50 protein-coding genes are annotated in these 57554 nt (G+C 71.0%); 27 read left to right on the top strand and 23 right to left on the bottom strand.

Annotation, left to right across the window (positions count from 1 at the left end; translation table 11 throughout):
• Positions 1-288 precede the first annotated feature (288 nt).
• The 4 genes from ACVJ1F_RS08750 to rfbA all read left to right on the top strand — a co-directional run bounded on the left by ACVJ1F_RS08750 (position 289) and on the right by rfbA (position 2840).
• On the top strand, positions 289-1014 hold the full coding sequence (locus ACVJ1F_RS08750; RefSeq protein ID WP_456885643.1) for a M15 family metallopeptidase: 726 nt from the start codon (positions 289-291) through the stop codon (positions 1012-1014).
• 21 nt (positions 1015-1035) lie between these two features.
• Entirely contained in the window at positions 1036-1266 is a 231-nt protein-coding gene (locus ACVJ1F_RS08745; RefSeq protein WP_123570444.1) for a hypothetical protein, read from the top strand.
• An 82-nt stretch (positions 1267-1348) separates the two neighbouring features.
• Complete coding sequence (locus ACVJ1F_RS08740) at positions 1349-1975, top strand: dTDP-4-dehydrorhamnose 3,5-epimerase family protein (protein WP_123570443.1); 627 nt, start codon at positions 1349-1351, stop codon at positions 1973-1975.
• Position 1976: 1 nt separating this feature from the next.
• Positions 1977-2840, top strand: a complete 864-nt coding sequence (gene rfbA, locus ACVJ1F_RS08735; protein WP_456885642.1) for a glucose-1-phosphate thymidylyltransferase RfbA — start codon at positions 1977-1979, stop codon at positions 2838-2840.
• Positions 2841-2928: 88 nt separating this feature from the next.
• On the opposite strand, the gene ACVJ1F_RS08730 is transcribed toward rfbA, so the two are convergent.
• From ACVJ1F_RS08730 to ACVJ1F_RS08705, 6 genes are all read right to left on the bottom strand, one after another.
• The gene (locus ACVJ1F_RS08730; protein ID WP_456885641.1) at positions 2929-3924 is read right to left on the bottom strand and encodes a hypothetical protein; all 996 of its coding nucleotides are present in this window, start codon (positions 3922-3924) and stop codon (positions 2929-2931) included.
• Entirely contained in the window at positions 3921-4763 is an 843-nt protein-coding gene (locus ACVJ1F_RS08725) for a glycosyltransferase family 2 protein (RefSeq protein WP_456885640.1), read from the bottom strand. Before ACVJ1F_RS08725 ends, ACVJ1F_RS08730 begins: the two co-directional genes overlap by 4 nt.
• The gene (locus ACVJ1F_RS08720) at positions 4760-5890 is read right to left on the bottom strand and encodes a glycosyltransferase family 4 protein (RefSeq protein ID WP_456885639.1); all 1131 of its coding nucleotides are present in this window, start codon (positions 5888-5890) and stop codon (positions 4760-4762) included. Before ACVJ1F_RS08720 ends, ACVJ1F_RS08725 begins: the two co-directional genes overlap by 4 nt.
• A gap of 71 nt (positions 5891-5961) precedes the next feature.
• Positions 5962-7044, bottom strand: a complete 1083-nt coding sequence (locus ACVJ1F_RS08715; protein ID WP_456885638.1) for a glycosyltransferase family 2 protein — start codon at positions 7042-7044, stop codon at positions 5962-5964.
• Positions 7016-8245 carry an ABC transporter ATP-binding protein gene (locus tag ACVJ1F_RS08710; RefSeq protein WP_456885637.1) on the bottom strand — a complete coding sequence of 410 codons (1230 nt, stop codon included), beginning with the start codon at positions 8243-8245 and terminating at the stop codon, positions 7016-7018. The genes ACVJ1F_RS08715 and ACVJ1F_RS08710 overlap by 29 nt, the downstream gene beginning before the upstream one ends.
• Positions 8246-8250: 5 nt before the next feature.
• Positions 8251-9153, bottom strand: a complete 903-nt coding sequence (locus tag ACVJ1F_RS08705; RefSeq protein WP_456885636.1) for an ABC transporter permease — start codon at positions 9151-9153, stop codon at positions 8251-8253.
• A 394-nt stretch (positions 9154-9547) separates the two neighbouring features.
• Between ACVJ1F_RS08705 and ACVJ1F_RS08700 the strand changes: the two genes are divergently transcribed.
• On the top strand, positions 9548-9916 hold the full coding sequence (locus ACVJ1F_RS08700; protein WP_277959427.1) for a hypothetical protein: 369 nt from the start codon (positions 9548-9550) through the stop codon (positions 9914-9916).
• Positions 9913-12309 (top strand): hypothetical protein, encoded by a 2397-nt coding sequence (locus tag ACVJ1F_RS08695; protein ID WP_456885635.1) that lies wholly within the window; start codon positions 9913-9915, stop codon positions 12307-12309. Before ACVJ1F_RS08700 ends, ACVJ1F_RS08695 begins: the two co-directional genes overlap by 4 nt.
• Before the next feature lie 60 nt (positions 12310-12369).
• On the opposite strand, the gene ACVJ1F_RS08690 is transcribed toward ACVJ1F_RS08695, so the two are convergent.
• Positions 12370-13650, bottom strand: a complete 1281-nt coding sequence (locus tag ACVJ1F_RS08690) for a glycosyltransferase family protein (protein ID WP_456885634.1) — start codon at positions 13648-13650, stop codon at positions 12370-12372.
• A gap of 226 nt (positions 13651-13876) precedes the next feature.
• Here ACVJ1F_RS08690 and ACVJ1F_RS08685 point away from each other — a divergent pair, with 226 nt between their 5' ends.
• A complete protein-coding gene (locus ACVJ1F_RS08685) occupies positions 13877-16369 on the top strand; it encodes a glycosyltransferase (RefSeq protein WP_456885633.1) in 2493 nt (830 codons plus the stop codon).
• A gap of 70 nt (positions 16370-16439) precedes the next feature.
• Here the strand turns inward: ACVJ1F_RS08685 and ACVJ1F_RS08680 are convergent, their stop codons facing one another.
• On the bottom strand, positions 16440-18053 hold the full coding sequence (locus ACVJ1F_RS08680) for a DUF2142 domain-containing protein (protein WP_456885632.1): 1614 nt from the start codon (positions 18051-18053) through the stop codon (positions 16440-16442).
• Positions 18054-18197: 144 nt separating this feature from the next.
• On the opposite strand from ACVJ1F_RS08680, the gene ACVJ1F_RS08675 reads away from it, so the two are divergent.
• Positions 18198-19520, top strand: a complete 1323-nt coding sequence (locus ACVJ1F_RS08675) for a lipopolysaccharide biosynthesis protein (RefSeq protein WP_456885631.1) — start codon at positions 18198-18200, stop codon at positions 19518-19520.
• Here the strand turns inward: ACVJ1F_RS08675 and ACVJ1F_RS08670 are convergent.
• Genes ACVJ1F_RS08670 through ACVJ1F_RS08660 form a run of 3 tightly spaced genes read right to left on the bottom strand, consistent with a single transcriptional unit; the run spans position 19490 to position 21614 of the window.
• Entirely contained in the window at positions 19490-20509 is a 1020-nt protein-coding gene (locus ACVJ1F_RS08670) for a glycosyltransferase family 2 protein (protein WP_456885630.1), read from the bottom strand. The genes ACVJ1F_RS08675 and ACVJ1F_RS08670 overlap by 31 nt on opposite strands.
• Positions 20509-20880, bottom strand: a complete 372-nt coding sequence (locus tag ACVJ1F_RS08665) for a DUF2304 family protein (protein WP_456885629.1) — start codon at positions 20878-20880, stop codon at positions 20509-20511. The genes ACVJ1F_RS08670 and ACVJ1F_RS08665 overlap by 1 nt, the downstream gene beginning before the upstream one ends.
• A complete protein-coding gene (locus ACVJ1F_RS08660) occupies positions 20877-21614 on the bottom strand; it encodes a glycosyltransferase family 2 protein (RefSeq protein WP_159825363.1) in 738 nt (245 codons plus the stop codon). The genes ACVJ1F_RS08665 and ACVJ1F_RS08660 overlap by 4 nt, the downstream gene beginning before the upstream one ends.
• Before the next feature lie 48 nt (positions 21615-21662).
• On the opposite strand from ACVJ1F_RS08660, the gene ACVJ1F_RS08655 reads away from it, so the two are divergent.
• Together ACVJ1F_RS08655 and ACVJ1F_RS08650 are read left to right on the top strand one after the other, a co-directional pair.
• The gene (locus tag ACVJ1F_RS08655) at positions 21663-23090 is read left to right on the top strand and encodes a hypothetical protein (protein ID WP_456885628.1); all 1428 of its coding nucleotides are present in this window, start codon (positions 21663-21665) and stop codon (positions 23088-23090) included.
• Positions 23091-23211: 121 nt separating this feature from the next.
• The gene (locus tag ACVJ1F_RS08650) at positions 23212-24003 is read left to right on the top strand and encodes a polyprenol monophosphomannose synthase (RefSeq protein WP_123570427.1); all 792 of its coding nucleotides are present in this window, start codon (positions 23212-23214) and stop codon (positions 24001-24003) included.
• Between the two features lie 64 nt (positions 24004-24067).
• Here the strand turns inward: ACVJ1F_RS08650 and ACVJ1F_RS08645 are convergent, their stop codons facing one another.
• From ACVJ1F_RS08645 to ACVJ1F_RS08635, 3 genes are all read right to left on the bottom strand, one after another.
• Positions 24068-25387 (bottom strand): exopolysaccharide production protein, encoded by a 1320-nt coding sequence (locus tag ACVJ1F_RS08645; protein ID WP_456885627.1) that lies wholly within the window; start codon positions 25385-25387, stop codon positions 24068-24070.
• Positions 25384-26703, bottom strand: a complete 1320-nt coding sequence (locus ACVJ1F_RS08640; protein ID WP_456885626.1) for an O-antigen ligase family protein — start codon at positions 26701-26703, stop codon at positions 25384-25386. The genes ACVJ1F_RS08645 and ACVJ1F_RS08640 overlap by 4 nt, the downstream gene beginning before the upstream one ends.
• 61 nt (positions 26704-26764) lie before the next feature.
• Positions 26765-27961, bottom strand: a complete 1197-nt coding sequence (locus tag ACVJ1F_RS08635; protein WP_456885625.1) for an acyl-CoA dehydrogenase family protein — start codon at positions 27959-27961, stop codon at positions 26765-26767.
• Positions 27962-28116: 155 nt separating this feature from the next.
• Between ACVJ1F_RS08635 and manA the strand changes: the two genes are divergently transcribed.
• The 5 genes from manA to ACVJ1F_RS08610 all read left to right on the top strand — a co-directional run bounded on the left by manA (position 28117) and on the right by ACVJ1F_RS08610 (position 35284).
• Positions 28117-29283: a mannose-6-phosphate isomerase, class I gene (manA, locus tag ACVJ1F_RS08630; protein WP_456885624.1), complete on the top strand. Its 1167-nt coding sequence runs from the start codon at positions 28117-28119 to the stop codon at positions 29281-29283.
• Positions 29284-29399: 116 nt separating this feature from the next.
• Positions 29400-30359 carry a UDP-glucose 4-epimerase GalE gene (gene galE, locus ACVJ1F_RS08625; RefSeq protein ID WP_056046313.1) on the top strand — a complete coding sequence of 320 codons (960 nt, stop codon included), beginning with the start codon at positions 29400-29402 and terminating at the stop codon, positions 30357-30359.
• A gap of 185 nt (positions 30360-30544) precedes the next feature.
• Positions 30545-30877, top strand: coding sequence for a WhiB family transcriptional regulator (locus tag ACVJ1F_RS08620; RefSeq protein ID WP_173151170.1), 333 nt, complete (start codon positions 30545-30547; stop codon positions 30875-30877).
• Positions 30878-31044: 167 nt separating this feature from the next.
• Positions 31045-33876: a glycosyltransferase family 2 protein gene (locus tag ACVJ1F_RS08615; protein ID WP_456885623.1), complete on the top strand. Its 2832-nt coding sequence runs from the start codon at positions 31045-31047 to the stop codon at positions 33874-33876.
• Positions 33869-35284, top strand: coding sequence for a DUF5719 family protein (locus tag ACVJ1F_RS08610; RefSeq protein WP_456885622.1), 1416 nt, complete (start codon positions 33869-33871; stop codon positions 35282-35284). The genes ACVJ1F_RS08615 and ACVJ1F_RS08610 overlap by 8 nt, the downstream gene beginning before the upstream one ends.
• 36 nt (positions 35285-35320) lie before the next feature.
• On the opposite strand, the gene ACVJ1F_RS08605 is transcribed toward ACVJ1F_RS08610, so the two are convergent.
• A complete protein-coding gene (locus ACVJ1F_RS08605; protein WP_456885621.1) occupies positions 35321-35770 on the bottom strand; it encodes a metallopeptidase family protein in 450 nt (149 codons plus the stop codon).
• Between the two features lie 71 nt (positions 35771-35841).
• Between ACVJ1F_RS08605 and ACVJ1F_RS08600 the strand changes: the two genes are divergently transcribed.
• The 3 genes from ACVJ1F_RS08600 to ACVJ1F_RS08590 all read left to right on the top strand — a co-directional run bounded on the left by ACVJ1F_RS08600 (position 35842) and on the right by ACVJ1F_RS08590 (position 37884).
• On the top strand, positions 35842-36054 hold the full coding sequence (locus ACVJ1F_RS08600; RefSeq protein ID WP_456885620.1) for a DUF3499 family protein: 213 nt from the start codon (positions 35842-35844) through the stop codon (positions 36052-36054).
• Positions 36044-37465, top strand: coding sequence for a phosphomannomutase/phosphoglucomutase (locus ACVJ1F_RS08595; RefSeq protein ID WP_456885619.1), 1422 nt, complete (start codon positions 36044-36046; stop codon positions 37463-37465). The genes ACVJ1F_RS08600 and ACVJ1F_RS08595 overlap by 11 nt, the downstream gene beginning before the upstream one ends.
• Positions 37466-37632: 167 nt before the next feature.
• Entirely contained in the window at positions 37633-37884 is a 252-nt protein-coding gene (locus ACVJ1F_RS08590; RefSeq protein ID WP_233568399.1) for a metal-sensitive transcriptional regulator, read from the top strand.
• Between the two features lie 30 nt (positions 37885-37914).
• Here the strand turns inward: ACVJ1F_RS08590 and ACVJ1F_RS08585 are convergent, their stop codons facing one another.
• A complete protein-coding gene (locus ACVJ1F_RS08585; protein WP_456885618.1) occupies positions 37915-38799 on the bottom strand; it encodes an RDD family protein in 885 nt (294 codons plus the stop codon).
• Between the two features lie 18 nt (positions 38800-38817).
• Here ACVJ1F_RS08585 and ACVJ1F_RS08580 point away from each other — a divergent pair, with 18 nt between their 5' ends.
• The gene (locus ACVJ1F_RS08580; RefSeq protein ID WP_123570417.1) at positions 38818-39813 is read left to right on the top strand and encodes a stage II sporulation protein M; all 996 of its coding nucleotides are present in this window, start codon (positions 38818-38820) and stop codon (positions 39811-39813) included.
• A 28-nt stretch (positions 39814-39841) separates the two neighbouring features.
• On the opposite strand, the gene ACVJ1F_RS08575 is transcribed toward ACVJ1F_RS08580, so the two are convergent.
• From ACVJ1F_RS08575 to ACVJ1F_RS08555, 5 genes are all read right to left on the bottom strand, one after another.
• Positions 39842-41134, bottom strand: coding sequence for a DUF58 domain-containing protein (locus ACVJ1F_RS08575; RefSeq protein WP_456885617.1), 1293 nt, complete (start codon positions 41132-41134; stop codon positions 39842-39844).
• Positions 41135-41136: 2 nt separating this feature from the next.
• The gene (locus tag ACVJ1F_RS08570; protein WP_056046296.1) at positions 41137-42090 is read right to left on the bottom strand and encodes an AAA family ATPase; all 954 of its coding nucleotides are present in this window, start codon (positions 42088-42090) and stop codon (positions 41137-41139) included.
• Between the two features lie 70 nt (positions 42091-42160).
• Positions 42161-43345 (bottom strand): DUF4350 domain-containing protein, encoded by a 1185-nt coding sequence (locus ACVJ1F_RS08565; RefSeq protein WP_456885616.1) that lies wholly within the window; start codon positions 43343-43345, stop codon positions 42161-42163.
• Positions 43342-43980 (bottom strand): DUF4129 domain-containing protein, encoded by a 639-nt coding sequence (locus ACVJ1F_RS08560; protein WP_456885615.1) that lies wholly within the window; start codon positions 43978-43980, stop codon positions 43342-43344. Before ACVJ1F_RS08560 ends, ACVJ1F_RS08565 begins: the two co-directional genes overlap by 4 nt.
• Positions 43977-45191, bottom strand: a complete 1215-nt coding sequence (locus tag ACVJ1F_RS08555) for a hypothetical protein (RefSeq protein WP_159826195.1) — start codon at positions 45189-45191, stop codon at positions 43977-43979. The genes ACVJ1F_RS08560 and ACVJ1F_RS08555 overlap by 4 nt, the downstream gene beginning before the upstream one ends.
• Positions 45192-45340: 149 nt before the next feature.
• Here ACVJ1F_RS08555 and mtrA point away from each other — a divergent pair, with 149 nt between their 5' ends.
• The 6 genes from mtrA (at position 45341) to secA (ending at position 54218) form a co-directional block, all read left to right on the top strand.
• On the top strand, positions 45341-46021 hold the full coding sequence (mtrA, locus tag ACVJ1F_RS08550) for an MtrAB system response regulator MtrA (RefSeq protein ID WP_056046282.1): 681 nt from the start codon (positions 45341-45343) through the stop codon (positions 46019-46021).
• Between the two features lie 9 nt (positions 46022-46030).
• Positions 46031-47803 (top strand): MtrAB system histidine kinase MtrB, encoded by a 1773-nt coding sequence (mtrB, locus tag ACVJ1F_RS08545; RefSeq protein WP_342211777.1) that lies wholly within the window; start codon positions 46031-46033, stop codon positions 47801-47803.
• Positions 47796-49496 carry an LpqB family beta-propeller domain-containing protein gene (locus ACVJ1F_RS08540; protein ID WP_456885614.1) on the top strand — a complete coding sequence of 567 codons (1701 nt, stop codon included), beginning with the start codon at positions 47796-47798 and terminating at the stop codon, positions 49494-49496. Before mtrB ends, ACVJ1F_RS08540 begins: the two co-directional genes overlap by 8 nt.
• Before the next feature lie 103 nt (positions 49497-49599).
• A complete protein-coding gene (locus ACVJ1F_RS08535; protein WP_456885613.1) occupies positions 49600-50349 on the top strand; it encodes a ComF family protein in 750 nt (249 codons plus the stop codon).
• Between the two features lie 117 nt (positions 50350-50466).
• Complete coding sequence (hpf, locus tag ACVJ1F_RS08530) at positions 50467-51171, top strand: ribosome hibernation-promoting factor, HPF/YfiA family (RefSeq protein WP_456885612.1); 705 nt, start codon at positions 50467-50469, stop codon at positions 51169-51171.
• A 200-nt stretch (positions 51172-51371) separates the two neighbouring features.
• Positions 51372-54218 carry a preprotein translocase subunit SecA gene (gene secA / locus ACVJ1F_RS08525; RefSeq protein ID WP_056046274.1) on the top strand — a complete coding sequence of 949 codons (2847 nt, stop codon included), beginning with the start codon at positions 51372-51374 and terminating at the stop codon, positions 54216-54218.
• 82 nt (positions 54219-54300) lie between these two features.
• Here secA and ACVJ1F_RS08520 read toward each other — a convergent pair whose 3' ends face one another.
• Positions 54301-54849, bottom strand: coding sequence for an Rv3235 family protein (locus tag ACVJ1F_RS08520; protein WP_456885611.1), 549 nt, complete (start codon positions 54847-54849; stop codon positions 54301-54303).
• 163 nt (positions 54850-55012) lie between these two features.
• Between ACVJ1F_RS08520 and ACVJ1F_RS08515 the strand changes: the two genes are divergently transcribed.
• Positions 55013-56506: a sensor histidine kinase gene (locus ACVJ1F_RS08515; protein ID WP_173151150.1), complete on the top strand. Its 1494-nt coding sequence runs from the start codon at positions 55013-55015 to the stop codon at positions 56504-56506.
• A gap of 127 nt (positions 56507-56633) precedes the next feature.
• Here ACVJ1F_RS08515 and ACVJ1F_RS08510 read toward each other — a convergent pair whose 3' ends face one another.
• On the bottom strand, positions 56634-56882 hold the full coding sequence (locus tag ACVJ1F_RS08510; RefSeq protein ID WP_043594001.1) for a WhiB family transcriptional regulator: 249 nt from the start codon (positions 56880-56882) through the stop codon (positions 56634-56636).
• Between the two features lie 168 nt (positions 56883-57050).
• Between ACVJ1F_RS08510 and ACVJ1F_RS08505 the strand changes: the two genes are divergently transcribed.
• Positions 57051-57506: a hypothetical protein gene (locus tag ACVJ1F_RS08505; protein ID WP_456885610.1), complete on the top strand. Its 456-nt coding sequence runs from the start codon at positions 57051-57053 to the stop codon at positions 57504-57506.
• Positions 57507-57554: the final 48 nt, after the last annotated feature.

Below are 57554 nucleotides of genomic sequence, written 5' to 3'. Positions count from 1 at the left end.
TCGTGGGGGGAAGCGATCCTCGGGAGCGCCGGAAAACCGGGGTACACGGCCCGGGGGACGACACGACCCGGGGAGAAAGGTCTGGACCGTCGGCGTCGCTCGTGCGAACGTCGTCGCATGCCCCTAGACGAATCCGACTCCAGAGGTCTGCCCTCCGGGGCTCCCTCCCTCGATCGCCGTGGCCTCCTGCTCGGTGTCGGCGTCGCCGGTGCGGTCGCCGCGGCTACCGCCTTGTCGAGGCCCGAGCGGGCGGCCGCCGCTGTTCAACTCGGTGAGACGACGGCGGGCGTGGACACCGTGGCCGAGGCCTTGGCGGCCGCCGCGCTGCAGGCCTGGGGTGGCCAGACGAACGGCAAGGTCCCCGCAGCGCTGATGTCGCCCGTCCAGGCGTCCGTGGCCGGCTCCGGGTACCTCCGGGACGACGCGGCCCGTCAGTACCTCTCCCTGAGCCTCGCCTTCCGCAGCGCCGTAGGACGATCCCTCACGATCACCGAGGGCTATCGCAGTTACGAGCGGCAGGTCGACTACTGGAACCGCTACCAGGCGGGCACCGGCAACCTGGCCGCCTACCCGGGCACGTCGAACCACGGTTGGGGCATCTCCTGCGACTTCGGGGCCGGGGTCGATCAGGCCGGCAGCGTGGCCAAGCGGTGGATGGACGCCAACGCTCCGTCGTACGGGTGGAGTCCCACGGGCAACACGTTCTCCCGACCCGAGCCCTGGCACTTCGACTACGTGGGTGCCTATGCCGGGCCCGCGGGTGCCGTCCAGGGCGACAGCGGCCTCGTCACCGTCCGGGCGACGGAGGCGCTGGACGGCGTCGGCACCGGGTACACGGCGTTGCTCGGATTCCGTTCCCTCCGGCACCTGACGACCATCGACAAGGTGAACGCCCTCCGGGTCGTGGGAGTGCCCTACTACGAGGTCGGCCGGCAGAACTTCTACCTCCTGGTGGACGCCTTCTCCGTCCCTCGAACCGCCATCACCGGCGACTCCGACTACTGGCGCCGCTGAGCGTCTCGAGAAAGGAACTCCATGATCGTCCTCCACTGCCCAGACAGCCTTCCCGAGGTCGGCCGCGGCTACGTCTGCGTCGTCGCCCCGCGCATGATCCGCCACGTGACGACCGAATCGACGGTGGTCGCGCTGCGGGCCGTCGGCTTGGCTCCGCGCAACATCAACGCCGCCGGGTTCTACGATCTCATCGCCTCCCTCGGCATCCCGCGGACCGAACTGAAGACGGGCGCCGACTGGTCGGGCCGCTGATCGCCCCCCCCGTCGGGAGCCTCGTCGTGCTCCCGCTCGCTCCTCCCGCGACCGCATCCATCCGGCTTGGTAGGCTGCCCGGGTGCAGATCCGCGAACTCAAGATCCCAGACAGTTACGAGATCACTCCGAAGCAGTTCGGCGACGACCGTGGCGTGTTCCTCGAGTGGTACCGCTTCGACAAGTTGGCCGACGTCGTCGGTCATCCGATCGACCTGCGTCAGGCCAACACGTCGGTGTCGAAGAAGGGCGTCGTCCGTGGCATCCACTTCGCCGACGTGCCTCGAGGGCAAGCGAAGTACGTGACCGCCACGCACGGTGCGGTGCTCGACTACGTCATCGACATCCGTGTCGGTTCCGCGACGTTCGGTCAGTGGGACACGGTCCTCCTCGACGACGTCGACCGCCGTGCCATCTACCTGGCCGAGGGGCTCGGGCACGCTTTCGTCGCCTTGAGCGACGACGCGACGGTGAGTTACCTGGTCACCGACACGTTCAACGCCGACAGGGAGCACGGCATCGACCCCCTCGATCCCGAGATCGGCCTGGTCTTCCCCGACGAAGCCGGAGAACCGTTGCTGTCTGCCAAGGACACCGACGCGCCCTCTCTCTCTGAGGCGGCCGAGGCAGGGCTGCTGCCCACCTGGTCCGACATGCGGGCGTTCTACGACTCGCTCGACGGGGCGTCCGCCCTCGAGAAGGGCGTCTGACGTGAAGGGGATCATCCTCGCCGGCGGGTCCGGTACGCGCCTGTGGCCCATCACCAAGGGCATCTCGAAGCAGCTCATGCCCATCTACGACAAGCCGATGATCTACTACCCCTTGTCGACGCTCATGATGGCTGGTATCCGAGAAGTGCTCATCATCACGACACCCGAGTACAACGACCAGTTCCGTGCCCTGCTCGGTGACGGCTCGCAGCTCGGCATGGACATCCAGTACGCCGTCCAGCCCTCGCCCGACGGCTTGGCCCAGGCGTTCATCATCGGTGAGGACTTCATCGGCGACGACAGCGTCGCTCTCGTGCTCGGGGACAACATCTTCCACGGGGTCGGCTTGGGGTCGAATCTGAAGAAGAACGCGGACGTCAGCGGTGCGACCATCTTCGCTTACCACGTGGCCGATCCGAAGGCCTACGGCGTCGTCGAGTTCGACGAGTCGTTCAAAGCCGTGTCGATCGAAGAGAAGCCGCTCGCTCCGAAGAGCAACTACGCCGTGCCCGGCCTCTACTTCTACGACAACAAGATCATCGAGATCGCCAAGACGATCGAGCCGAGCGCCCGGGGGGAGCTCGAGATCTCGACGGTCAACGAGCGTTATCTCGAGGCGGACGAACTGCAGGTGCAGGTGCTCGATCGAGGGACCGCGTGGCTCGACACCGGTACCTTCGAATCGATGATGCAGGCATCGGAGTACGTCCGTGTCATCGAAGACCGTCAGGGCCACAAGATCGGGTGCATCGAGGAGATCGCCTGGCGGAACGCCTGGATCGATGACGAGGACCTCGCTGCGTTGGCGGCGCCCCTGGCCAAGAGCGGCTACGGCGTCTACCTCCAGAATCTCCTCAAGGCCTGACCACGGAGAGGGCCGAGCCGCCGCCGGCAGCTCGGCCCTCGACCTTCGTCCTCGTCGGGGGCCCGAGCGGCCCTGTCGAGCGAGTCGGCTACGCGCCCGCTGCGTGTGCGGGGTGGGGCGGCCTGGGGTTCAACCGACCCTGACGACGCCCCTTGGCCGACGACCCGATCTCGGGTCCGATCGGGAACGAACCATCCTCGAGTCCTCGGTGGAACTCGTCCTTGCGTTCATGCAACCCGTGGTATTGGTTCTTGTGCTCGAGGACGAAGCCGATTTCTGTGTCGGCCTTGACGATCGTCCAGCCGAGCGTGCGAGCGTAGTGCGACATCCACTGGTCCTCCAAGAATGCGTAGCGCTCCGGGAGCGACAGGAAGAACCGGTCGTCGTCCACCAGCGACGCGTCCACGATCGTGCCTCCCGTGCCTCCGTGGTCCGCGATGCTGCCTACCGAGATCTGGACGCGATCCCAGTACGACGGACCGAAGTCGAACGCCCACCAGGCAGCGATGCGTCGAGGGGAGTGGTCTGCCAAGAGGTCGTCCACGAACGACGGGCGGACGTCCTGGTCGTCGTCGAGCATGACCACGGGACCCTCGTAACCACCGTTGCGCAGCAGGCGGATCGCGACGAACCGTGCGAGCCCGCCGAGGTTGGTCGGGCTGTGCACGACGTCGACGCTGCGGAGCGAGCCCGAGGGCACGTGATCGTCGAGCCAGGCGTACTCCGCCCTCAGGGCGAGATCGTTGTTCCAGAGCAGCACCCGGACCGGGCGGGCCGGGTCCAGTCGCTCGAGCATCGTGACGATGTCGTGGATCCGTTCGGGCCTGTTCCACAGGCACATGACGAGCGGGATGGAGTCGTCGTCGGGCGCCGTCCATCGAGCAGACCTCGTCGACGTCACCCCTCCTTCGAGCACCGCGAGCAGGCGCTCGTGCCATCCGCCCGCTTCGAGGGTGGACAGCGTTCTCCGACGGGCGAGCACGAGTGACAGACGCTCTCCCTGGCCGGCGGCATCGACGAGTCGCCGCGCTGCGCGACGCGCCTCGTGCCGGAGACGGGACAGTGCCCGTGAAGCAATGCTCATCGAGTCACCCACCAGCCTCGGACGCGCAGGCCGACGCGGAGGACCAACCGCACCGGCCAGAGCAGGGGGCCGCGATAGCGTCGCGACAAGTACCTGTAGGCGCTCGCGTGGTGCACGCGCTCCATGGTCTTGGCATTGCTCGAGGTGGAATGAGCGCCGCTGTGCATGACGACGGCGTCGGGCACGTAGACGTTGTCCCAACCGGCGCGGCCCAGTCGTGCGCCGAGGTCGACGTCCTCGAAGTACATGAAGTACCCCTCGTCGAATCCACCGATCGCGTCGAAAGCGGTGCGCCGCACCAGGACGCAGGCGCCGGAGAGCCAGCCGGCCGTTCGTTCGGCGGTCGTCTCGCGCGCCGCCCAATAGCTCTGGCTCCAGGGGTTGTGCGGCCAGACCCGGGAGAACGCGGCGTGGCCGATCCCCGTCCGGAGTGAGGGGAGCCGCCGAGCGGAGGGATACACGTCACCGGCCTCGTCGACGATCCGTGGGCCGAACGAGCCGCCGAGGGGGAGTCGATCGGCAGCGGCGAGCAAGCGATCGATGGACCCTGCTTCGAGTACGACGTCCGGGTTCGTCACCAGCACGAACTCGACGTCCTCGTCGATCGTCGAGAGACCGTAGCGGATGCCGCCGCCGTATCCGAGGTTCTGACCGGACACCACGAACCGGGCACCGTGCTCGGTGGCGATGGAGCGCACGAGGTCGACGTCTCTCGACCCGTTGTCGCTCACGACCGTCACGACCGGGACGGAGGCGGCGGCCGGGATGCTCTGGAGCAGAGGCCTCAAGGTCTCACCCGTGTCGAAGGTGACCGTGACGACCGCGATCCGCGCCGTCACGCGGCAGCCTCGCGATACGCCTCGAGGGTCGCGTCGGCCGTCGCGGCCCAGGTGAAGAGGCGGGCTCGGGGAATCGCCCGGTCGCGCAACTCGTCGCGCCGAGCACGGTCGGAGACCAGGCGCCGCAGGGCGTCGAGCAGAGCGTCCTCGTCGGGCTCGGTGTAGTCGGCCGCGTCTCCCGCCACCTCGGGCAGGGACAGGCGGTCGGTGGTGAGCACGCAGGCGCCACAGGCCAGAGCCTCGAGGACGGGCAGGCCGAAGCCTTCGCCCGAACTCGGGTACACGACGAACTCGGCGGCGCCGAGGAGGCTGCGGAGCTGCTCGAGGGGGAGGTAGCCCAGTTCGCGCACCGCACCCTGCGCTTCGACGCGGTCGAGTTCGGCGACCGCGTCGTCGTCCCAACCGCGTGCCCCTGAGATGAGGAGGGTCGGGACGTCTTCGCGTTCGCGCCGGAGTCGCTCATGGGCTCGGACGAGGGGCCCGACGTTCTTCCGGGGTTCGATGGTCCCGAGGAACGCCACCCACCGCTCGGAGTCGGACAGTCCGTGGGCGGCTCGGAACGCGGCGGTCTCGTCCGGCCCGGGCGCGTGGAAGACCTCGAAGTCGACGCCGAGTGCCGTCGTGGTCAGAGTCGACCGCACTCGCTGGACGTGTCGCCGGAACTCTCGGGCGCTCGCGTCGCTCGGCACGACGCAGGGTCGTCCCGAACCGAGTGCGAGGCGGGTCCAGGCCGTGAAGAAGAGGCGCTTGGTCACGGAGTGCCATTGGGGGTCGCTGAAGAACGTCGCGTCGTGAAGCGTCACCACGGACCCCCGACGCCGGAGGAGAGGGAACGTGTAGTGCGGCGAATGCACGACGTCGCTGCCCAGGCGTCTGGCGAGAGCGGGCAACCCGAGCTGCTCCCACACGAAGCGGAGTGGTTTCGTCCGCAGCCACCGTGGACCCACGACGACGTTCGCACCGGGAGCGACGTCGCTGACGTGCTGCCGGTGCTCGGGGCGGACCACGATCGCGAGGTCGAGGTCGAGGGGGTCCAGGGCTCCGAGGAGACCCTCGACGTAACGGCCCACGCCTCCCAGGTCGACCGGCATGGCCGTGCCGTCGATGAGAACGGAGTAGTGAGGCACACGCCGCCCTTCGCTGACTGACTCGATGAACCGTCGTCCAGCATACCGTCGAGCGTCCGACCGGCCCGCCCTCAGCGGCCTGGGACGCCTGGTCGGCGCAGTCCGGTCGTCAGGTCGATGTCCCGACGTCGGTACGTCGCACGACGAGCCAGCTCGCGACGGTGCCGCAGGTCGGCGGGGAGTCCCGTCAACGACGCGAGGAGGGCCGCCCGGACCGCGGGCGCGTCGGGGGATCGGCGGGCCGTCGTGGTCAGGACGCGGACGAGGGTCCGCAGGACGGCTCGCACGACCGTTGTCACCGACGCGTGCCACACCGCGACCTTGATGCGGTTGCGAGCGTTGTGGAAGACGAACGTCCACGACGTCGTGCCCGAGGAGGCGGAGTGGCGGTGGACCAGGACGGCAGCCGGTTCGTGATGCACGACGTGACCGCGTTCCGCCAGCCGCCAGCTGAGCTCGGTGTCCTCGTAGTACATGAAGAGACTCTCGTCGAAGAGACCGACGTCCTCGAGGGCGGACGCTCGCAGCAGGACGCCTCCACCCGAGAAACCGAACACGTCCCGCCCGCCGGTCACGGCCTCCCGGGGGACCAACCAGTCGCGATCCCGTCCGTTGCCTGATCGGTCGACGACAGCACCGGTCGAGTTCACCAGCGTGCGGCCGTGGTCGTCTCGACGCCAGCGGGAACCGTTCGCGGCGACGAAGTCGTCGGGTCGTCCGGCCGTGGTCGGCACCTGAACGAATCGCCCTTCGAGTTCGAGGCGCGCGGTGACCGCGGCGACGGCGGTCGGCGCCGCGTCGACGTGCGCCACCAGTGCACTCACGAACCCCGGAGCGGGGACCGCGTCGTTGTTGACGAGCACGTAGCGATCCGCGGGGTGATGCCGGATGGCCGCGTTCACCCCCGCTGCGAAGCCGCCGTTGCGCGTGAGGGCCAGGAGGCGGTCACCGGTCGTTCCGTCTCGCAGACGATCCACCGAGTCGTCGTCAGAACCGTTGTCCACGACGAGGACCTCGAAGTCGGCTCCCTCGGGTGCGGCCGCTTCGCGGTCGAGCGCGGCGACGCACCGAGACGTCAGATCTGCGTTGTTCCAGTTGACGACGACGACGAGGGTCGTCGGGACCTCAGAGCTGGACGAGTTCGGGTTCGGCATGGACCGTGCCGACCGCCAGCGCGTAGGCCGGCACGTCGAAAGAGGCTCCCTGGGGCAGGTCGTGGACGTGCACACCTCGGGGGTCCATCAGTGAGGCGTTGACGAAGTACTTGCCCTCACCGAACGCGACGTCCTTGAGGACGAACTTCAGCCTGCGGGTGCCCTGCAACCGGGACAGGTCGATGCCCATGCGCGTGCTCGTCGTCCCGTAGACCACCTGACCGGATGCGCTGTTGATCTGCAGCGCTGCGATCCAGTCGTCCATGCCGGTCGCGTGTTCGAACTCCATCGTGACCTCGAGATCGTCCCCGGGCAGGATGCGGGTGTCGCCGACCCGGCCGGACGCCGCGACGGAGACGTTCGTGACGTGACCCGAGCCGACGAGGGGGTCGTGGGCCTGCTCCGCTTCCGTCTGGCGCCGATCCTCGAGGAGGTCGCGGAACATGGCCACCGCGTCGTTCGGCTCGCCGTCGAACATCACCGTGCCCTTGTTCAGGAAGACCGCGCGGGTGCAGAGTTCCTGGACCTGGGCGAGCGAATGCGTGACGATGATGATCGTCCGGCCCTCGGCCTGGAACGAACGGATCTTGTCCAGGCACTTCCGCTGGAACGCCTCGTCGCCGACCGCCAGCACCTCGTCCACGAGGAGCACGTCGGGGTCGGTGTGCACCGCCACCGCGAAGGCCAACCGGACGTACATGCCGGACGAATAGAACTTCACCTGGGTGTCGATGAAGTCGCCGATGCCCGAGAACGTCACGATGTCGTCGAAACGGTCCTCGGTCTCGCGACGCGTGAGGCCGAGGAGGGCGGCGTTCAGGTAGACGTTCTCGCGTCCCGTCAGGTCGGGGTGGAAGCCCGCGCCGAGTTCGAGCAAGGCCGCCAACCGTCCGCGGCGGGACACCGTGCCGGTCGTCGGCTGGATGATGCCGCCGATCGCCTTGAGGAGCGTGCTCTTGCCTGAGCCGTTCTGGCCGATGAGTCCCACCGTCGTGCCCGCCTGGATGCTGACGTCGACGTCGTTGAGGGCCCAGAAGTCCTGTCGGTGACGTCGACCCATCTTGCCGAGGGTGACCAGGCGTTCTTTGAGCGAGTTGTCCTTGCGGACGGTGAACCTCTTCGACACGCCCTTCACGACGATCACGTCGGGCGCCTCGACGGCCGGGCGCGGAGGTGTGCTGAGGATGTCGTCGTTGCTCATGGCGCTCACAGTTCCTGGGCGAAGTTGCCCTGCAGTCGGGAGAAGACTCGCTGTGCCCCGAACAGCAGCAGCAGGCCCACCGCGAGGGCGACGAGCAGACGCAGCATCAGGTGCTCGGGGTAGGCGACGGTGTCGTGGCCGGCCGTCCAGATGGCTCGCTGCAACGACAGGACCGAGAGGGTCAGGGGGTTGTCGGTGTAGATCTGCAGGAGCAGTCCACTGCCCAGGACGCTCTTCGCCTGGGACCATGCGTAGACGATCGGCGACGCCCAGAGCAACACCATCAAGCCGACGTCGATGAGGTACTGGACGTCACGCAGGTAGACGTTGAGGGCGGAGAGAACCAACCCGAGCGCCGTTCCGTAGACGACGATGACCAGGAGCGCCGGCACCAGGAAGATCAATTCGCCGGTGAGGGGGAACTTGCCGAGGACGAGGGTGGCTGCGAGCAGGATGGCGAACTGGATGCAGAAGTTGAACAAAGCCGCACCGACGCTCGCGAGGGGGAAGACCTCGCGGGGGATGTAGACCTTCTTGATGAGTCCGCTGTTGCCGACGATCGAACTCGTGGAGCCGGCCACGATCTCGCTGAAGAGCGTGTACGCCGTCAGCCCGGTGAAGACGTAGATCGCGAAGTCGGGGATGCCCCTCGCGGCACCGAGGAACTGCCCCAGGACGACGTAGTAGATGAGCAGTTGGGTGAGGGGCCTGACGAGGGACCAGACGAAGCCGAGCGCACTGTCCTTGTAGCGTGCCTTCAGGTCGCGACGCACGAGGAGCGAGAGCATCTCTCGTTGGCCGAGGATGTCGCGGAGCGACTTGCCGGTGCCGCGGAAGGCCTTCGCGGGGGCGCCGATGACGACGAGTGGTTCGCGGGAGAGTGCTTCGATACGGGAGTTGGAGGTCATCACGCGATCCGGTCGGCGGAAAAGGACTGGGCCAGCATAACCGGCGCCTGCTCGGCGGCCGCCCGGTCTGACGGCTCCCGGTCGGCGGCCGATAGGTACTGACGACCGCATGGCCCTCGCACCTGGCAATCCCCTGGGTTACGGTTGTTTTCGACCAATCGATCAGACGGGGCACATCTGGATGAACCACTCCCTCCACGGGGCGCCCGTGCTCGTCTCCGCCGTCGGCGCTGCCATCGTCCTCTCCTTCTCCCTCGGAGCGTGCACGTCGTCGGGGTCCGAGCCGTCTCCCACCGTGTCGACCACCGGCCCGGGTTCACAGGCCCCCTCCGCGGAGCCCGTCGCTCCGACGGGTTCCGCGACCGCGGCGGCACCCGTCACCGGGGGTGAGTTCGTGACCGGAGCCCCCCTCCCGGGATCGAACGGATCCGATCCGGTCGACGAGCCGGACCCTGCCGACTACCCCGCGTCCCCCCTCGTCACCTTCGCGACCTGGAACGCCGCGTCGGGGCAGCTCGAGGCCGGTGGGGTGGTCAGCGGTCAGCTCGATCCCGCCGGGACGTGCCGTCTCGTCCTCGTCCAGGGATCGAGTCGCGTCGTCCGTGACTCCGTGCCCCAGGCCTCGGCCTCGAGCGTCGACTGCGGCCAGTTCGTCGTCCCCCGGGCCGAGCTGGCGCCGGGTCTCTGGAACGTCACCCTCCGATACGTGGTCGGTTCGTCCGCGGCATCGTCCGAAGCCGTACAAGTAGAGGTACCCGCGTGATCAAGAAATGGACAGCTCGTCTCCTCGCCGTCGCGCTCGTCGCCTCGGCCTTGACCGTCGTGTCGATCGCCGCCGACGATCCACGGCCCGCCTCGGCCGCCTCCGGTGCGGACTTCGATCCGGGCAACATCATCAGCGACGCGAACTTCTATGCGGCGGGGTCGATGACCCTCGACAACGTCCAGTCCTTCCTGAACCAGCAGGTGCCGTCCTGTCGGGCCTCCAGCGGGCCCGCCTGCCTCAAGAGCTACACGATGGACACGTTCACCCGACAGGACAGCGGAGCCCGCTGCGGCACGTATCCCGGGGGGCCCGGTCAGTCGGCCGCAGCGGTCATCTACAACGTCGCCCAGATCTGTGGCATCAGTCCGAAGGTGCTCCTCGTGCTCCTCGAGAAGGAGCAGGGCATCGTCACGTCCTCGGCCCCGACCGCGTACATGTACAGGTCCGCCACCGGCTACGGCTGTCCGGACACGGCCGCCTGCGACGCCCAGTACTACGGCTTCTTCAACCAGGTCTACGGGGCGGCGCTGCAGTTCAAGCGCTACGCCGCCACTCCGACGTCGTGGAGCTACCAGGCCGGCCGAACCAACAACATCTTCTATCACCCCAACGCGAGCTGCGGGACGAAGCCCGTGTACATCCAGAACCAGGCCACCGCGTCCCTGTACATCTACACGCCGTACACGCCGAACGCCGCGGCCCTCGCCAACATGTACGGCACGGGTGACTCGTGCTCGGCCTACGGAAACCGCAACTTCTTCCGCATCTACACCGATTGGTTCGGTTCGACGACGGGTGGCGGTTCGCCCTACGGCTACGTCGACACGGCGGCGGCAGGCTTCCGACAGGTGACCGTCAGCGGCTGGGCCGTCGATCCCGACAGCGCCGCGCCCATCCGCGTCGACTTCTACGTCGACGGTCGCGGAGCCGCGAGCACCGTCGCCGGGAACGACTACCCGAGCCTGGCGGGCGTCCTCGGCAAGGGCAACACCGCACACGGCTTCTCGGCCAACATCACGGGCATGTCGGCCGGCCGGCACAGCGTCTGCAGTTATGCCATCAACGTGGGGACGGGCGTGAACACGTTGCTCGACTGTCGCGAGTTCGTCGTGAGAACGGGTGACCCGTTCGGGTACGTCGACAGCGTCTCGGCCTCGGCCGGTTCACTCACCGTGAAGGGCTGGGTCGTCGACCCCGACACCGCCGACCCGATCACCGCCCGGGTGACGGTCGACGGACGCCAGGTCTCGAGCCAGATCGCCTCCGGTGAGGTCCCCGGCCTGCCCGCGGTCTATCCCGGCTGGGGCACCCGGCACGCCTTCGAGAGCACCGTCACGGGCGTGTCCGGCGGCTCGCACCGCGTCTGCGTCCAGGGGGTCAACGTCGGAGCGGGCTCGACCGTGGACGTCGCCTGCCAGACCGTCGTGATGGCGTCGGGCGCACCCTCGCTGTTCCTGGACGAGGTGTCGATGGGGTCGCCCGGCAAGCTTCTCGTCCGCGGGTGGGCGATCGATCCCGACACGGTCGATCCCGTGCGCGTCCACGTCTATGTGGACGGTGCCCTGTCCACGAAGGTCACGGCCGACGTCTCCAAGGCGAGCCTGGCGACGGCGTTCCCCGGTTACGGCGACAAGCACGCCTTCTCGGTGCCCGTCGCCGGACTCTCCGCCGGCACCCACTCCGTCTGCGTCTACGCCATCAACGTCGGGGCGGGCGGCAACGCCGTCCGCTGCGCCGACGTGGCAGCGCCGACGGGCTCGCCGCGGCTCTTCCTCGACCAGGCCCAGGGCACGGCTCTCGGCCAGATCACCGTCCGGGGCTGGTCCTTCGATCCGGACGTCGTGGACCCGGTCCGCGTCCACCTGTACCTCGACGGGCGTCTCGTGACGAAGGTGACGGCCGACGTGGCCAAAGCCAGTCTGGGCACGTCGTTCCCCGGCTACGGCGAGAAGCACGCCTTCACGGCGACGCTCACCGGGGTCGGTCCGGGTGCGCACACCCTCTGCACCTACGCCATCAACGTCGGTGGGGGTGGCAACACCGTCGACTGCCGGACCGTCTCCGCGGTCACGGGCTCCCCGTCCATGCTGCTCGACGAGGTCTCGTCGCCGAGCGCGGGGGCCGTGCTGGCCCGGGGTTGGACCATCGATCCGGACACCGTCGACCCCCTCCGGGTGCACGTCTACGTCGACGGCCTCCTGCAGACCAAGGTGACGGCCGACGTCGAGAAGTCGAGCCTCGGGACGGCCTTCCCCGCGTTCGGCCCGCGTCACCAGTTCTCCGCGTCCGTCGCAGGCCTCGCCGCCGGGCAGCATTCGGTGTGCCTCTACTCCATCAACGTCGGAGCCGGAGCCAACACCGTCGTCTGTTCCCCGGTCATGGTCCGCTGACGGTCGGCCCGGCAGGTCTCATGGTCGTGCTCGGCCGGCTGGGTGGACGCCTGGCCGAGGTCAGCGCGGCGGCGAGACCCGGCCGACGAGGCCTCGGTAGCGCTCGAGGGTCCGGTAGGCCTTGCTCGACTTGAGTTCGTCGAGTTCCTCGAGGGGGCCGACCGTGGCGAGCAGGTCGGCTTGCAGGGCACCGATCTCGTCGCGGAGGGTCGCGATCTCCTTCTCGAGCCTCCTGACGGTGATGAGATGCCCGTCGCCCTCCCGCACGGCGTTGCGGAGTCGTTCCTGCTGCAGCGTGGCCCAGGTGAGCATCGCCGGACGAGACGTCCGCGGTCGTGCCCTCGACGTCGCCAGCGCGAAGGACGCCGTGACCGTCGGCAGGCGATCGTCGTAGGAGTGACGGCTGAGGACGACGTCGCGGAGGGATCCCACGAGTTGTGCCGTCGCCTCCGGTGTGGCGAGGAGGCCCAGGGCCACGTCCCGGAGCGAGTCCGCATCGGAGTACACGGGCAGCTCACCGAGGCCGAGTTCGTCGAGCCCGTCCCGGGTGTTCACCAGGGGAAGGGCACCACAGGCCAAGGCCTCGTAGAGACGGCTGTTGTGCGTGCCGAATTCGCGCGCGGGATCGATGAGGTCGTCGACGACCAGGACGCTCCGACCGTAGACCCCGCGAAGGGAGAAGAAGTCGACACGGTCGTGGTGCCGGATGTGGGGCGACCTCTCGAGGTGGGCTCCGTTGGCTCCGAACCAGTCGACCGGAACCGTCTCCGCCAACCGGTCGAGGGCGCGCTGGATCTTGCGTTCGGCGCCCCAGAAGTTCGCCGTCGTGACGACCTGCAGGTCGCGAGGGACGCCGGGCGCGTCGAAGACGTCGGGGTCGACGGCGATCGGGACGATCTCGACCGGTCCGTCGTAGGCGGCGGACACGTGACGCGCGGCCGCCCCTGATGAGGCCCAGACCGCGTCGAAGTCGTCCAGGTACGGGAGCCGGGCCCACGACGCCGTCCAGTTGCGGACCCACGCGACCGTCGCCGTGGACGGCGGCAACAGGCCGGGCACGAACGACTCGATCATGACCACGGCCACGTCGGCCGCCTCGTCGGGCGCGTCGTCCCATCGTTCGGTCGGCCAGAACGAGACGCCCCATCCGATGCGGTGCAGGGCGGCCGCGAGGCCGAGGGCGACGTAGAGGTCGCCGGCCCCCTGGCCCAGGTCGACGGTCGACACGCAGAAGAGGACGCGGCCACGATCGCCGTCTGCCAGCTCGTCACGCGCCAGGGCCTGGTAGAGATCGGATGCGTCATGCGTCGACGTGTGGGGGGCGGGTGCGTCAGGGGTCATCGTCTCGGGTTCTGTCGATCGATTCGGGGTGGCTTCGAGCGGTGAGGCCGGATCGGCGCTCCCGGCGAAGACCGGTCGTCACTCTACCGGTGGGCACGGCTGCCGCACCCTTCCGCCCGGTTCGGCCACCGGGGTGCCGACGGTAAGGTGGACGGGCCATGGCGCTGTCCGCGCCCTCGTCGTCCTCGGGACGGACGACGTCGCGCCGACCAAAGGGAGTCATCACGTGAAAGACCGCAGACCGGGCGTCGTCTCCGTCGTCCTCGTCAACTACAAGGGGACGGACGACACGCTGACGAGCATCGAGGGGTTGGCCGCTCAGGACTGGCCCGCCGACAAGCTCGAGATCATCGTCGTCGACAACGACTCGGGTGCGGACCACGTCGCCCGCCTCAAGGCGTCGTCGCTCGAGTTCACCCTGATCGAGTCGGGGGGCAATCTCGGCTTCACCGGAGGGTGCAACCTGGGCGTCGAACAGTCCTCGGGCGAGATCGTGGCCTTCCTGAACAACGACGCCCGCCCCGACGTAGCCTGGATCCGGGCCGCGATGGACACCTTCGCCTCCGGAGCCGACATCGGAGCCGTGGCCAGCAAGGTCCTCGACTGGGACGGGGTCAACGTCGACTTCACCGAGGCGGCCATGACCTGGTACGGCATGGGCTACAAGCCGCACGCCGGGGGGCCCGACACCGGCGCCTGGGAGACCGAGAAGGACGTCCTGTTCGGGACGGGCGCGGCCATGTTCATCCGGGCCGAGCTCTTCGACCAGCTGGGCGGGTTCGACGACCGCTACTTCATGTTCTACGACGACGTCGACCTCGGATGGCGCCTGAACCTGCTGGGCTGGCGATTCCGCTACCAGCCACGCTCGATCGCCTACCACAAGCACCACGCGTCGATGAACAAGTTCGGTGACTTCCGCGAGACCTACCTACTCGAACGCAACGCCCTCTTCACCCTGTACAAGAACCTGGGCCAGGAGCAGCTCGACAAGGCTCTGCCCGGTGCGCTCGCACTGGTCGTGCGGCGTGCCGTCGGACGCAGCGAACTCGATTCGACCGAGCTCGACCTGCGGAACCCGGGCGACGATTCCGTCGAGACGCGGCCCGTCCCGAAGAAGGGCATGGCAGGCATCTACGGCATCGACCAGTTCGTCGAGATGTTGCCCTCGCTGACCGAATCCCGGCGCGAGATCCAGGCCTCCCGGGTCAAGGACGATCGTCAGCTGCTCGATCTCTTCGGCAACCGTGACGAACCCGCATACCCGATCGAGAGCTATCTCGCGGGGTACGACAAGATCGTCGCCTCCCTCGACGTGCTCGAGGTCGTCAAGCGGCGTCGCGTCCTCATCGTCACCGGTGACTCCATCGGCGCCAAGATGGCGGGACCAGCCATCCGTGCGACGAACATGGCACGAGAACTCGCCCTCGAACACGACGTCCGCGTCGTCAGCATGACGCGATCCACCCCCATCGACGAGACCTACGACGTCGTGACCGTGCCGCACCGCCATCCGAAGCAGATGGTCGAGCACGAGGCCTGGGCGGACGTCATCATCGTGCAGGGACATGCTCTGCGACTCTTCCCCTCGCTCGAGAAGACGCGCAAGGTGCTCGTGGTCGACGTCTACGACCCCCTGCACCTCGAGCAGCTCGAACAAGGTCGCAGCACCGACGTCGAGGCCTGGGACCGCCAGATCCTCGACGCCGCCGACACCCTGAACCACCAGCTCGAGCTCGGCGACTACTTCATCTGTGCCTCGGAGCGCCAGAGGCTCTTCTGGCTGGGTCAGCTCGCGGGCTCGGGTCGCGTCAACGCACGCACGTACTCGCGTGACCCCGAACTGCGCAGCCTCATCGGCGTCGTTCCGTTCGGCCTCTCGTCGACGCCGCCCCAGCACGATCATCCCGTCCTCAAGGGGGTCCTCCCGGGAATCGATGCCGACGACAAACTAGTCGTCTGGGGAGGCGGCATCTACGACTGGTTCGATCCCATCACCCTCGTCCGCGCCATCGCGTCCCTTGCGAGCAAGCGACCCGAGGTCAAGCTCTTCTTCATGGGAGTGCAGCACCCGAACCCCGACGTCCCCGAGATGGACATCGTGGCGAAGGTGCGGACGGTCTCCGACGAGCTGGGGCTCACGGACGTCAACGTCTTCTTCAACGACGCCTGGATTCCCTACGACGACCGAGGTGCCTTCCTCCGCGAAGCCGACGCCGGCGTCTCGACGCACTACGAGCACCTCGAGACCACGTTCTCGTTCCGTACCCGCATCCTCGACTACCTGTGGGCCGAGTTGCCCATCGTGACGACGGCGGGCGACTCCTTCGCCGAACTCGTGGCGGTCGAGGACCTCGGAGTGGTCGTGGACGAACGCGACGTCGAGGGTCTCGCATCGGCCCTCGAATCGGTCCTCTTCGACGAGGAGGCGCGCCGACGTCACGTCGGAAACGTCACCAGGGTGCGTGAGCAGTTCACCTGGGAGAACGTCCTCAAGCCCCTCGTCGAGTTCGTCCGCGAACCCGTCCGTGCGGCGGACAAGACGGGTGGTACCGGTGACGTGGAGCACGCCGTGCCCACGCACGCGAAGGTCCAGGTCCGCAACCGGCGCAAGCAGTACGGCATCCGGCACGACGTCGGCCGCGTCTACCACTACTACCGCAGCGAGGGCGTGCGAAGCGTCCTCGCGAAGGTCAAGCGCCGCATCGACACCCGCTGAGACGCGAATTCCGAGGGCGACACCCCGGCGCCGCCCGGGTCCGATGGACGGACCCGGGCGGCGTCGTGTGTCAGGCGTCCCTGGACGCCGAGACGGCCGCCGGGGATGCCGTGGCCTCGACGGACCGGCGAGCAGCCGGCTCGTCGCGCCCGGGCGCCGAGCCCGACATCGCCCGCGCGGTCAGGACCGCCCCGGTGGCCCAGACGGCCGCGAAGACGACGGTCCACACGATCCAGCCTCCCGACGGTGCCCACCGGGGGTCGGTGAACATCGCACCCCAGCCACCGCTCTGGTCGGACCAGCCGACCACGTAACGACGGAGGGTCCAGACGAACGTGTGCAGTTGCATGACCCCGAGCGCTGCGAGGACGACGACGACGAGCGTCTTCATCCGCCCGGTGGTCGGAGCGGGGAACGCCTCGTCGAGGGCTGCGCCGGCCGAGAGCAGGACGCAGACCAAGACGGCCAGGATGTACCGGGACTGCCAGATGTAGCCGTAGTCGGTCACGGCGATGCCCTGGATGATCGGAGGGGCGACCACGAATGCGAGGGCGAGCACGGCCGTACCGAGTCGCGCCGGACCGCGGCCGAAGACCAGGGCGGCCAGCACCAGCACGATCATGCAGCAGCTCCAGAGGACGACGGTCGTCGCAGGGGCCGGCGCGTCGAGCCAGCCGAAGATTCCGACGTAGCCCTGCCCGTTCTCGAACGTGAGGAAGATCATGCGGATGAAGCCCGACTCGAAGGTCGAGCCCACGCCCGGATTCGGGACGGTGGGGCTCAGGCTCTGCGTGGCCAGCACCCACAGCAAGCTGAAGACCGAGGCCGCTCCGATGACGGCGGCCGCCACCCAGAACGCCACGCTGCGGAGGAGCCGTCGCCAGAGAGCGAGGTCGAGCGTCGAGGCGACGACGATCACGAGGAGCCAGAGGAGGCCGATGCTGCGGGTGTTCGCCAACAGGGCCGCCGAGACCGCGACCATGGCGATCCGATGGACGGGTAGCCCCTCGTCGGCACGTTCGCGGAGCAACGTCAGCCAGGCGAACAGGGCGACGGCCGCCGAGATCTCCATGCTGCTGGGATTCACCGAACCCGTGATGAACAGCACCATCGGAGTGGTGAGGACCACGACCGCCATCAACGACCAGCGGGACGACCGGCGCTGGACCAGGGCCGCGACGGCGGACGCGAGGAGGGCTGCGGAGAGGATCACGCTGAATCCCCGCATCGCGTAGAGGGACGCCTTGCCGTCGAGCACGAGGCTCGGTAGTCCGACGAAGGCGTAGTAGACGGGGTCGTACGAACCAGCCGTCGTGACGGCCGACGTGTCGGCGTCGGAGTCGCTGACGGTGGCCTGGCAGGAAGCGTCCACGTCGTCGTTGAAGGCGAAGCAGGGCAGGGAGGTCGTCTGGGCCACGTACTCCGGCACGGTGACGCGCGTCCATCCCTGTTGCTCGACCGGATCGCCGCTGAGCTGCCCCCGGACGACGGCGGCCGCGTGGATGGTGTGGGCCGGCTCGTCGGGAACCGACATGAGGGGGCTGGCGACCGCCCAGGCGCCCCCGAGGCCGCAGAAGACCGCGAACGCGGCGACGAAGACGGCCCAGGGGCGGGGGCGCCCGGCGCCGTGGACGACCCGGGGTCGTGCACCTCGGGTGCGGGAGTTCGTCGTGTCGTCCGTCATGGTCTCGGTGCGTGTCTCGATGGTGATGCTCCCCTTGGCGTCGCGGGCCCACGGCCCCCGACGATGGTACCGAACGGGCGGCATCGATCGGGCGAATAGAGTGTCTCCTCGGGTTCGGCAGCGTGCCCGGTGAGGAGACGCGACATGCCCCAGGTCGAAGACCGCAGCGCCGACGGCGTCCCGCCGGAGGCGACCGGAACGAGGTCGGTGCTCTCGGCGGCGGTGCTCTCGACCCTGGGCATCGGCGTCCAGGGGGTCTCGCGTCTCGCGTACACCGTCCTCATCGGGCGGGCGTTCGGCACCGAAGCGCTCGGTCACGCCAGCACGCTGCTCTCGCTCTCGATCTTCGCGGCGCTCCTCTGGCCCACCGCGGCCGGCAACACGGTCTCGCGGTTCATCGCCCTCGCGCTCCACCGCAGGGTGTCCGACGCCCAGCTGATCCGGGTCTTCTCCCTGAGCATGCTGGTGTCGTCCGCGATCCTGGCCGTGTCGGCCGTGCCCGTCGCCCTGCTCCTCGGCAACGGCCTCACGACCGCGGTGCTGGCTGCTTGGCTCGTCGCGGGTTACGGCGCCTACGCCTTCTGCCGTGGCGTCCAGCTCGGCTACCACCGCGCGGGACGGGTGGCCCTGTGGGACTCGATCGGGAGCGTCGTGAGCCTCGGCCTCCTCGTCGTCGTGTGCCTCGGCGGAGTCGGCGACGTCGTGCTGCTGCCCCTGGCCCTCGGTTACACGGTGTTCGCGTTGGCGTGCCGGCCCCGGGGGAACGGTTTCGCGACCGCCGACGACCTGCCGGAAGCCGACGGTGACGGCCGGCAGGAGGCCCTCGGTTTCGCCTCGTGGAACGTGGTGGCCGGGTTGACGACCAACGGTCTCCTCCAGCTCGCGATGATCGCCGCCCAGGTCTACGGGCCGGGAACGGCCGCGGGCGTGTACGCGGCGGCCTTCACCCTCGCCACCCCGGCGTCCATGCTCGGGCAGGCCGTGAGCCAGATCATCATCCCCGCCTTCGCGCACCGGAGTGGGCAGGTCTCGTTGCGTCAGCGCGGTCCCGTGCTGCTCCTGGTCGCGTTCACCGCCGTCTTCGCCGCGGTCTTCGGGGCCCTCGCGGCTCTCGCGCCCCTGTACCTGCCGTTGTTCTACCCCGCCGAGGCCGCCGAGGCCGTACCCCTGCTCAGGGTCCTGATCGTGGGCGTCTTCGTCTTCACCGTCGCGTTGATCCCCTCGGCGCTGCTGCTGTCGGCCGGCCGTTCGAAGGCCGTCGCCCTGACGTCCGTGGCCGGCTTCGTCGTCGGCGTCGCGGTGATGGTCGGGTCGGGGCCCGTGCTGGGCGTGCAAGCCGGGACGGTCGGGTTCGTCACCGGATCAGGCCTCAACCTGGTGGCGCTCCTCGTGCTCGGCTTCCGTGCACCCGTCGGCGCCTCGCCGGGGGACGTCGATCAGACGAGTCGGCGCGCGACGGCCCAGTAGGCGCGCATCGCGGTCTGGAGCACGCCGGCACCCTTGGGCAGCGGGAACACCTGCTGATCCAACGTCGCCGTGAGCAGCGGCACGAGGCTGCGGTCGGACGCCGTGCGCACCTCTTGGACCCAGTCGCGACGTTCGCGCAACCATGCCGAGTTGTCGGCGATCCAGCGACGCGCCCGCGCGTTCTCGGCCGACCACCCCTGCGCGCGTGCCACCACGCGCATGGCGACGTCGAGCGCGGTGGCGGGCAGCCACGTCAGGGCCCGGAGCCGAGGCCCGTAAGCCGTCCGCAGGAAGATCTGTCGGTTCTTCTCGAGCAGGTACATCTTGAGCGCGTTGCGACTGAACTCGTAGTGGTGCAGGACGACGGCGTCGGGCACGTAGACGACCTGCAACCCCTGCTGCCAGGTCCGCCAGCTCAGGTCGACGTCCTCGTGGTAGGCGAAGTACTCGTCGGCGAATCCGCGGAGGCGCAGCCAGAGTTCTCGGGAGATGACCAGGCCGGCGCCCGAAGCGGACGCGACCCGCGCCTCCTGGGCATGGTCCGCGGCGGGTTCGTCGAGCCCGCCGGCCCAGCTGAGTCCGACGACGTGGACGGGGTTGCCGGCAGAGTTCATGACCTCGGGGTCGGAGGCCAGGCGGATGCTTCCGCTGGCGATGCCCACCTCGGGGCGGGACGCGACGGCGACCAGCTTGGCGAGGGTGTCGGGCCGCACCTCGGCGTCGCTGTTGACGAGCGCGAGGAATTCTCCGTCGGCCAGTCGAGCCCCGAAGTTGACGCCGCCGGCGAACCCGAGGTTCTCGGAGGGTGTGACGACCCGGAGGCGCGGGTCGGTGGGCAGCGTCGAGACCGCATCGCTGGTGCACCCGTTGTCGACCAGGACCACGTCGACGTCGACGTCCGTGGAGGCGAGGACGGACGAGACCGAGTCGTGCAGGACGGGCTCGTCGCCGTAGGCGAGGGTCACCACGGTGACGCGGGGGAGTCCCATCAGGCCTGATCCGTCCGGTGGACGGAGCGTTCGAGTCGACGGATGCGTTCGTCGTGGAGGGCGACGTCCTCGGCCAGCGTGCGCGTCTTCTCTTCGAGCACCGTGAGTTCGGCGCTGTGCTGCACCGAGACCAGGAACAGGATGATCGTGCTCAGGAAGAACCCGAGGTTGGTCGGTGCGGTGATGCCGAGTGTCGCGGCGGCGCCGGTCAGGATGCCGGGGAAGACGGCCACGACGAGCGCCAGCACCCCGGCGAAGATCCACCAGAGGGCGTGGCGTTCGCGCACGCGTCGGCGACGGAGCATCTCGAAGACGACGTAGAGGACGAGTACGGCAGACACGATGCCGAAGACGTAGGTGGTGACGCTCATGTGGTGGGGGCCTCCACGCTGAGGGCGAGCGGGGGCCGCCACAGGGCGATGATCAGGGCGAGGCCCGCCCGTCCGAGGTAGACGGCGGCCTTCACGGGGTTGTGGGACGGGGTGCCGCCGGCCCGGGGGCGCATCGAGACGGGCACCTGGGTGATGGAACACCCGGCCCGGGCCGCCAGCACGAGGGACTCGACGGTGTCACCGAGGTACTCGGCGGGATAGTGCTGGGCGAAGATCTCGATCGCCCGGGGCCCGGCGCCGCGGAACCCCGAGGTCGTGTCGGTCAGCTTCGTCCGCGCGATCCGACCGATGACCGCCGCCAGCACGACCATCGCCCATCGGCGGGGACCCGTGACCTGGTAGTCGCCCTCGCCGGCGAAGCGGGCGCCGATGGCCACGTCGACCGACGCCAGGGCGTCGAGGATGAGCGGGACTCCCGACGGGTCGTGCTGACCGTCGGAATCGACCTGGACGACGTACCGGAAACCGTGTTGCTGCGCGTACTTGAAGCCGGTGCGCATGGCGCCACCGACCCCCAGGTTGAAGGGCAGGTCGAGCACGGTCGCTCCGGCGGATCGCGCCCGGGCGACCGTGTCGTCCCGCGAACCGTCGTTGACGACGAGGACGGTGACGCCGGGCAATTTGTCGAAGACCTCGGTGACGACGTCGGCGACGACGTCCTCTTCGTTGTACGCGGGCATGACGATGAGAGTCTGCGCCAGGGCCGATGACATGGTCCCGATGGTACCAACAGGTCGGGCCCCGACCGGCACAATGAGCCCATGACGACATCGACCCCGACCCCTGCGATCCGTGCGGTCACGCCCGGTCCGGGTGGACGGCCCGGTCGTCCGACGCGCCGAGGTGCTCGTGCTCCGGCCGCGGTCGCGATCGCCGTCGTCGCCGCCCTCGTGGCCTGGCTGCGGTTGCCCCCGGCGGCCCGCGACACGCTCTGGGCCGAGGACGGGCGGGTCTTCGTCCAGCAGCGAGCGGCCGGCGGGCCGTTCGAGAGCTGGTTCGTCCCCTACGACGGTTACTTGCACGTCGTCCCCCGCATCGTGGCGGATCTCGCGTGGTCGTGGCTTCCCGTCGGCAGCCTCGCGTCGGGTGTCACGGTCCTCTCCTGTCTCGTCGCCGGCGTCGTGACCGCCGGGGTCTGGTGCTGCTCCCGCGGCCTCGTGGCGTCACCGGTCGTCCGGCTCGCACTCGCGGCCGTGACGGTCCTCGTGCCGCTCGCCCCGCTCGAGGTGTCGGGCAACCTCGCCAACCTGCACTGGTACCTGCTGTGGCTCACCCCGTTCCTGCTGCTGCACCGACACCGGAGCGCGACGTCCACCGTGCTCGCCTCCGTGGCGGCACTGCTCATCGGCCTCACCGAGATCCAGGCCGTCCTCCTCGTGCCGCTCGTCGTCCTGGCCCGGCTCGTCCGCCGTCGGACGACTTCGTCGCGACGCGACCTCGTCCCCGTGGCCGTCCTCTGCGCGGCGCTCGTCGCCCAGCTCGTCGTCGCGGCCCTGACGCCCCGGGCGGATGCCCCGGGTGCCGCCTCGACGGTGCCGCAGGTCGTCCTGGGCTACCTCACGTCCGTCGTCCTCGGCACCTGGGTGCCCTCGGCTTCCGTGATGGGTGACCTGCTCGACCGCGCCGGATGGCCCGCTGTCGTGGTCGCGGCCGTTCCGTTCGTGGCGTCGGCGCTGGTCGTGGTCCGGTCCTCCCGGCGCTCGACCGTCCGCGGGTCGGACGATGACGCATCGGGTCGGGTGGCGTCCGGGCGGATGGTCCTCGCCTCCGTGGTGGCGGTGGCGTCGATCGGTCTCTGGACGCTCGACGTCGTGGTGAACCACGGTCCCGACACGAAGTTCTGGTTCGCCGACCCCGGACGGGTGGCCGAACTCGGGCTGACCCGCTACGGGGTGGTGCCGTCGATGTTCCTCGTCGTCGTCGTGCTGTGCGCCGTCGACGCGCTGCTCCTCTCGACACGACGACGTCTCCGGGCGGCGGGCGCGGCCGCCCTCGTCGTCCTCGCCGTCGTCGCGGCGACCTGGTTCGTCGGCCCGGACACGGTGCGCGCCGACGGGCCCCGGTGGGAGCGTTCGTTGGGGACCGCCGGGGACGTCTGCGACGGCGGGGCGGAGGTCGCCGACGTGGCCGGCGCTCCGGCGGGCTGGGGGGCCCTCCTGCCCTGCGACGTCGTCGACGACGTCCCCTGAACGCTCGACTCGTGTGGGCCGGATCGGGTGCTCGGTCTAGAGTCGTCATCGGCGTGCCCCCCAGGGCCCAGCCGACCGGAACGCCGACGCGTCGCCGGTTCCCCGCAACCGGAAGCCCCGCATGACCACCTCCGCCCACACCGGCGCCGGCGCACTCGTCGTCCTCCCCACCTACGACGAGGTCGAGAACCTCCCGATCATCCTGGGGCGCCTCTTCGCCGCCGTCCCCGAGATCCACGTGCTCGTGGTGGACGACGGCAGCCCCGACGGCACCGGCGAGCTCGCCGAGACGATGGCCGCCGACGACGACCGCATCCACGTGGCGCACCGCACCGGCAAGCTCGGGCTCGGGTCCGCCTACGTCATGGGCTTCGGCTGGGGTCTCGAGCGGGGCTACGACGTCGTCATCGAGATGGACGCCGACGGCTCGCACCCGCCCGAGAGGCTGCCCGAGATGATCTCGCTCGTCAGCGCACCGGGTGCGTCGACGCCGAGCCTCGCGATCGGGTCCCGGTGGGTCCCGGGCGGCTCGGTCGTCAACTGGCCGGTGTCGCGCCAGGTCCTGAGCCGCGGCGGCAACCTCTACGCCCGCCTGGCCCTCGGGTTGCAGCTCAAGGACGTCACCGCCGGTTTCCGGGCCTACACGCGTGAGGCCCTCGAGGCGATGGACCTCACGGGCATCGACTCGAAGGGGTACTGCTTCCAGGTCGACATGACCCTCCGCGTCCTCGACGGCGGGGGGCGCGTCGTCGAGGTGCCCATCGAGTTCCGCGAACGCGAGCTCGGTGAGTCCAAGATGAGCCAGGCCATCGTCGTCGAGGCCATGCTGCGCGTCACGCAGTGGGGCTTCCGGCGCCGCCTGCAGACCCTGCTCGGCAACCGCCCCGGGCCGCGCTGGGTCGTCGAGGACTGAAGCGGCGCGCCGGGTCGCGACCGGCGACCGACGTCCGCGACGGCACCCGACCGAGCCGCGCCTCCTACCGGCGGTTCGCCTGCGGCAGCCGTGACCGCCACGACCGCTTGCGGGCGGCGATCGTCGCGATGGCGACGAAGGTCATCAGGGTTCCCTCGAACAACACGAAGCTCTCGGCGACGGCGGTGACCCCGATCAGCACCAGGACGAGCGCCGGCCAGACGTACGCCACGATCGGGTGACCCGACGCCGTGATCCAGCTGCGCACGAACGCCAGGGTGCCGGCCACGACGAGGAGCAACCCGCCGACCAGGCCCAGTTGCAGCCAGATGTCGAAGAACGCGTTGAGCCCCGTCTCGTGCGGTCGGCCGCTCGGCGCGATGATCGTCGAGTACGGGAAGATCCCGGTCGGCCACTGCCCGACGAAGCCCCACCCGACGATGTCGTGCACCGCCGCCAGTTCGCGGATGCGCGCCCAGAGCAGCGACCGCACCGACAGGTCGTTGGTCGCGTCCACCGCGTCCAGGAGGCGCGAGCGACCCGCGTAGGCCAGCCCACCACCCAGCACCACGATCACCGCGAAGACCGATTGCATGAGCGACCGTCTCGACTCGGGAGCTCGGCGCAGCGCGTCGAGCGCCACTCCCGCCACGATCAGGACGATGACCGCGATCGCCGTCGCGGGGGAGCGGGCGAAACCGAGCGCCGTGAGGGCGAGCACGCCCGAGGCGACGGCCTGCCGCCGAGGGACCGACCGGGTGAGGAACTCGACGGCGAACGTGATGACCGCGAGCGTCGCCAGGAAGCCCAGGTAGTTGCGGGTGCCCGAGATGCCCTGGATCGGACCGCCCGCGGCGAGCTTGCCCTGGATTCCGAGGAACGCGATCGGTTGGTCGATCAGCAGCCCGCTCAGCACCTCGAGCGACAGCGACACGACGAGCAGGATGCGGAGCGCGTCCCCGAAGGCCCGCACCACCTGGACCAGGTCGCGGCCCAGGGCCAGGTACAGCCCGAGGGCGCCGAACCCGACCGCGTAGGCCACACCGCCGACGGTGACCCAGGTGTACTCGCTCCAGAAGACGCTCAGGGCCATGAAGCCGAAGAGGGCGATGAGCGAGACCGGCAGGATGCCGTGCCACTCGATGTGGTGTCGGCCACCGACCAGGGAGAGGGTCGCGAGCACCACGAGGGTGCCCAGGACGGCGAGCGAGCCCGGCCACCCCATCAGGGCGCGGACCGACTGGGTCGAGAACGCGTAGAGCACGATGGCGACCGAGAGGGCCTGCGAGAAGTGCCCGCCGGCCGAGAAGCCGATCCAGGCCGAGAGGTACCGGCGCAGGGGATCGCGGCTGCGGTCGACCCCGTGGCCGTGGCCGGAGGTCACCGGTCGTGGCCCGTCCAGCCGAAGGGGTCGCGGCGCGTCACGAGCACGACGACCACGAACGTGGCCCAGCCCCACTCGACGATCAGGCGGGACTCGGTCAACCCGTGGACGAGCAGGGCCGTCACGAGCAGCAAGGGCAACAGGTCGAGGGCCGACCACGGGGCCGCGACCCCGCGCGAGAGCATGCGGCGGTCGACGGCCCACCACCACGATCTCAGGACGACGCCGACGATCGTGAGTCCGAACAGGGCGAGGCCGATCCAGCCCAGCTGGAACCAGACGTCGAGGTACGCGTCGTGCGCCTGCAGGTACACCACGCCGTTGCGCTCGGCGAGGTCGGTGAACGGTTCGACGAACGGGAACCAGTAGCTGACCCAGCCCCAGCCCACGACGGGGTGCTGGACGCCGAGGTCGTAGACGGCCGACCAGATGTCGGTGCGGCCCGTCAGGTCGCCGCTCTTCCCGAGCAGTGCGAGCAGAGGGCCGCGGGCGAGGACGGCCACCGTGACGGCCGCCAGCACGACGAGCGCCGCCACGCCGAGGACGGGCCCCCGTCGGCCGGGCTCGCGGCGTCGGGTCGCCACCACCAGCAGCGACACGAGGCCGACGGCGACCGCGACCACCGCGACGGTCGCCGACCGGGTCAGGGCGAGCGCCAGCAGCGAGGTGACGAGACCGACGACCGCCGTGCCGCGACCGATGGACCGGTCCGCCGCCTGGACCGCCGTGACGATCAGGGCGAGCAGGGCGATGATCGCGAGGATGTTGCTGTTGCCCTGCAGCCCCTGGATGCGACCGCCCTCGAAGAGCACGTCGCGCGACCAGAACCACGCCGCCGGCCGATCCGTGCAGTCCAGGTAGACCGGGCAGACGGGCTGGCGGACGACCAGTCCGACGACGACCTCGAAGAGCAGGGAGGCCACGACGTGGATGCGCAAGGCCCGTCCGAGGGCGGTCACGATGGTCGGCCACGAGGCGACGACGGTGACCGCCAGGGCGCCCACGGTCGTCATCAGCGTGAGGACGATGCCGATCGCCGAGCCGGCGGGGTACTGCGACCACGCGATCGAGACGACGGCGAAGAGCAGGAAGAGGACGAGGAGGCGCGGGAGGGTCCGTACCCGGGGCGGATGCCGCACGACGAGGACGACGGCGGCGACGACCATCGCCACGCAGGCCGCCCCCCAGCCCCACCAGCCGGTGCCGTTGCGGAGGACGTCGCCACCGAACAACACGAGGAACGCCAGCGTCGCGAACGTCGTGGCTCCGCGCGTCGGCGCCGTCCGGGCGGGCCGCGCGGGCAACGTCGTGGTCATGGGCACCAGGCTAGACGACGGGGGAGGCGCGGAGGAGCGACCGGGGGCCGCCCCTACCGGATCAGACGAACGCCGCCTGGCCCGTGATGCTGCGGCCCACGATGAGGGTGTTCATCTCGCGGGTGCCCTCGTAGCTGTACAGCGCCTCGGCGTCGGCGAAGAACCGGGCCACGTCGTACTCGAGCACGATGCCGTTGCCGCCCATGACCTCGCGGGCGTACCCCACCGTCTCGCGCATGCGGGCCGTGGTGAACGCCTTGGCGAGCGAGGCGTGCTCGTCGCGCTGGGTGCCCTCGTCGAGCATCTGCGAGCACCGCACCACCATGCCGATCGAGGCGGTGATGTTGCCGATGCACTTCACCAGCAGGTCCTGGATCAGCTGGTGCTTGGCGATGGGCTTGCCGAACTGCACGCGCTCGTTGGCGTACGCCAGGGCGGCCTCGTAGGCGCCGATCGAGTTGCCCACGGCCGCCCAGGCGACCTCGGCCCGCGTCAGGCGCAGCACGGCCGCCGTGCTGCGGAACGAATCGGCTTGCTGCAGTCGGTGGCTCTCGGGCACGCGCACGTCCTCGAGGGTGATGTCGGCGTTCTGGACGATGCGGAGGCTCTGCTTGTCCTCGATCTTGGTCGCCGTGTAGCCGGCGGTGTCGGTCGGGACGATGAAGCCCTTGACCTGGCCGTCCTCGGCGCTCTTGGCCCAGATGATCGTGATGTCGCTGAACGTGGCGTTGCCGATCCACCGCTTGGAGCCGTTCAGCACCCAGTCGTCGCCGTCGCGGGTGGCGACCGTGCGGAGTCCCTGGGCCGAGTCGGACCCCGACAGCGGTTCGGTCAGGCCGAAGGCGCCCACCAGGTCACCGCTCGCCATGCGGGGCAGCCACTCGGCACGCTGTTCGGGCGAGCCGCCGACGCCGATCGAGCCCATCGCGAGTCCGTTCTGCACGCCGACGAAGGTCGCGACGGACGCGTCCACGCGCGCGAGCTCGAGCGCGACCCAGCCGCGGAAGACGGCGGAGTTCTCGAACGGGCGCGTCTCCTCCCACGGCATGCCGAAGAGGCCCAGGCCGGCGAGGCCCTTCACGATCTCGTGCGGGAAGGTCGCGTCGGCCCAGTGGCGGTTCACCCCGGGCTTGACCTCGGTCTCGAGGTAGTGGCGAAGGTCGGCCAGCACGCCCTTCTCGCGGTCCGAGAGGAGGTCCTCGTAACCGTAGAAGTCGCTGACGAGGGAGGTGAACGAGGTGAGGGTCGCTGATGACATCCGTGCTCCATTGCTTCGTGTCGGGACGACAGGAGCCTAGGCAGCGCCCCAGCCGCCGCCAAGGGCTTGGTAGCTTTGAGCAACGCCCCGGCGTCGTCGACCTCACCGCTTTGTAGGGGGCGACCAAGCACGACCTCCGACAAGCAGGTAAAGCCATGTTCCTCGCCATCACCAACACGCCCCGCGACTACGCCTGGGGCTCGACGACGGCCATCGCCGACCTGCTCGGTCGTCGACCGAGCGGCCGCCCCGAGGCCGAGCTGTGGCTCGGTGCGCACCCGGGTTCGCCGAGCGTCGTCGTCGCCCCGGCGGTCGTGGGTGGTGCCGACACCCTCGCCGACTGGTTCGCCGCCGAGCCGGGCAGGGCGCTGGGCCGCGACCGGGACCACCTGCCGTTCCTGCTGAAGTTGCTCGCGGCCGACGGCCCGCTGTCCATCCAGGCGCACCCCACCCCCGAGCAGGCCCGCGAGGGCTTCGCGCGCGAGGACGCCGCGGGCATCCCGCTCGACGCCCCCGAGCGCAACTACAAGGACTCCTCGGCCAAGCCCGAGATCATCGTGGCGTTGAGCGACACCTTCGACGCCCTCTGCGGGTTCCGCGAGCCGGCCCGGTCCCTGGCCGACCTCGACCTCCTCGACGACGGCTCGGGGCGCCTCGACCTGCTCCGCCGACACCTGGCCGAGTCCCTGCGGTCGACCCTGGCCTTCCTCTTCCAGGGCGACGACGACTCGTCCGCCGCCATCGCGGCGGTGAGCGAACTCGCCGCCGCTCACCGGGCGGACGGCGCGGGCATCGCCACGGTCGTCGACCTGGCCGAGCGCTACCCCGGCGACCCCGGCGTGGTCGTCTCGCTGTTGCTCAACCGGGTGACGCTGCGTGCCGGGGAGGCGCTGTTCCTGCCCGCCGGCAACGTGCACGCCTACCTGGGCGGCTTCGGCGTCGAGCTCATGGCGCCCTCCGACAACGTGCTGCGCGGCGGCTTGACCCCCAAGCACGTGGACGTCCCCGAACTGCTGAAGGTCCTCGACTTCGAACCACTGCCCGTCCCCCGTCTCGACCCGACCACGGTCGCCCGGGGGGTCGAGCGCTTCGCGCCTCCCGGCACGGGATTCGCCATGCTGCGGGTCGACGCCGAGGGCCCGGGCGCCGTCGTCGAGATCGGCGGTCCCAGCATCGTCCTGGTCACCGCCGGAGAGGTCCACGTCAAGGGTCAGGACGGCACCATCCGGCTCGGTCGTGGCGAGTCCGCGTTCGTCACCCCCGACGAGGTCCGACTCGCGATGACCGGCGGCGGCACCGCCTACGTGGCGACGCCGGCCTGAGCCGGGCCGAGCGGCCGGGCGGAGCCGTCCGCTCCGCGTGACGTCCGGCTCCGCGCGCCCCACCCGGCGCTCGTGGTGGCACCCGTGACCCGTCGGGCACCCGATAGGTTGGCCCCATGTCATGGTTGGTCACCGGCGGTGCCGGGTACATCGGTTCTCACGTCGTCCGCGAGCTCACGGGGGCGGGCATCGACGCGGTCGTCCTGGACGACCTCTCGTCCGGCCTCGAGGCCTTCGTGCCCGCCGACGTCCCGTTCGTCCGGGGTTCCCTCCTCGACCGCGAGCTGATCGAGCAGACCATCGACCGGCACGGCGTGACCGGCGTCGTCCACGTCGCGGGCTACAAGTACGCCGGGGTCTCGGTCCAGCGGCCGTTGCACACCTACGACCAGAACGTCACGGGGACCGCCCGCCTCCTCGAGGCCATGTCGAGCCGGGGCGTCGACCGGATCGTGTTCTCGTCCAGCGCGGCCGTCTACGGCACGCCGCCGACCGAGCTCGTCACCGAGGACACGCCCAAGGCCCCCGCGTCCCCCTACGGCGAGAGCAAGCTGATCGGCGAGTGGCTGCTGCGCGACCAGGGGGTGGCCGAGGGCCTGCGCCACACCAGCCTGCGCTACTTCAACGTCGTGGGTTCGGGTCGGCCCGACCTCTGGGACGCCAGCCCGCACAACCTCTTCCCGCTCGTCTTCGCCGCGCTCGCCGAGGGCCGCGTCCCGCGCATCAACGGCGACGACTACGACACCCCCGACGGGACGTGCGTCCGCGACTACGTCCACGTCGCCGACCTGGCGGTCTCGCACGTCGCGGCGGCCCGCCGACTGGACGCGGGCGAGCCGGTCGAGCCGGCCTACAACCTCGGTTCGGGCGGCGGCGTCTCGGTCGCCGAGATCATGACCGCGATGCGCGAGGGCACCGGCATCGACTTCACGCCCGAGATCGCCCCGCGTCGTCCCGGCGACCCCGACCGCATCGTCGCCGACGGCAGCCTGGCGGCGCGCGACCTCGACTGGGAGATGCGGCACACGCTGCTCGAGATGGTCACCAGCGCCTGGCAGGCCGCGCCTCGCGGTTGACCGTCCGCCACGTACCCGACATCACCCGTTCCCGTCGAAACGTCCCCCGACACGCCGGGGCTCCCTTGCCCCTGATCGGGGGGTGGAGGGTTTATTGGCCCTCGACTTGACGGATGGGTAATGACACCGGTGTAATTACCTTGTCGCGTACATTCACGGGCGATCGACACGAGGGGAGATGCGCTGTGGGCATCCACGAGAACCGCGCCGGCGTCCCGGACGACTGGCACGTCGACCCGATCCAGCTGGGCGTCCCCGGCATCGGATCGTCGTCGCGCACCATCGTCGCCGACGACGAGAACCAGCTGGCCTGGCAGGCGGACTCGCTCTGCGCCCAGACCGATCCCGAGGCGTTCTTCCCCGAGAAGGGCGGCTCCACGCGCGACGCCAAGAAGATCTGCGCCTCCTGCGACGTCCGGGCCCAGTGCCTCGAGTACGCCCTGCAGAACGACGAGCGCTTCGGCATCTGGGGCGGGCTGTCCGAGCGCGAGCGTCGCAAGCTCCGCAAGCGGGCCTGACCCGCGCCTCCTCGGGTTCCGACGGCATCGACCCCTCCGGGTCGGTGCCGTTCCGTCGTGATGGCCCGAGGCCGCGGGGACCAGGAGGCGCGGGTCGTCACGTCTCGCCCGTCGCGTCGGCGCGCCGAGCCGGTGCCCGCGCCGGTGCGACCTAGGCTGCACGAGTCATGCAGCCGAGAGTCACAGCGATCCTCGTCGCCCCTGGTGGAGCGACCTACCTCGACCGAACCCTCGACGGACTGTCGCGTCAGACGCGGCCCCCCGAGGCATTGGTGGTGGTCGACACGGGCGGCAAGGACTCGGCCGCGGGTCGGCTGTCGCTGAGCGGCGCCGCCCAGTTGGCCTCGCTTCCCGACGCGAAGACGTTCGGTGCCGCCGCCGCGCACGGCGTGCGACTCTCCGACCCGGGCGACGGGGACCCCGACGAGTGGGTCTGGCTACTCGGGCACGACAACGCACCCGCGCCCGAGGCGCTCGAGCGCCTCATGACGACCGTCGAGGTGTCGCCCTCCGTCGCGGTCGCGGGCCCCAAGCTGATGCGGTGGGGCCAGCCCGGTGTCATCGCCGAGTTCGGCGAGACCGTCACCCGGTACGGCGCCTCGCTCGCCCGCGTCGAGAACGAACTCGACCAGGGCCAGCACGACGTCACGGACGACGTGCTCGGCGTCGCGGCGGGGGGCATGCTCGTCCGTCGCACGGTCTGGACCGCCCTGGGCGGCTTCGACCCCGCGCTGCCGCACGTCGACGCCGCACTCGACTTCTCGATCCGTGCCCGCCTCGCCGGTCACCGGGTCGTCCTCGTCCCCGACGCGAAGGTCGACAGTGCCGGGCCGCCGGAGGAGTTCGGCCACGGGCCCGTCGGGCACGCCCGCCGGGCGCGCCTGCACCGTGCCGCCCAACTGCACCGGCGCCTCGTCTACTCGGCGGCCGCCCTGTTGCCGCTGCACTGGCTCAGCCTGGTGCCGCTGGCGGTCGTGCGCAGCGTCTGGCACCTGCTCACCAAGAACCCGGGAGCCGTGGTGGGCGAGTTCGCCACCGCGTTCCGGGCTGCCTTCGGCGGCTCGCACGTGCGATCGGCTCGTCGGGCCCTCGCCCGGACCAAGAGCGTCGGCTGGAGTTCGGTGGAGCCCTTGCGCGCGTCCCGCGCCATGCTCCGAGAACGACGGGTCACCGAGCGTGACGCACAGGTCGCCGGCGTCGAGGACGCACCCGACCCCCGGGCGAGCTTCGTCCACTCGGGCGGCCTCTGGGTCGTGCTGGTGGCCGCCGTCGTCGGTGTGGTGGCGTTCCTGCCGCTGCTCGGCAACCCGGCCGTCACGGGTGGGGGACTCCTGCCGCTCAGCACCTCGGTGGGTCAGCTCTGGTCGTCGGTGGGCTACGGCTGGCGCGAGATCGGCACCGGGTTCCTCGGCCCCTCGGACCCGTTCGCCGCGCTCGTCGCGGTCCTCGGCAGCCTGACGCCCTGGTCGCCGTCGACCGCGGTCCTCGGGGTCTACCTCGTGGCCCTGCCGCTCTCCGCGCTGGGCGCGTGGTTCGCCACCCGCCGCGTGACCCGCCGCACCTGGGTGCCGGCCGTCGCCGCGGCGCTCTACGCCCTCTCGTCCCCGCTGCTCTCGGGTCTGCAGTCCGGTCACCTCGGTGCCGTCCTCGCGCACGTGGCGCTGCCGTTCCTCGTCTGGGCCATGATCGGGGCCGCGAGGTCGTGGACGGCCGGGGCCACCGCCTCCTTGCTGTTCGCCGTCGTCGCGGCGGCCGCTCCCTCGCTCGTGCCGGCCCTCCTCGTCGGTTGGCTCGGGTCGATCGTCAGCCGCCCCCGCGGCACCCATCGCCTCGTGGCGGTGCCGCTGCCCGCGCTGGCCCTCTTCGCGCCCCTCGTCGTCGCCCAGCTGCAGCGGGGCACGTGGTGGGCCGTGTTCGCCGACCCCGGAGTCCCCACGAGGTCGGACCCGGCCTCACCGCTGCAGCTGCTGCTCACGTCCCCCGAGACGGGCCTCAACGGCTGGACGGCACTGATCGCCGGGACGGGTTTCTCGTCCGCCACGCTCGCCGTCCTGGTCGCCGTCGCGATCGCCCCGCTGGCGCTGCTCGCCGTGGCCTCGCCGTTCGTCGGCTCGCAGCGCCGCGCGGTCCCCGCCCTGTCGCTCGCCCTGCTCGGCTACCTGACGGCCGTCGCCGCGACCCACGTGTCCGTCACGGGCGTCGGCAGCGACACGACCACGATCTGGGCCGGCAGCGGACTGAGCCTCTACTTGTTGGGGCTCGTCGGCGCCGCGGCCGTGACCCTCGACCGACTGCCCCGGGTCGCCCCGCCGGTCGGCACCCTGGTCGCCGTGCTGGCGGTCGCCGCAGCGGCCCCCACCGTGATCGCGTCGTTCGGCCCCGTGGCCGACGTCCGTCCGAGCTCGGGGCGCATCCTGTCGGCCTACGTCACCGCCGAGGCCGAGGCGACACCCGACGTCGGGACGCTCGTCCTCACGCCCCAGTCGGACGGCTCGCTCGCCGTGTCGCTGGAGCACGGTCAAGGAGCGACGCTCGACGACCAGTCGACGCTCGACTCGACCGCCCCACGCCTCACCTCGGTCAACGAGGACCTCACCGTCCTGGCCGGCAACCTCGTCAGCCGCAGCGGTTTCGACCCGACCGACGACCTGCGTCGACTGGGCGTCGGGTTCGTGTTGCTGACGGCCACCGACGACGACGGCGACGCCGACCGGCTCGGCCAGCGTGCGGGCGAGGCGCTCGACGCCGACGCCGACTTCCTGCCGGTGGGCGACACGTCCAACGGCCTCCTCTGGCGTTACGTGGAGGCGCAGGACGAGCGCGAGGCGCGTCCGGCTGCGGGACCGCTGCGACCGATCGTCCTGATCAGCTGGGGACTCGTCTTCGGTTCCGCCCTGTTGCTCGCCATCCCGACGTCGCCGCGACGACGTCGATCCCGGACCGGGACGCCCGAGGCCGAGCAGCCCGCCACGACCTTCGACGAGGAGCGAGATGAATAAGCGATCGGTCTTCTCCACGACGGGACGCGTCGCGGTCGGCGTCGTCGGTCTGGCCGTCGCCGCCGCGGTCGTCGGCGGTGCCACGGTCGTCCGCCTCCCCTCCTTCGAGACGGTGCCGGCGGGGCAGCTCGTGACGCCCGTGCCGGTCGACCAGCAGCGGGTCTGCACCGGTGCCCTGTTGCAGCTCTCGGACGCCGAGGGGCAGCAGGCCACGACCGCCAGTTCGGTGGGTCGAGCGGCCGTGGCCCGGGAGTCGAGCGAGGGCGACGTCGACGTCGACGAGCTCGCCGGTGCCGACGGCAGCGACTCGCGACCGTCCGTGGTCACGGCACCCGTCGAGGGCGCCGACGTGCCCCTCGTCGCGGCCGCCCAGAGCCAGTCGGTCGACGAGGGCGACCTGCGCGGTTTCGCCTCGGCACCCTGCACCGAGCCCACCAGCTCGACCTGGCTGATCGGCGGCTCGACCGAGACGGGACGCGTGTCGCTCATCAGCCTCGTCAACCCCAGCGACGTCAACGCCACCGTCGACCTCGACATCCGTTCCGAGACCGGCGAGGTGCAGGGCCCCGGAATCGACGGGATCGTCGTCGCGCCCCGCAGCCAGAAGGTGGTTCCGCTCTCGGGCTTCGCGACCGGACTCGTCTCGCCGGCCGTCCACGTGTCGAGTCGCGGCGGGCAGATCGTCGCCACGCTCCAGCAGAGCGTCGTCCGCACCCTCGAACCGGGTGGGGTGGACATCGTGACGGGCTCGGCCGCGCCGTCTCGCGAGTCGGTCGTCACGGGGATCGTCGTCCGCGACTCCGCCAACCTCGAGGGAGCACTCGCCGACCCGTCGTCCTCCGACCTCCAGTCGGTGCTGCGCGTCCTCGTCCCGGGCCAGGGTCCCTCGCAGCTGAGCGTCTCGTTGGCCACCGACGACGGCACCGGCACCTCGTTCGAGACCCTTGTCGAAGGCGGGCGCGTCACCGACGTCCCGATCGACGGGCTCGAGGACGGCGTCTACACGGCCACCGTCCGGTCGTCGACGGCCGTGGCCGTGGCCGCCCGGACCTCCACGGTCGCCGCGGACGCGGGAGGCGTCGACCTCAGCTGGGCCGCCTCGTCGCCCCGTCTCTCCGGTGACACCGAGGTGGTCGTGCCCGACGGCGAGGGCGGACGCCTCTGGCTCGCCAACCCGGGCCAGGACGCCGTCACGGCCGAGGTCACGGTGGGCGAAGGCGACGAGCGGGACGTCGAGGTACCCGGTGGGTCCACGGTCGGCGTCGACGTGCAACGGGGGGACGCCGTCCGGCTCGGGAACGCCGACGACCTGCGCGCGGGCGTCAGCTTCTCGGCCCCCGGAGCCGTCGCCGCCTGGCCGGTGACCTCGCCGCTGCCGGCGTCCACCCCGGTGACCGTCTACCCCTGACGTCGGGGGCACGCGCCCCGACGACCCCGTCGCGCGTCAGCCGTCGCGCCAGCGGTCGGGAGCCAGCTCCCACGGGTCCTTGCCGAGGAGGTCCGCGACGGCCCGGAACACGTAGCCCTCGACGAGCACCCGGTGGTTCCACTCGTCCTCGGCCGCCCCCCGACGGTCGTGCGAGGGGGCGAGCCGTTCGATCGGCAGGCGGTACAGCACGACCCGGCCGGCGGCCCGGTCGACGGACCACCGTTCGACCCGGGTGCGGTTCGGTTCGGCGGGGAGGCCGGCGACCTCGAACGACGTGTCGGCGAGCTCGTCGGGCCACGCCTCGCGGAGGTAGTCGGCGGTGGCGGCGACGATGTCGTCGAAGAGGTCGACCCTCGTCCGCAGGAAGGGCAGGTGAGGCCCGGCGGCGGACGACCGCAGCCCGCGTCCATGGCGGTCGCGCCGACGGGAACGGTCGGTGACGCGTGCGCGGCGGGGCCTGCTCATCAACCCATCGTAGGCCCGCCCAGGAGGCGCGGGTCGGCCCCCGAGGACCCTCGCGATAGTCTGTCGGGCAGATGAACCGTCGACCCTGCAGCAAGGTGACGTGCCACGACGAGGCCGTCGCCACGCTGACCTACGTGTACGCCGACTCGATGGTCGTGGTCGGGCCCTTGAGCGACCGCGTCGAGCCGCACGGCTACGACCTGTGCGCCCGCCACGCGGGCTCGTTGTCGGTCCCGCAGGGCTGGGAGGTCCTGCGCCGGGTAGTTTTGGGTCATGACCTCTGAGAACGCCCCCGTCGACCTGAACGCCTTCGTCAAGACCTACGACGTCCGGGGACTGGTGGGCACCCAGCTCACCGACGAGGTGGTCGAGGCCTTCGGTGCGGCCTTCGCCGACGAGATCGACGGCGCCGGCCACGACCTGGTCGTGGGTCACGACATGCGGGACTCCTCGCCGGGCTTCGCCGAGGCCTTCGCCCGCGGGGCCCGGGCCCGGGGTGCGAACGTGGTCGCCCTCGGCCTGTGCTCGACCGACGAGTCGTACTTCGCCTCCGGCTCGCTCGACGCCCCGGCGGCCATGTTCACCGCGAGCCACAACCCGGCCACCTACAACGGCATCAAGATGAGCAGGGCCGGCGCCCAGGGCATCAGCCTCGACACGGGGCTGTCCTCGATCCGTGACCGCGCCTCCTCGTTCCTGGCCGACGGCATCGAGGCCGTCGCCGAGCCGGGCGCCGTGCGGGAGCACGACGCGTTGCCGGGCTACGCCGCGTACCTCCGCGGTCTCGTGGACCTCGCCGGCATCCGGCCCATCAAGGTCGTCGTCGACGCCGGCAACGGCATGGGCGGGCTCACCGTCCCGGCCGTGCTGGGCGAGGCCGCCGGGCTGCCTGAGCTGCCGATCGAGATCGTCCCGCTGTACTTCGAACTCGACGGCACCTTCCCGAACCACGAGGCCAACCCCCTCGACCCGGCCAACCTGGTCGACCTGCAGAAGGCCGTCCTCGAGCACGGGGCCGACCTGGGCCTCGCGTTCGACGGCGACGCCGACCGCTGCTTCGTCGTCGACGAGAAGGGTGACGCCGTGACCCCGTCGGCCGTGGCGGCGATCGTCGCCGTCCGCGAGATCGCGCGCGTCCGGGCCGCCGAGCCCGACGTCGAGATCTCGGTGATCCACAACCTCATCACGTCCCGCGCGGTGCCCGAGGCCATCGAGGCGGCCGGCGCGACGCCGGTGCGCACCCGCGTCGGCCACTCGCTCATCAAGGACGAGATGCGGGCGACCGGGGCGATCTTCGGGGGCGAGCACTCGGCGCACTACTATTTCCGCGACTTCTGGAGCGCCGACAACGGCATGTTGGCCGCCATGCACGTCCTGGCCGAGTTCGGGTCGCAGGCCGAGCCCCTCTCGACCCTGACCGACCGGTACACGCCCTACGCGGCGAGCGGCGAGATCAACTCGACCGTCACCGACGTGCCGGCGGCGTACGCCCGCATCGTCGAGGCCTACACCGGGGTCGGCGAGTTCGACGAGCTCGACGGCCTCACGGTCAGCGGTTCGTCCGACGACGGGTTCTGGTGGTTCAACGTCCGGCCGTCCAACACCGAGCCGCTGCTGCGCCTCAACGCCGAGGCGGCGACGCCCGCCGGCATGGAGCGCGTCCGCGACGACGTGCTCGGGCTGATCCGCGGCTGACGGTCGGCCGGGTGCGGCCGAGCGGGCGGATCGGTTACCCCCTGGGGGTAACCTGGCGGGACCGGTCGACACGGCATGACCGGACGACACACGAGGAGGCGCGGGTGGCGCAGCAGGGTGAGCACGCGACGGCCACGCACGTCGGCTACAGCGGCGACAAGGAACAGATCGTCAAGCGCCTCCGCCGTGCCGAGGGCCAGGTCCGGGGCATCCAGCGCATGGTCGAGGACGACACGTACTGCATCGACGTCCTGACGCAGGTCAGTGCGGCGACCCGTGCCCTCGAGACCGTGGCGCTCCAGTTGCTCGAGGACCACCTCGCCCACTGCGTCGCCCAGGCGGCCCGAGAGGGAGGCGACGTCGCGGACGCCAAGGTCCGCGAGGCCTCGGCGGCGATCGCGAGGCTCGTCCGGTCCTGACGCGGAGGCCGGGGCCGGCGGCGACGCGGTTCAGCGCCGGGGGAAGCCCCGGACCGTCTCGGTCAGCGCCGGGGTGAGGCGGTCGAGCAACGCGGACTCGCGAGCGAGGGCGGCGGACTCACGCCGACGCCGGAGCGCCGAGACGCCGGCCAGGAGGAACTCCGGGTCGCCGGACGGCACGGGCGAGACGTAGGGCGTGGTCTCGGCCGCCAACTCGTCGGCGACGCGTCGCCGACTGGCCGGGGAGAGCTGCGGCGCCTGCTGCAGGAACGACGCGATGCGACGGGCCAGGCCGTCGGGCAGGCGCCCGACGTCCGCGATCTCGGCCCACCCCTGCAGGTGCGCCGGCACGCCGTAGACCACGTGAGCGGCCTTGGGCACGCGTTCGTTGCGACTGTACGTGCCGGCCATGAGGTCGCCGAGACGCCGCGACGAGCCGTTCAGCAGGGCGACGACGACGGCCAGGCCGCCACTGGTGAACACGATCTCGAGCAGCCCCACCAGCGCTCGGGTGAGGGCGTGGCGCAGGCCGATCGCCCCTCCGTCGGTGCGGACGATGCGCGCGCCCACGGCGAGTCTGCCCAGGGACCGCCCGTGGCTCGCGGTCTCGACCACCGTCGGCACGACGATGAAGCAGATCGCGATCGACGCCACGAGGAACGCCTGTGACAGGGCGTCGTCGAGCACCCCGCCGTCGTTCAGCAACGAGACGAGCACCAACGCACCGACGAGCAGCAGGGCGTAGGCCAGGTAGTCGATGAGCGCCCCGGCCGCCCGCAACACGAAGCTCGTCGGTCGGAGGTCGAGGGCGACCGCCTCGCCCGTGACCAGTTCGTCCCCACCCGCCGTGAAGGCCTCGACCTGGTCGGGTCGCAGCACCACCGGGGAGGCGCCTCGTGCCTTCGTGCGGGACATGCCTAGTATCTAAGCAGAATGGACATCGACGCCTACGCCGCCGCCCACGGCCACGACTGGGCCGAGCTCGAGCGCCTCGCCCGGCGCGGGCGACTGAGCGGCCCCGAGGCAGACGAGCTCGTCCGCTTGTACCAGTCGGGGGCCGGGCAACTGTCGGCGCTGAAGACCGCCACCGGCGACTCCGTCGTGGCCGACCGGCTCTCCATGACCCTGTCGCGAGCACGCCTGCGGTTCACGGGCGCGGGTCGCAACCTGTTCAGCCAACTGCCGACCTTCTTCGTCGCGCAGCTGCCGGCCGCCCTCTACCGCGTGCGGTGGCTGTCGCTCGTGTTGACGCTCGTGACGGTGGTCGTCGCGGCCGTGTTCGCGACCTGGGCCGCGAACACACCCGCGCTGCTGGCCTCGTTCGGCAGCGAGGAGTTCCGCCGGCAGTTCGCCGAGCAGGACTTCGTGAACTACTACTCCGAGAGCGCCTCGACGTCGTTCACCGGCCAGGTGTGGACGAACAACGCGTACATCGCCGCGCAGTGCGTGGCGTTCGGCATCACCGGGGTCTGGGTTCCCTACGCGATCCTCAGCAACGCCATGAACGTCGGGATCTCGGCCGGGCTCATGGCCGACCAGGGGCGGCTGGACCAGTTCTTCCTGTACATCGCTCCGCACGGTCAGCTCGAGCTCTACAGCATCTTCGTCGCCGGGGCGGCCGGTCTGATGATCTTCTGGTCCTGGGTGGCACCCGGTGCCCGCACCCGGGGGCAGGCGTTGGCCCAGGACGGACGCGCGCTCGTGACCATCGCGGTCGGGTTGATGCTCTCGTTGTTGGTCTCGGGCGTCATCGAGGGGTTCGTCACCCGGCAGGCCTGGCCCTGGCCGATCAAGATCGGCATCGGCACCGTGGCCCTCCTGGGGTTCCTGGCCTATCAGTGGCTGCTCGGCGGACGGGCCCACCGGGCGGGACAGACCGGCGACCTCGACGAGTTCGAGGCCGGGGCCACACAACTCGTGGCCGACTGATCCCGCGTCGTCGGCCACCGAGCCTGCGTCAGAGGCGGCCGGCCGCCTTGAGCGCGAGGTAGCGGTCGGCGAGGGCGGGGGGCAGGTCGGCCGGCGCTCCGGTCACGACGTCGGCGCCGACCTGACGCAGGGCGGCGGCGACCCGGCCCTGGTCGAGTCGGGCCCGCTCGGCCGAGGCGGCCCGGTAGACCTCGTCGCGGCTGCCCCGCCGCAGCACCGTCTCGTCGAGGGCCGGATCGGTGACCGACGCGACGACCACCAGGTGCTGGCGGGTCAGTTGGGGGATCGCCGCCAGCAAGGAGCGGGAGGCGCCGGGGCTGTCGACGGTGGTCGCGAGGACGACGAGCGCCCGACGGGACGTGACCGAGCGGACGAGGGCCGGCACGGCGGCCCAGTCGGTCTCGACCAGTTCGGGCTCGACGGGCGCCATGGTCTCGACCATCGACGAGAGCAGGGCGGGCCCGGTCGCGCCCTGCACCCGACCCCTGACCCGGCGGTCGAAGAGGACGACGTCGACCCGGTCGCCCGCCCGCGAGGCCAACGCCCCGAGCAGCAGTGCCGACTCGAAGGCCGTGTCGAGCCGCGGCTCGTCGTCGATGCGGGCCGCGGACGTCCGCCCCGTGTCGACCACGACGACCACCCGACGGTCGCGCTCGGGCCGCCAGGTGCGCACGACGAGGTCGTCGCGGCGTGCGGTCGCCCGCCAGTCGATGGAGCGGACGTCGTCCCCTCGCACGTACTCGCGCAGGCTGTCGAACTCCGTGCCCTGGCCGCGGATCATCACGCTCGTGCGCCCGTCGAGTTCTCGGAGACGGGCCAGACGGGACGGCAGGTGCTTGCGCGACGAGAACCGCGGGAGCACGCGGACCGCGCCCGGCACCTCGTGCGTCGCCTGTCGACCGGCGAGCCTCAGGGGACCGACCGTGCGGACGGTGACGCCGTCGGCGCGGCGTTCGCCCCGGCGGAACGGGGTCAGCGTGACGGTGAGCGTCGCGGCCCGCCCCGGTCGCAGGGACAGGCGACGGCGGGTCGGGGTCGCTCCGGCGGACGGCTGCCATGCGTCGCGCACGAGTCCGCGCAGCGTGCGTCGGCCGTCGTTCACCACGGTCAGCCGGGCGGGTGCGCTCTCGCCGAGACGGATCGCCCCCGGCAGTTCGCGCCGCACGGTGAGCGACCGGGGCGACGCCGCGAGGGCCACGTCGAGCACCGTCAGCGCGGCGACGACGCCGAGCCAGCCGACGATCGCCCACCCGCTGCCCGTGAGGACCACGGGCACGACGCCGAGCGCGACGAGCGCCACGAACCAACCGGTGATCGCCATGGCTAGAGCGGGACCCGGACCTGCTGCAGCACCGAGCGGACGATGGCGTCGGCGTCGACGCCCTCGAGCTCGGCTTCGGGCCGCAGCTGCAGGCGGTGTCGCAGCACGGGCAGGGCCATGGCCTGGACGTGGTCGGGCGTGACGTGGTCGAAGCCGGTCAGCCACGCCCAGGCCTTCGAGGCGGCGAGGAGGGCCGTCGACCCTCGGGGGCTCACGCCGATCTTGACCGACGGGCTCTCGCGCGTGGCCCGGGCCAGGTCGACCATGTAGGCGAGCACGTCGGGGGAGGCACCGACCCGGGCCACCTCCGCCTGGGCCCGGGCGAGGTCGTCGGGTCCGAGGACCGGGGTCACGCCCGCGGCTCGCAGGTCGCGGGGCGAGAAGCCGGCGGCGTGACGGCCGAGCACCTCGACCTCGGCCTCGCGCGGCGGCAGGTCGAGCGTGAGCTTCATCAGGAAGCGGTCGAGCTGGGCCTCGGGCAGCGTGTAGGTGCCCTCGTACTCGACGGGGTTCATGGTGGCCGCGACCAGGAACGGGGTCGGCAACGCGCGACTGACGCCGTCGACCGAGACCTGGCGCTCCTCCATGGCCTCGAGCAGCGCCGACTGCGTCTTGGGAGGCGTGCGGTTGATCTCGTCCGCGAGCAGGACGTTGGTGAACACCGGCCCCGCCCGGAACTCGAACTCGCCCGACTTCGCGTCGTACACGAGCGATCCGGTGATGTCGCCGGGCATCAGGTCGGGCGTGAACTGCACGCGGGCGGTGTCGAGCGAGAGCGAGTGGCTGAGGGCGCGCACCAGCAGGGTCTTGGCCACGCCGGGGACGCCCTCGAGCAGGGCGTGACCCTGGGCCAGCAGGGTCACGATCAGGCCCGTCACGGCACCGTCCTGGGCGACGACGGCCTTGCCCACCTCGGTTCGGACTCGGGCGAAGGTCTGCTGCAGTTCTGAGCTCATCTGGTGGTCTTCTCCGGGGTGGGGGTCGATGCGGGGGCGATCGGACGAGGCGGGGGAGGCGCGGGGCGGGTCACGACGGAGTCGTCGCCCGTCGGACCGCACCCTCGAGGTCGAGCAGGCTGTCGCTCAGCGCGACGAGCTCGCGGTCGTCGACCGGGTCGGCGTCGACCAGCACGTGCCGCAGGCCCCGGGGGCCGGCCGAGATCAGTGCGGCCACCCGGGCGACGATCTCGTCGACCGACGCGGTCGAGGACAGGCCCGTCGTGCGCGCGAGTCGCCCGAGCGTGCCGATGCGGAGCTGGTCGAGGGCATGGCGGCGCTGCCCGGAGCGCTCGTAGAGGCGGGCGCGCCCCTCGGTGGTCTCGGAGGCCTTGACGGTGACCGGCAGCCGCTCGACGACGAGAGCTCCGAGGCGTCGGCCCCGCCACACCATCGCGGCCACTCCGGCCAGGAGGAGCACGACCAGCGACGGCGTCACCCATGACGGCGTCAGCGTGGCGAGAGTGCCCTCGCCCTCGGGCAGGTCGCCGGCCGAGGGCAGGTACCAGGTCAGCTCGGAGGACCCGCCGAGCAGCGCGAGTGCGAAGGCCGCGTCGTCGTGCGTCCCGATCGAGCCGTTGGTCAGGGCGTCCGTGGCTCCCAGGACGGACACGCGCGTGTCGCCGTCCTCCAGCTCGACGAGCCCGTAGCCGTCGTCGGTCGGCAGGCAGCGGACGGCGCCGGGGGCGTCGACGTCGTACGCGACGCCCGCGACGTCGACCCGGGACGTCTGCGCGAGGGCCGGTGACGAGCAGGCGGGCCCGGCCGTGCCCTCGTCGACCGGGCCGGTCGACGCGACGCCCGCGGCCACGGCGTCGAGCGCGGCGGGCCCCGGGGCGGGGAGCACGAGGTGGGAGGTCGCCGTGACGAGACGCCCCCACTGGTCGCCGACCAGGAACCCCGAGGCGTCGTCGACGAGGAGCGTGCCGCCACCGGACCCGAGTCGGTCCAGGGTCTCGTCGAGGGTGGTCGTGACGGTCACGTCGACGCCCTGGCGGCCGAGCACCTCGACGAGTGCCTTGGCCCCGCCGGGGGCGGCGTTCGCGGGGCCGAGGGCGCGGCCTTCTCCCGAGCCCGAGCCCACGAGGAGCGCCGCCCCGACGCCGAGGGCCAGGACGAGGGCGAGTGCGACCCAGAACCGGGCACGTCGGACCGACGCCGCAAGGGTGGGGGTCGAGACGGAGGTGGGCGCCTCGGACGGTGCGGCGGCGGTCACGCGGGCACCCGCCGGGACGAGGTGACGCGCCGGTCGAGCTCCGTGACGGCCTGGTAGTCCTCGTCGGTGCCCGGGCGGTCGAGGTAGCGGACGCCGTCGAAGGCCGTGGCGGCGTCCGCGAAGTCGGCCCGGAGGTCGGGGAAGACGTCGCCCGCCCGGCGGGCCACGTCGCGTGCGGTGGTGCCGGGGGAGACCGCGACGTCGCCCCGCTCGGCCAGCGAACGGGCGATCGCCCGGAAGGCCTCGGCGACGGCGAGCGTCAGATCGCCCCGGGAGGCCGCCTCCCGGGCCGCGGCCCGCATGGCGTCGGCGTCACGGACGTCGTCGTCGCCGAAGAGGGCGAGGTCACGCGCGGACCGGCGGTTGAGTCGCGGCACCCCGTAGACGAGCAGCACGACCACGACGACCACCACGACGACCGCGAGCAGCACGATCAACGCGACCGCCGGCGCCCCCTCGGTCCCTCCGAACCGGATCGACCCCAGCCAGTCCCAGAACGCCTGCGCCGCACGGTCGAGCCAGGACGGCTGCGCCGCCACGTACTCGGGCCCGGTGAGCTCGCGCAGGACCTCGCGCCGGGCGTCGTCGGCGTCGGGGGTCAGGGGAGGCCCGGCGGCGAAGGGCAGCGGGCTCACCAGCGCGGTGCTCCCGGGTGCGTCGTCGGCGGGACCGGGGCCTCGGGCGTGCGGTACGGGTCGGGCTGTCCTCCGACCGCCCGCCCGCCGCGCTCGACGTAGCGCACGAGTTCGAGGTCGAGCCCTTCGGTGCGGATGCGTCGGTCGACGTAGACGAGGCCGGCCGACGCCGCCTGCAGCACGGACCCGATCGCGCCGATGACGGCCGTGATGCCGAGGGTGACGGCGTAGGTGCCCGCCGTGAGGGCCAGGAAGGTCGGGTCGGTCACGTCCCCCGTCGGCGCGAGCGTGCCCGTCAGCACGCTGAACAGCACCGAGAACGGCGTCGCGACGACCTGCGACGCGACCTGGACCATGAGGAACACCAGGGCGATCACGCCGAAGGTCCGCCAGAAGGAGGCGCGGGTCAGCGACCACGAGCGCCTCACGGCCGCGCCCAGCGTCAGCCGTTCGAGCATGATGGCGCTCGGCACGAGGGCAGTCTTCACGGTCAGCCACACGCCGAGGACGAGGAGGCCCAGGCCGAGGAGGACCGCGAGCACGACGCCGACGGCGATGCTCGGCCCGGAGCCGACGGCCACGCCGACGACGACGACGCCGGCCACGAGCGCCAGCGCCACGACGTAGGCGACCGTGAGCAGGGCGGACCACCCGACGAGCGTGCCGACGCGGCCCTTGGCCATCGCCCAGAGGCCGCCGAGTCGGAGCTTCTCCCCGAGCGTCTGCCGCGAGGTCTCGAGCACGAAGAGCCCCTGCAACAGGGCCGTGACGATCACCTGCAGGGCGATCGGCACGAGGGCCGACGCGGCGACGACGGCGACGGCGCCGGCAAGGACCGCGTCACGGTCCCGGGGGAGGGCCTGTTCGACGCGTCCGAAGGCGAGGAAGGCGCTGCCGCCGGTGATCACCACGGTCACCACGAGCAGGACGACCTGCGACAGCAGGGCCGTGCCGAACGTGGTCCGTGGGTTGCGGCGGAAGACCTGGAACGAGGCACCCAGGATCTCGCCGAAGGTGAGGGGGCGCAGCGGGACGAGGCCCGGCTTCGGCGGCGGGGCCCAGCCGGGTGCCGGCGGGGTGGTGCCGCCCGGGGCGGCCCCCGGGACGGGCCCCGCGGGGAGGGGGCCGGGTGACGTGGGGTCGACGCGCTCGCCCCAGCGCGGCGGGGACGTGTCGCCCCCCGGTGTGCTCCAGGCGTTCGGATCGCTCATGGTCCCCCTGGTCGTCCTGACCGTGAGGTCGTCCTCACGAGTGTGTTCATGTTTCCACACCGGACCGGGCGCTGCCAGCCGACGAGCGCCTCCTGCACTAATCTGTCCTGACGTGCCGCCTCCCGAGCGGCCCAGCCCAGACGGAGAACATGAACCCGCGCATCCTCGTGGTCGACGACGACCCGGCGCTCGCCGAGATGATCGGCATCGTCCTTCGCGCCGACGAGTTCGACCCCCACTTCTGCGGCGACGGCGCGGCCGCCCTCGAGGCGTTCCACGAGGCCTCACCCGACCTCGTCCTGCTCGACCTGATGCTGCCCGGCCTCGACGGCATCGAGGTCTGTCGCCTCATCCGGGCCGAGAGCGGCGTGCCGATCATCATGCTGACGGCGAAGGGCGACACGGCCGACGTGGTCCGCGGTCTCGAGAGCGGGGCCGACGACTACGTGGTCAAGCCGTTCAACCCGAAAGAACTCGTCGCGCGCATCCGCACCCGGCTCCGCCCGGCCACCGAGCCCACGAACGACGTGCTCACGGTGGGTGACCTCCGCCTGGACGTCGCCGCGCACGAGGTGCGGCGCGGTGACACCCCGATCGCCCTGACCCCGCTCGAGTTCGAGCTGCTGCTCGCGCTCGCCTCGAAGCCGCAGCAGGTCTTCACGCGCGAGATGCTGCTCGAACAGGTCTGGGGTTACCACTACAAAGCCGACACCCGTCTGGTGAACGTGCACGTGCAGCGGCTTCGCGCCAAGGTGGAGCACGATCCGGACGCGCCCCGCATCGTCACGACCGTGCGCGGCGTCGGGTACCGCGCCGGCGCGGGTTCGTAGCCCGGTCGGGTGGCGCTCGTGTCGACGGTCGCGGGGCCCGACCAGGGCGGGCCCGTCCGCTCGGGCGGACCGTGGTCGTGGCGGGCACCGGCGTGGCGCACGTGGCCGACCCGGGTGGTCGGCTTCTGGCGGTCGTCGTTGTCGTTCCGCACCGTCGCGCTCACGGTGGTGCTGTCGACCGTCGCCGTGACCGTGATCGGCACGCTCATCTCGGTGACGATCGGCACGAGCCTCTACGACCAGCGCCGGGAGCAGGTCGAGGCCGAGAGCGTCCGGGCGACGCTCCTCGCGCAGAACATCTTCGACTCGGCCACCGCCACCGAGGACGCCAACCAGGTCGAGCTCGACGCGCTGCAGAACGAGGCCCAGACCGCCATCCTGGGTTCGACCTCGAGCCCGGGCGGGACGAGCATCGCGATCCTCCGGACGCCGGGGCAGAACAGCCCGCAGACCATCCAGAACATCGCCAGCCCCGACTTCCCCGACTCCGTGATCTCGCCGGCCCTCCGCGAGGCGGTGGCGGCGGACGACGAGCGTCTCTCGATGCAGTCGGTGTCGCTCCCTCCGACCTCGCAAGGCGGGGGCTCGCCGGGCATCGCGGTCGGCTCGACCCTGCAGGTGCCCACCGCGGGCCAGTACGAGCTCTACCTCGTCTACGACCTCAGCGACGCGCAGGCCACGCTCGACCTCATGCAACGGACCCTCGGCATCGGCTCGTTGGCACTCGTGCTGTTGATCGCGGCGATCACCTACCTCGTCGTCCGCCTGGTCGTGGGGCCGATCCGCACGGCGGCCGAGACCAGCCAGAAGATCGCGGCCGGCCACCTGGAAGAACGCATCCCCGAGAAGGGGCAGGACGTCGTGGCCACGCTCGGGCGCTCCTTCAACGGGATGGCCGACGCCATGCAGCGCCAGATCTCGCAGCTGGCCGAGCTGTCGCGCGTCCAGCAACGCTTCGTGAGCGACGTCTCGCACGAGTTGCGCACGCCGCTGACCACGATCCGGCTGGCCGGCGACGTCCTCTACGACCAGCGCACGTCGTTCACGCCCTCGGCCGCCCGGACGGCCGAGCTGCTGCACACCCAGGTCGACCGGTTCGAGCTGCTCCTCGCCGATCTGCTCGAGATCTCGCGGTTCGACGCCGGTGCCGTCGAGCTCGAGACCGAGCCCGTCACGGTCGTCCGTCTCGTCGAGGACGGTGTCGACGAGTTCGGGCCGCTCGCCGACGGGTCCGGCAGCGTCGTCTCGGTCGTCGCCCGGGGCGGGTACTTCGAGGCCGAGATCGACCCGCGGCGGCTGCGCCGCATCCTGCGCAACCTGCTGGGCAACGCCATCGAACACGGCGAGGGGCGGCCGATCGAGGTCGAGGTCGACAGCGACGCCACGGCCGTCGCGGTGGCCGTCCGCGACCACGGTGTGGGCATGAGCCCGGCCGATGCCTCGCGCGTGTTCGACCGGTTCTGGCGGGCCGATCCCTCTCGCAAGCGCACCATCGGGGGCACCGGGTTGGGCCTGGCGATCAGCCTCGAGGACGCGGCCCTGCACGGCGGCCGGCTCGAGGTCTGGTCCGAGCCGGGCTCGGGCAGCCGGTTCGTCGTCACCCTGCCCCGCGTGGCGGGCGGTCGCATCGAGGGGGCGCCCCTGCCGGTCGTGCCGCCGGACCGTCGGGGCGAGACGACCGTGCCGGTGACGGGCGAACCGTGGTCGGGTTCGGTCCCGGTGGCAGAGACGCCGGGCGTGCCGATCCCGTCGCGGTCCGCGGGGGGTGCCGACGATGACTGACCCACGACGGAACGCCCGGCGGGGCCGCCGGTCCGTGGTGCTGGCGGTCCTCGTGGGCGCCGCGATCACCCTGACCGGGTGCGTCGGCATCCCGGACGCCGGTCAGGTGCAGCAGGGCGACACCGTCAGCGACGACGTGGTCAGCGACTTCGTGTTCCGGCCCAACGGGCCGGTCGCCGGCAGTTCGCAAGAGAGACTGCTGCGCGATTTCCTCTCGGCGGGCACCGGGTCCCAGGACAACTACGGGGTGGCCCGGCAGTTCCTCAGCACCGGCTTCGCCGACGAGTGGGAGCCGCGGGCCAGCGTCACCATCAGGCCCGGGGTCGGGTCGACCTCGCGGGTCGGCGGGTCGACGCTCGACTACGCGTTCGTGGGCTCGGCGACGGTCGACTCGGCGGGGCACTACACGCCGGCCACGTCCTCCACGACGACGTCCCTGGCGTTCTCCTTCGTCCGCGAGGGAGGCGAGTGGCGCATCAGCGACGCCCCCGACGGCATCGTCCTCTCGCCGGCCACGTTCGACTCGGTCTTCCGGTCGCACGCCGCCTACTTCTACGACCCCACCTTCACCTATCTCGTGCCCGACGAGCGGTGGTTCCTCGCACGGTCGTCGACGAGCACGCGCCTCGCGACGGCCCTGCTCGACGGACCGTCGGACTGGCTGCAGGGTGCCGTCGTCTCGGCCTTCCCCGAGGGCACCCAGCTGTCGTTGACGGCCATCACGGTCGACGACGGGACGGCCCGCGTCGACCTCACCGCCGACGCCCTCGAGGCGACCCCCGCCGCCCGGGCCCGGATGCAGGCGCAGCTGCTGGCGAGCTTCTCGACCCTCGCGACCGTGACCGCCGTCGAGCTCAGCGTCGAGGGCGCTCCTCTGACCGTGCCGGCCATGCAGCAGCCCGTGCCGGTGCGCGACCCCGCGGTCGACGCCCGGCCCCTCGTGCTGGCCGACGGCGTGCTGGGATTCGCCACCACGAGCGCCACGAGCCAGCTCCCGGGCCTCTCGGACGCGGTGGAGGCCCTCCGCCCCCGGTCGGTCGAGCTGTCCGCAGACCAGACCACCGCCGCCGTCGGCACCTCGTCGGGCGCGTACGCGGTCACCTCTCAGGGAGGAGCCCGGTTGGTCGACGCCCGGACCGGGCTGGTCGCCCCCTCGCTCGACGATGCGGGATTCGTCTGGTCGCTCGTCGCCGACGACCCGACGAGCCTCACGGCGTACGCCCTCGACGGCACGCCCCACCCCGTGGTGACGTCGCTCCCCGCGGGGCCGAGCGTCACCACCTTCCGCATCTCGCGCGACGGCACCCGCGCGTTGCTGCTGCTCGACGACCAGGGCGAGTCGCGCCTCCTCGTGGCCGCCGTCGTGCGGGACGCCGACGGGGTCCCGCTCCGGCTGGGCCCGACCCTCGAACTTTCGGCTCCGGACGGCGCCCCCGTCGACGCGACCTGGGCGGACCAACTGACCGTCGCCGTCCTGACCACCGTCGGGGAGTCGTCACGGGTGACGATGTCCGAGGTCGGCGGGGACTCCTCGAGCGCCGGCCGTCCGTCGGGCGAGGCGGTCGCGATCGTCGGGGGCAACGGCTTCGACCGACTGCTGCTGCTGGGTGCCGACGGCGACGTGCTCGAACCCCGAGGCAGCAGCTGGCAGGCCACGGGGTTGACGGCCGACCTGGTGGCGACCCAGCGCTGACGCGCCGGGGGTCGCCTCCTCCCCAGGGCAGGTGGGGGGTCGGTCGTCCTCCTCCGACGACGGAGGCGCGGCGTGCGCACCCGGGGGAGTCCACGCTGTCGGTGTGCCCCGGTCGCCTCGTCCTCGTCCTCGTTCCCGTCCCGCCGTCGACGCGCGGGACGCCCTGGTGCGGGCCGTCCGCGAGGCGCTGTCCGTCGTGTCGCCCGTCTCGTGCGCGGGCTGCCACGCCCCGGACGTCGGCTTGTGCCGCGACTGCCGGGGCCGGCTCGTCCCCGAGGTCGTCCGGATCGACCTCCCCGACGGGCTGACCGTCTTCGCCGGACTCGTCTACGCCTTCGAGGCGCGGGGCGTCGTGTTGGCCTTCAAGAACGGCGGACGCGTGCGCCTGGCCGAGGTGCTCGCCCCGGCTCTCGGTGCCGCCCTCCGGTCCTGGGTTGGTCAGGTGACGGCCGAGGGGGCACCCGGCGGGGACGCACGCCCGGGGGATCGGTCGCTGCTGGTCGTCCCGGTGCCGGCGTCCCGACGGGGGCGGCGTCGGCGGGGCTACGACCCGGTCGACCTGGTGCTGCGCCGGCTCGGTCTCGTGGTGGGCTCGCGCGTCCTCGTGCCGACGGCGCGGGCCGGCGGCGGACAGAAGGGCCGCGACCGACAGCAGCGTCTGAGGGACCGCGAGGGCAGCCTCCGCGCCACCCGCGATCTCACGGGGTCGCGGGTGGTCCTCGTCGACGACGTCGTGACGACCGGGGGCACCCTCCAGGAGGCGCGTCGTGCGCTGGTCGCCCGGGGCGCGATCGTGGTCGGTGCGGCCTGCGTGGCCGCCACCCCGTCGGGCTCGGGTGCCGGTCGCCCCTGAGCGAACGGTGAACGGTGCGTGACACGGGGGTGTCCGGGTGGCTACGGTGGGGCGAAAGGCGTGAAAGGACATCCGCCTGGCTGACAGGCGGCACGTCGATAGCCACAGGAGGTCGTCATGGAAATTTCCGTCACGGGTCGAAACGTCGGCATCACCGATCGTTTCCGCGAGTACGCCACCGAGAGGGCAGACAAGGTCGCCGCGCTGGCCACGAAGGCCCTCGCCCTCGAGGTCAAGGTGTCGCGGCACCACGAGAAGTCCGGCGGGCAGGCGGGCGACGACCGGGTCGAGATCACCCTGATCGGCCCCGGCCCCCTGGTGCGGGCCGAGTCCACGGCCGCCGACAAGTACGCGGCGTTCGACCTCGCGATCGGTCGGCTCCTCGAACGGGTGCGCCGGGCGAAGGACCGGCAGAAGATCCATCGCGGGCAACACCGACCGACGTCGCTGCGCGAGGCGGCCACGGCCGACTTCAGCGGCGTGGGCGTCACCCCCGCCGCGGCGGAGACGCTCGACCAGGTCCGCACCGGGGCCGTGACGGTGGTGGGCGACGAGGCCCCCGCCGACGAACTCGAAGAGGAGTACTGCCCCGTGGTCATCCGCGAGAAGGTCTTCGCGTCGACGCCCATGTCGGTCGACGACGCGCTCTACTACATGGAGCTCGTCGGCCACGACTTCTACCTCTTCATCGACGCCGAGACCGAGCGTCCGAGCGTCGTGTACCGCCGCAAGGGCTGGGACTACGGCGTGATCGGGCTCGACCAGGACTCGCCCGACCTGCAAGAGACGGCGACGGCCCTGCGGGCGGGTCTGGCGAGCTGACCTCCTGACTCGCCGGGTGGCCGACACCCCGGGAGGCGCGGGCACGTCCCTGTCGCCTCTCAGGGGGTCGGCCACTACGCTTGCTACGATCGTGGGCCGGTCCAGGACGGACCTTCGACACCTCGGTGCTCCGATGCGGATCACCTCAGCGAGACCGCGGAGCGTTCCGCGGGTTCGACCGAACACATGGGAGCACACCAGTGGCCAACGTCCTCGAGAAGGTCCTCCGCGTCGGCGAGGGCCGCACGCTGCGCAAGCTGAAGGCCTACGCCAAGGCGGTCAACGAGCTCGAGGACGACTTCACGACCCTCACCGACGACGAGCTGCGCAACGAGACCGTCGAGCTGCGCGAGCGGTACGCGTCGGGTGAATCGCTCGACGACCTCCTGCCCGAGGCCTTCGCCGCCGTCCGCGAGGCGTCCAAGCGCACCCTGGGCCTCCGGCACTTCGACGTGCAGCTGATGGGTGGCGCGGCCCTGCACCTCGGCAACATCGCCGAGATGAAGACCGGCGAGGGCAAGACGCTCGTCGCCACCACGGCGGCGTACCTGAACGCCATCGCGTCGCGCGGCGTGCACGTCATCACGGTCAACGACTTCCTCGCCAGCTACCAGTCCGAGCTCATGGGGCGCGTCTTCCGGGCGCTCGGCATGACGACCGGGTGCATCCTGTCGGGCCAGACCCCGGCCGAGCGTCGCGAGATGTACGCCGCCGACATCACGTACGGCACCAACAACGAGTTCGGCTTCGACTACCTCCGCGACAACATGGCCTGGCAGGCGCAGGACATGGTGCAGCGTGGCCACTTCTTCGCGATCGTCGACGAGGTCGACTCGATCCTGATCGACGAGGCCCGCACGCCGCTGATCATCTCGGGCCCGTCGTCGGGCGAGGCCAACCGGTGGTTCACCGAGTTCGCCACGGTCGCCCGGCGCCTCGTCGCGGGCACCGACTACGAGGTCGACGAGAAGAAGCGCACCGTCGGGGTCCTCGAACCCGGCATCGAGAAGGTCGAGGACTACCTCGGCATCGACAACCTGTACGAGTCGGCGAACACCCCGCTCATCTCGTTCCTCAACAACGCCATCAAGGCCGACGCGCTGTTCAAGCGCGACAAGGACTACGTCGTCATCAACGGCGAGGTCCTGATCGTCGACGAGCACACGGGTCGCATCCTCAGCGGTCGTCGCTACAACGAGGGCATCCACCAGGCCATCGAGGCGAAAGAGGGCGTGACGGTCAAGGCCGAGAACCAGACCCTCGCGACGGTCACCCTCCAGAACTACTTCCGCCTCTACAAGAAGCTCTCCGGCATGACCGGTACGGCCGAGACCGAGGCCGCCGAGTTCATGAGCACCTACAAGCTCGGCGTCGTGCCCATCCCGACGAACCGTCCGATGCAGCGCATCGACCAGACCGACCTCGTCTACAAGAACGAGACGAGCAAGTTCGACCAGGTCGTCGAAGACATCGTCGAGCGGCACGAGAAGGGCCAGCCCGTGCTGGTCGGCACGACCAGCGTCGAGAAGAGCGAGTACCTCTCGCGACTGCTCGCCAAGAAGGGCGTCAAGCACGAGGTGCTCAACGCCAAGAACCACGCTCGAGAGGCCGCCATCGTGGCCCAGGCCGGTCGCGCCGGCGCCGTGACCGTCGCCACCAACATGGCCGGTCGCGGGACGGACATCATGCTCGGCGGCAACGCCGAGTTCCTTGCCGTCGCCGAGATGAACGCCAAGGGTCTCAGCCCGGTGGACACCCCCGACGAGTACGAGGCCGCGTGGGACGACGTGTTCGCCGCCCAGAAGGCCGCCGTGCAAGAAGAGGCCGACAAGGTCATCGACGCCGGCGGGTTGTACGTCCTCGGCACCGAGCGCCACGAGTCGCGTCGCATCGACAACCAGCTGCGCGGTCGGTCGGGTCGTCAGGGCGACCCCGGTGAGAGCCGTTTCTACCTGTCGCTGACCGACGACCTGATGCGCCTGTTCAACTCGGGCGCCGCCGAGTCGTTGATGGGTCGCGGCAACGTGCCCGACGACCTCGCCATCGAGAACAAGATCGTGGGGCGGGCCATCCGCTCGGCCCAGTCGCAGGTCGAGTCGCGCAACGCCGAGATCCGCAAGAACGTCCTCAAGTACGACGACGTCCTCAACCGTCAGCGCGAGGCCATCTACGGGGACCGTCGCCACATCCTCGAGGGCGACGACCTGAAGGACCGCAGCCAGAAGTTCCTCGAGGACGTCGTCAACGAGGTCATCGACCAGCACACGGGTGACGGCAGCCCCGACGACTGGGACCTCGACGCCCTCTGGACCGAACTCGGCACCCTGTACCCGATCTCGATCACCATCGACGAGGTCATCACCGAGGCCGGCTCGAAGGGCAAGGCGACCCGGGCGTTCCTCGGGCAGGAGATCCTCTCCGACGCCAAGGTCGCCTACGAGGCGCGCACCGAGACCCTCGGCGAGCCCGCCATGCGCGAACTCGAGCGTCGGGTCGTGCTGTCGGTCATCGACCGTCGCTGGCGCGACCACCTCTACGAGATGGACTACCTGAAGGACGGCATCGGTCTCCGCGCGATGGCCCAGAGAGATCCGCTCGTCGAGTACCAGCGCGAGGGCTACGCCCTGTTCCAGAGCATGATGGGCCAGATCCGCGAAGAGACCGTGGGCTTCCTGTTCAACCTCGAGGTCGAGGTGCAGGGCCAGGTCGGCGCCACCGAGGCACCGGTCATCGCGGCCAAGGGGCTCGAGGCCGAGAAGCAACCGCAGGCCCAGCTGGCCTACTCGGCTCCCAACATCGACGGCGAGGTCGAGGTACGCAACCAGCGCGGTCAGCTCGAGAAGGGTGCGACCGCGAAGGCCCAGAAGGCTCAGGACGAAGCCGAGCGTTCCGATTCGCCCGAGATCGCGGCGGCTCGCGCCTCCGGTGGCCCGGCGGCACGGCAGGCCGACGACGGCAAGGTCGGCGCCTTCGGCCAGAAGACCGGCGACGGCGAGGCTCCGGTGAACCGGGCCGAGCGTCGGGCGGCTGGTAAGAAGACCCGCTGATCCCGTCGTCCGAACGACGATCGACGCGCCCCCGAGCCAGGCTCGGGGGCGCGTCGTCCGTCGGCGGTGACCGGGCCGACCGTCAGAGCACGTGCACGGCCGCTGCTCTCCACCGGCTGTCGTAGGTCTCGAGTCGGACGGCGACCGCTCGGCTCCGAGCGCGGCCGTGCACGACGACGACGGATTCGATCACCCCGTCGGCGGGCGAACTCGACCGGATGCCGCCGATCGTGAACACCGGTCGCCGAGCACGCATGCCGTGTGCGGACCGGGCCCGGGCGGCCAGGACGACCCGCTTGTGCAGGGTGCGGTAGACGTCCTCGGTGACCCACCGCGAAACCTGGTCGAGTTCTCGTGCCCCGGCCAGGATCTCGACGACGCAGCGGACCAGGTTCTCGACGAGCAGGTCCGGATCGTCCGGGAAGGGGGACCCGGACGAGGTGCCGGCCTGCGGAACGGTCCGGACGAGGGGTCGGGGGCCGGATGGTCGACCCTCCAACGGCCCACCCCCGGGCACGGGGGCGGTGGGGCCCGGGTCCGCGAGCGGCGGGACGGGCCTCAGGTGCGGCCGAGGTGGTGCGGTGGGCCCCTGGTGCTCGACGAGGGCGAGGGCGTGGTGGTTCGAGGGCATGGGCAGTCTTCCTGTTCACGTGCGTCCGGGCATGACTAGAAGATATGACATGTGAGATTGCAAAACCAGACCGACTCGACGGTCTGTGGAGAAGCGGTGGTCGGGTCCTCCCGCCGGGGAGTGGCCGACGTCGCCGGACGGACCGTCGACCTAGACTGGGCGGGTGTCGACGCTCAGTGATCTCGTTCTCGCCCAGGGCCTCTCGAGCGAGGTGGACGTCGAGTGGTTGCACCTGCTGGTGGGGGACTGGCAGCTGCTCGCCGACCTCGCCTTCGCGGACATCGTCCTCTGGGTCCCCACGCAGACCGACAGCTTCGTCGCCGTCGCCCACGCCCGGCCCTCGAGTTCGGCCACGCTCTTCTACCGCGACTTCGTCGGACAAGAGGTGCGGCCCGAGTGGCGCGAGCAGATCGAGCAGGCGTTCACGACGACCCGCATCGTCGACTCGGCCGCACCCGACTGGTACGAAGAGACGCCCACGCGCGTCCGGGCCGTGCCCGTGCTCCGCCGCCTGGGGGCCAGTCGGCCCGACGTGACCGACGCACCGATCGCCATCATCACGAGGCACACGAACCTCAGCGAGGCGCGCACGCCGAGCCGTCAAGAACTGACCTTCAACCAGTGCTCCAACGACCTCTTCGCCATGATCGCCGCCGGCGACTTCCCCGACCTGGGGGCGCCGACGGGTCCGCGACGGGGCGCACCCCGCGCCTCCGACGGGCTGCTGCGCCTCGACGTCGACGGCATGGTCACGTTCGCCAGCCCCAACGGCCTGTCGGCCTTCAACCGCATGGGGTTCGCCGGCGAGCTCGAAGGCGAGTCGCTGGCCGAGGTCACCACCGGCCTGCTCGCGGGCAAGCTCGTGATCGACGAGTCCCTGCCGTTGGTCGTCACGGGCCGGGCGCCCTGGCGCACCGACATCGAGGCGCGCGGGGTCACGGTATCGCTGCGCGCGATCCCGCTGCGTGACCGTGGTGAGCGCGTCGGGGCGATCGTCCTCTGTCGCGACGTGACCGAGCTGCGTCACCAAGAGCGCGAGCTGATCACCAAGGACGCCACGATCCGCGAGATCCACCACCGGGTCAAGAACAACCTGCAGACGGTCGCCTCGCTGCTGCGCATCCAGGCACGTCGCACCCACACCGACGTCGCCCGCGAGGCACTGACCCAGGCCATGCGCCGAGTGCAGTCGATCGCCGTCGTGCACGACACGCTGTCCGAGGGGCTCAGCCAGAACGTCGACTTCGACACCGTCTTCGACCGGGTCCTCATGCTGATCGCCGAGGTCGCGTCGAGTCACAACACGACGGTCCGCCCCACCATGACGGGCAGTTTCGGTGCCCTGCCGAGCGAGTACGCGACGCCCCTGGCCCTCGCCCTGACCGAACTCGTGACGAACGCCGTCGAGCACGGCCTCGACGGTCGCGACGGCGAGGTCGAGATCGTCGCCGACCGTCGGGCGGAAGAGTTGACGGTCAAGGTGCGCGACAACGGGGTCGGGCTGCCCGAGGGAAAGGTCGGCTCGGGGCTCGGCACCCAGATCGTCCGCACGCTGATCCAGGGCGAACTCGGTGGCACCATCGACTGGCACACCCTCGTCGGCAACGGCACCGAGGTCACCATCGAGATCCCGTTCCGCTGGCTCACCCAGCCCTGAGCCACAGCGGAGGCCGGCGACGACCCCGCCCCGGACGCGACGAAGCCCGGCACCTGCGATCAGGTGCCGGGCTTCGTCATCGGCCCCGAGGGCCGGAGGTCGACCGCAGCGGGCGGTCGACGGTCGATCAGCTGGCGCGGCGGGCGCGGGCCGCGCGACGCTTGAGCGCGCGACGCTCGTCTTCGCTCAGGCCGCCCCAGACGCCGGAGTCCTGCGAGGTCTCGAGCGCGTACTGCAGGCAGGTCTCGGTCACGGTGCAGCGGCCGCACACGGCCTTGGCCTTGTCGATCTGGTCGACGGCGGGACCCGTGTTGCCGACGGGGAAGAAGAGCTCCGGGTCAGCCTGCAGGCAAGCGGCTTTGTCGCGCCAATCCATCGATGGGTACTCCTTAAAAGTGCAGAACCAGGCACGTCGAGGCGCCTGGTTCGGGATGGGGAAAGAGAAGAATTCGGGAGGCGCGCACCGCAATGTGCGCGTCACTTCGACCTCGAATATGGTCGCATACTGGTACGGCCAAATCAAGGATTTTTCGGAGGCTCACACGTGACCACAGCAGGCCCTGACGGCCCCCGAGACGAGACCGGTCGGTCTGCCGAGGCCCGTCGACCCGCACTGCTCTGGGTCGTGATCGTCCTGCTCTCCGCCGAGTTCCTGCTGGTCGCCGCGACGGCGGCGTTCCTGCTCGTCGAGCTGCTCGTCGCCCGTCCCGACTCGTACCCGTCGGCCGTCGCGATCTTCGTCCTCACCCTGCTGGCGACCGCCTGGCTCGGGTCCATCGTGGTCGGCGCCCTACGCGGCCGGGCCTGGATCAGGGGAGCGGCGATCGTGTGGCAGGTGCTGCAGTTCGCGGTGGGCATCGGCAGCCTGCAGGGCGTCTTCGCCAACCCGACCATCGGCCTCGCGCTCCTCGTGCCGGCCGTCGCCGTCGTGGTCCTGCTGCTCGTGCCGTCGGTCGTCGCGGCCACCTCGGCCCGCGACTCGGACCCCCACGTCTACTGACCGACCCGCCCGCCGCCGTCGCGAGGCGCCGCGCCTCCTGCGCTCCTC

Source organism: Frigoribacterium sp. 2355, from assembly GCF_054060695.1.
The sequence above is the reverse complement of the archived record's forward strand: the minus strand, read 5'-3'. Positions and strand labels throughout refer to the sequence as shown.

Bases quoted from the DNA above. Each gene is read 5' to 3' on its own strand.
- ACVJ1F_RS08610 (WP_456885622.1), top strand. From the start codon at position 33,869: ATGAATAAGCGATCGGTCTTCTCCACGACGGGACGCGTCGCGGTCGGC.
- galE (WP_056046313.1), top strand. From the start codon at position 29,400: ATGTCATGGTTGGTCACCGGCGGTGCCGGGTACATCGGTTCTCACGTC.
- ACVJ1F_RS08730 (WP_456885641.1), bottom strand. From the start codon at position 3,924: ATGAGCATTGCTTCACGGGCACTGTCCCGTCTCCGGCACGAGGCGCGT.
- ACVJ1F_RS08655 (WP_456885628.1), top strand. From the start codon at position 21,663: ATGACGACATCGACCCCGACCCCTGCGATCCGTGCGGTCACGCCCGGT.
- ACVJ1F_RS08650 (WP_123570427.1), top strand. From the start codon at position 23,212: ATGACCACCTCCGCCCACACCGGCGCCGGCGCACTCGTCGTCCTCCCC.
- ACVJ1F_RS08520 (WP_456885611.1), bottom strand. From the start codon at position 54,849: ATGCCCTCGAACCACCACGCCCTCGCCCTCGTCGAGCACCAGGGGCCC.
- ACVJ1F_RS08570 (WP_056046296.1), bottom strand. From the start codon at position 42,090: ATGAGCTCAGAACTGCAGCAGACCTTCGCCCGAGTCCGAACCGAGGTG.
- manA (WP_456885624.1), top strand. From the start codon at position 28,117: ATGTTCCTCGCCATCACCAACACGCCCCGCGACTACGCCTGGGGCTCG.
- ACVJ1F_RS08605 (WP_456885621.1), bottom strand. From the start codon at position 35,770: ATGAGCAGGCCCCGCCGCGCACGCGTCACCGACCGTTCCCGTCGGCGC.
- ACVJ1F_RS08715 (WP_456885638.1), bottom strand. From the start codon at position 7,044: ATGCCGAACCCGAACTCGTCCAGCTCTGAGGTCCCGACGACCCTCGTC.
- ACVJ1F_RS08540 (WP_456885614.1), top strand. From the start codon at position 47,796: ATGACTGACCCACGACGGAACGCCCGGCGGGGCCGCCGGTCCGTGGTG.
- ACVJ1F_RS08585 (WP_456885618.1), bottom strand. From the start codon at position 38,799: ATGTCCCGCACGAAGGCACGAGGCGCCTCCCCGGTGGTGCTGCGACCC.
- mtrA (WP_056046282.1), top strand. From the start codon at position 45,341: ATGAACCCGCGCATCCTCGTGGTCGACGACGACCCGGCGCTCGCCGAG.
- ACVJ1F_RS08600 (WP_456885620.1), top strand. From the start codon at position 35,842: ATGAACCGTCGACCCTGCAGCAAGGTGACGTGCCACGACGAGGCCGTC.
- ACVJ1F_RS08660 (WP_159825363.1), bottom strand. From the start codon at position 21,614: ATGTCATCGGCCCTGGCGCAGACTCTCATCGTCATGCCCGCGTACAAC.
- ACVJ1F_RS08595 (WP_456885619.1), top strand. From the start codon at position 36,044: ATGACCTCTGAGAACGCCCCCGTCGACCTGAACGCCTTCGTCAAGACC.
- ACVJ1F_RS08690 (WP_456885634.1), bottom strand. From the start codon at position 13,650: ATGACCCCTGACGCACCCGCCCCCCACACGTCGACGCATGACGCATCC.
- ACVJ1F_RS08555 (WP_159826195.1), bottom strand. From the start codon at position 45,191: ATGAGCGATCCGAACGCCTGGAGCACACCGGGGGGCGACACGTCCCCG.
- ACVJ1F_RS08615 (WP_456885623.1), top strand. From the start codon at position 31,045: ATGCAGCCGAGAGTCACAGCGATCCTCGTCGCCCCTGGTGGAGCGACC.
- ACVJ1F_RS08510 (WP_043594001.1), bottom strand. From the start codon at position 56,882: ATGGATTGGCGCGACAAAGCCGCTTGCCTGCAGGCTGACCCGGAGCTC.
- hpf (WP_456885612.1), top strand. From the start codon at position 50,467: ATGGAAATTTCCGTCACGGGTCGAAACGTCGGCATCACCGATCGTTTC.
- ACVJ1F_RS08665 (WP_456885629.1), bottom strand. From the start codon at position 20,880: ATGAGCGTCACCACCTACGTCTTCGGCATCGTGTCTGCCGTACTCGTC.
- ACVJ1F_RS08670 (WP_456885630.1), bottom strand. From the start codon at position 20,509: ATGGGACTCCCCCGCGTCACCGTGGTGACCCTCGCCTACGGCGACGAG.
- ACVJ1F_RS08640 (WP_456885626.1), bottom strand. From the start codon at position 26,703: ATGACCACGACGTTGCCCGCGCGGCCCGCCCGGACGGCGCCGACGCGC.
- ACVJ1F_RS08675 (WP_456885631.1), top strand. From the start codon at position 18,198: ATGCCCCAGGTCGAAGACCGCAGCGCCGACGGCGTCCCGCCGGAGGCG.
- ACVJ1F_RS08745 (WP_123570444.1), top strand. From the start codon at position 1,036: ATGATCGTCCTCCACTGCCCAGACAGCCTTCCCGAGGTCGGCCGCGGC.
- ACVJ1F_RS08680 (WP_456885632.1), bottom strand. From the start codon at position 18,053: ATGACGGACGACACGACGAACTCCCGCACCCGAGGTGCACGACCCCGG.
- ACVJ1F_RS08635 (WP_456885625.1), bottom strand. From the start codon at position 27,961: ATGTCATCAGCGACCCTCACCTCGTTCACCTCCCTCGTCAGCGACTTC.
- ACVJ1F_RS08705 (WP_456885636.1), bottom strand. From the start codon at position 9,153: ATGACCTCCAACTCCCGTATCGAAGCACTCTCCCGCGAACCACTCGTC.
- ACVJ1F_RS08710 (WP_456885637.1), bottom strand. From the start codon at position 8,245: ATGAGCAACGACGACATCCTCAGCACACCTCCGCGCCCGGCCGTCGAG.
- ACVJ1F_RS08580 (WP_123570417.1), top strand. From the start codon at position 38,818: ATGGACATCGACGCCTACGCCGCCGCCCACGGCCACGACTGGGCCGAG.
- ACVJ1F_RS08575 (WP_456885617.1), bottom strand. From the start codon at position 41,134: ATGGCGATCACCGGTTGGTTCGTGGCGCTCGTCGCGCTCGGCGTCGTG.